The 56,239-nt window shown below is 69.8% G+C and carries 53 protein-coding genes (2 of these 53 cut by a window edge); 27 read left to right on the top strand and 26 right to left on the bottom strand.

Going from position 1 to position 56,239, the window contains the following annotated elements; translation table 11 throughout:
- Together J7520_RS13215 and J7520_RS13210 are read left to right on the top strand one after the other, a co-directional pair.
- On the top strand, nt 1-293 hold the end of the coding sequence (locus J7520_RS13215; protein WP_291188993.1) for a choice-of-anchor Q domain-containing protein. The gene continues 811 nt to the left of window position 1, outside the view; only the last 293 of its 1,104 coding nucleotides appear in the window; its start codon lies off the left edge, out of view; it ends in the stop codon at nt 291-293.
- A 108-nt stretch (nt 294-401) separates the two neighbouring features.
- Nucleotides 402-1,247, top strand: a complete 846-nt coding sequence (locus tag J7520_RS13210; protein WP_291188991.1) for a DUF4097 family beta strand repeat-containing protein — start codon at nt 402-404, stop codon at nt 1,245-1,247.
- A 49-nt stretch (nt 1,248-1,296) separates the two neighbouring features.
- Here the strand turns inward: J7520_RS13210 and J7520_RS13205 are convergent, their stop codons facing one another.
- From J7520_RS13205 to J7520_RS13190, 4 genes are all read right to left on the bottom strand, one after another.
- Nucleotides 1,297-2,025 (bottom strand): DUF3761 domain-containing protein, encoded by a 729-nt coding sequence (locus J7520_RS13205; protein ID WP_291188989.1) that lies wholly within the window; start codon nt 2,023-2,025, stop codon nt 1,297-1,299.
- A 172-nt stretch (nt 2,026-2,197) separates the two neighbouring features.
- Nucleotides 2,198-5,110 carry a hypothetical protein gene (locus J7520_RS13200; protein WP_291188986.1) on the bottom strand — a complete coding sequence of 971 codons (2,913 nt, stop codon included), beginning with the start codon at nt 5,108-5,110 and terminating at the stop codon, nt 2,198-2,200.
- Nucleotides 5,111-5,181: 71 nt separating this feature from the next.
- Nucleotides 5,182-5,991, bottom strand: coding sequence for a hypothetical protein (locus J7520_RS13195; protein ID WP_291188984.1), 810 nt, complete (start codon nt 5,989-5,991; stop codon nt 5,182-5,184).
- Nucleotides 5,992-5,995: 4 nt separating this feature from the next.
- On the bottom strand, nt 5,996-6,334 hold the full coding sequence (locus tag J7520_RS13190; RefSeq protein ID WP_291188982.1) for a DMT family protein: 339 nt from the start codon (nt 6,332-6,334) through the stop codon (nt 5,996-5,998).
- Between the two features lie 130 nt (nt 6,335-6,464).
- Between J7520_RS13190 and J7520_RS13185 the strand changes: the two genes are divergently transcribed.
- Entirely contained in the window at nt 6,465-6,806 is a 342-nt protein-coding gene (locus tag J7520_RS13185; protein ID WP_291188980.1) for a hypothetical protein, read from the top strand.
- A gap of 40 nt (nt 6,807-6,846) precedes the next feature.
- Here the strand turns inward: J7520_RS13185 and J7520_RS13180 are convergent, their stop codons facing one another.
- Together J7520_RS13180 and J7520_RS13175 are read right to left on the bottom strand one after the other, a co-directional pair.
- On the bottom strand, nt 6,847-9,327 hold the full coding sequence (locus J7520_RS13180) for an FtsX-like permease family protein (protein WP_291188977.1): 2,481 nt from the start codon (nt 9,325-9,327) through the stop codon (nt 6,847-6,849).
- On the bottom strand, nt 9,324-10,052 hold the full coding sequence (locus J7520_RS13175; protein WP_291188975.1) for an ATP-binding cassette domain-containing protein: 729 nt from the start codon (nt 10,050-10,052) through the stop codon (nt 9,324-9,326). Before J7520_RS13175 ends, J7520_RS13180 begins: the two co-directional genes overlap by 4 nt.
- On the opposite strand from J7520_RS13175, the gene J7520_RS13170 reads away from it, so the two are divergent.
- From J7520_RS13170 to J7520_RS13125, 10 genes are all read left to right on the top strand, one after another.
- Nucleotides 10,051-10,668, top strand: a complete 618-nt coding sequence (locus tag J7520_RS13170; protein ID WP_291188973.1) for an arylesterase — start codon at nt 10,051-10,053, stop codon at nt 10,666-10,668. The genes J7520_RS13175 and J7520_RS13170 overlap by 2 nt on opposite strands.
- A gap of 122 nt (nt 10,669-10,790) precedes the next feature.
- A complete protein-coding gene (dcp, locus tag J7520_RS13165; RefSeq protein ID WP_291188972.1) occupies nt 10,791-12,947 on the top strand; it encodes a peptidyl-dipeptidase Dcp in 2,157 nt (718 codons plus the stop codon).
- A gap of 531 nt (nt 12,948-13,478) precedes the next feature.
- Nucleotides 13,479-14,225, top strand: coding sequence for a response regulator transcription factor (locus J7520_RS13160; RefSeq protein WP_291188970.1), 747 nt, complete (start codon nt 13,479-13,481; stop codon nt 14,223-14,225).
- A gap of 78 nt (nt 14,226-14,303) precedes the next feature.
- Entirely contained in the window at nt 14,304-15,611 is a 1,308-nt protein-coding gene (locus J7520_RS13155) for a HAMP domain-containing sensor histidine kinase (protein WP_291188967.1), read from the top strand.
- Nucleotides 15,612-15,705: 94 nt separating this feature from the next.
- Complete coding sequence (locus J7520_RS13150; RefSeq protein ID WP_291189098.1) at nt 15,706-16,653, top strand: isoaspartyl peptidase/L-asparaginase; 948 nt, start codon at nt 15,706-15,708, stop codon at nt 16,651-16,653.
- An 80-nt stretch (nt 16,654-16,733) separates the two neighbouring features.
- Nucleotides 16,734-16,994, top strand: coding sequence for a type II toxin-antitoxin system ParD family antitoxin (locus J7520_RS13145; RefSeq protein ID WP_291188965.1), 261 nt, complete (start codon nt 16,734-16,736; stop codon nt 16,992-16,994).
- Nucleotides 16,994-17,287 (top strand): type II toxin-antitoxin system RelE/ParE family toxin, encoded by a 294-nt coding sequence (locus tag J7520_RS13140; protein ID WP_291188963.1) that lies wholly within the window; start codon nt 16,994-16,996, stop codon nt 17,285-17,287. The genes J7520_RS13145 and J7520_RS13140 overlap by 1 nt, the downstream gene beginning before the upstream one ends.
- Before the next feature lie 2 nt (nt 17,288-17,289).
- On the top strand, nt 17,290-18,060 hold the full coding sequence (locus J7520_RS13135) for a HipA family kinase (RefSeq protein WP_345776917.1): 771 nt from the start codon (nt 17,290-17,292) through the stop codon (nt 18,058-18,060).
- Complete coding sequence (locus J7520_RS13130) at nt 18,044-18,448, top strand: DUF3037 domain-containing protein (RefSeq protein WP_291188949.1); 405 nt, start codon at nt 18,044-18,046, stop codon at nt 18,446-18,448. The genes J7520_RS13135 and J7520_RS13130 overlap by 17 nt, the downstream gene beginning before the upstream one ends.
- Entirely contained in the window at nt 18,445-19,515 is a 1,071-nt protein-coding gene (locus tag J7520_RS13125; RefSeq protein ID WP_291188947.1) for a winged helix DNA-binding domain-containing protein, read from the top strand. Before J7520_RS13130 ends, J7520_RS13125 begins: the two co-directional genes overlap by 4 nt.
- Before the next feature lie 35 nt (nt 19,516-19,550).
- Here J7520_RS13125 and J7520_RS13120 read toward each other — a convergent pair whose 3' ends face one another.
- Genes J7520_RS13120 through J7520_RS13105 form a run of 4 tightly spaced genes read right to left on the bottom strand, consistent with a single transcriptional unit; the run spans nt 19,551 to nt 23,575 of the window.
- The gene (locus J7520_RS13120; protein WP_291188945.1) at nt 19,551-20,114 is read right to left on the bottom strand and encodes a response regulator transcription factor; all 564 of its coding nucleotides are present in this window, start codon (nt 20,112-20,114) and stop codon (nt 19,551-19,553) included.
- Entirely contained in the window at nt 20,111-21,400 is a 1,290-nt protein-coding gene (locus tag J7520_RS13115; protein ID WP_291188943.1) for an ATP-binding protein, read from the bottom strand. The genes J7520_RS13120 and J7520_RS13115 overlap by 4 nt, the downstream gene beginning before the upstream one ends.
- A 47-nt stretch (nt 21,401-21,447) precedes the next feature.
- The gene (locus J7520_RS13110) at nt 21,448-22,869 is read right to left on the bottom strand and encodes an ATP-binding protein (protein WP_291189096.1); all 1,422 of its coding nucleotides are present in this window, start codon (nt 22,867-22,869) and stop codon (nt 21,448-21,450) included.
- A 13-nt stretch (nt 22,870-22,882) separates the two neighbouring features.
- Complete coding sequence (locus J7520_RS13105; RefSeq protein WP_291188941.1) at nt 22,883-23,575, bottom strand: response regulator transcription factor; 693 nt, start codon at nt 23,573-23,575, stop codon at nt 22,883-22,885.
- Nucleotides 23,576-23,763: 188 nt separating this feature from the next.
- Between J7520_RS13105 and J7520_RS13100 the strand changes: the two genes are divergently transcribed.
- Nucleotides 23,764-24,408: a hypothetical protein gene (locus J7520_RS13100; RefSeq protein WP_291188939.1), complete on the top strand. Its 645-nt coding sequence runs from the start codon at nt 23,764-23,766 to the stop codon at nt 24,406-24,408.
- A gap of 633 nt (nt 24,409-25,041) precedes the next feature.
- Nucleotides 25,042-27,771 carry a winged helix-turn-helix domain-containing protein gene (locus J7520_RS13095; RefSeq protein ID WP_291188937.1) on the top strand — a complete coding sequence of 910 codons (2,730 nt, stop codon included), beginning with the start codon at nt 25,042-25,044 and terminating at the stop codon, nt 27,769-27,771.
- On the opposite strand, the gene J7520_RS13090 is transcribed toward J7520_RS13095, so the two are convergent.
- Nucleotides 27,752-28,426: a phosphatase PAP2 family protein gene (locus tag J7520_RS13090; protein ID WP_291188935.1), complete on the bottom strand. Its 675-nt coding sequence runs from the start codon at nt 28,424-28,426 to the stop codon at nt 27,752-27,754. The genes J7520_RS13095 and J7520_RS13090 overlap by 20 nt on opposite strands.
- A 157-nt stretch (nt 28,427-28,583) precedes the next feature.
- Between J7520_RS13090 and J7520_RS13085 the strand changes: the two genes are divergently transcribed.
- The 6 genes from J7520_RS13085 (at nt 28,584) to J7520_RS13060 (ending at nt 34,075) form a co-directional block, all read left to right on the top strand.
- Entirely contained in the window at nt 28,584-28,946 is a 363-nt protein-coding gene (locus J7520_RS13085) for a diacylglycerol kinase (protein ID WP_291188933.1), read from the top strand.
- 122 nt (nt 28,947-29,068) lie between these two features.
- The gene (locus J7520_RS13080) at nt 29,069-29,821 is read left to right on the top strand and encodes a TerC family protein (RefSeq protein WP_291188931.1); all 753 of its coding nucleotides are present in this window, start codon (nt 29,069-29,071) and stop codon (nt 29,819-29,821) included.
- A gap of 150 nt (nt 29,822-29,971) precedes the next feature.
- Nucleotides 29,972-30,601, top strand: a complete 630-nt coding sequence (locus tag J7520_RS13075) for a LemA family protein (protein ID WP_291188929.1) — start codon at nt 29,972-29,974, stop codon at nt 30,599-30,601.
- A 191-nt stretch (nt 30,602-30,792) separates the two neighbouring features.
- Nucleotides 30,793-31,725 carry a TPM domain-containing protein gene (locus J7520_RS13070; protein ID WP_291188927.1) on the top strand — a complete coding sequence of 311 codons (933 nt, stop codon included), beginning with the start codon at nt 30,793-30,795 and terminating at the stop codon, nt 31,723-31,725.
- Entirely contained in the window at nt 31,725-32,213 is a 489-nt protein-coding gene (locus J7520_RS13065; RefSeq protein ID WP_291188925.1) for a TPM domain-containing protein, read from the top strand. The genes J7520_RS13070 and J7520_RS13065 overlap by 1 nt, the downstream gene beginning before the upstream one ends.
- A 392-nt stretch (nt 32,214-32,605) precedes the next feature.
- The gene (locus tag J7520_RS13060) at nt 32,606-34,075 is read left to right on the top strand and encodes an SdrD B-like domain-containing protein (protein ID WP_291188923.1); all 1,470 of its coding nucleotides are present in this window, start codon (nt 32,606-32,608) and stop codon (nt 34,073-34,075) included.
- Between the two features lie 48 nt (nt 34,076-34,123).
- On the opposite strand, the gene J7520_RS13055 is transcribed toward J7520_RS13060, so the two are convergent.
- Nucleotides 34,124-36,154, bottom strand: a complete 2,031-nt coding sequence (locus J7520_RS13055) for a thioredoxin domain-containing protein (protein ID WP_291188921.1) — start codon at nt 36,152-36,154, stop codon at nt 34,124-34,126.
- A gap of 88 nt (nt 36,155-36,242) precedes the next feature.
- Between J7520_RS13055 and J7520_RS13050 the strand changes: the two genes are divergently transcribed.
- Entirely contained in the window at nt 36,243-37,436 is a 1,194-nt protein-coding gene (locus J7520_RS13050) for a class I SAM-dependent rRNA methyltransferase (protein WP_345776916.1), read from the top strand.
- A gap of 10 nt (nt 37,437-37,446) precedes the next feature.
- On the opposite strand, the gene J7520_RS13045 is transcribed toward J7520_RS13050, so the two are convergent.
- On the bottom strand, nt 37,447-39,123 hold the full coding sequence (locus J7520_RS13045) for a hypothetical protein (protein ID WP_291188917.1): 1,677 nt from the start codon (nt 39,121-39,123) through the stop codon (nt 37,447-37,449).
- Nucleotides 39,124-39,253: 130 nt separating this feature from the next.
- Between J7520_RS13045 and lgt the strand changes: the two genes are divergently transcribed.
- Together lgt and J7520_RS13035 are read left to right on the top strand one after the other, a co-directional pair.
- Nucleotides 39,254-40,156, top strand: coding sequence for a prolipoprotein diacylglyceryl transferase (lgt, locus tag J7520_RS13040; protein WP_291188915.1), 903 nt, complete (start codon nt 39,254-39,256; stop codon nt 40,154-40,156).
- Nucleotides 40,156-40,950 carry a thymidylate synthase gene (locus tag J7520_RS13035; protein WP_291188913.1) on the top strand — a complete coding sequence of 265 codons (795 nt, stop codon included), beginning with the start codon at nt 40,156-40,158 and terminating at the stop codon, nt 40,948-40,950. The genes lgt and J7520_RS13035 overlap by 1 nt, the downstream gene beginning before the upstream one ends.
- Here J7520_RS13035 and J7520_RS13030 read toward each other — a convergent pair.
- A complete protein-coding gene (locus J7520_RS13030) occupies nt 40,928-41,938 on the bottom strand; it encodes a hypothetical protein (protein ID WP_291188912.1) in 1,011 nt (336 codons plus the stop codon). The two genes, J7520_RS13035 and J7520_RS13030, sit on opposite strands and share 23 nt — an antisense overlap.
- Nucleotides 41,939-42,066: 128 nt before the next feature.
- Here J7520_RS13030 and J7520_RS13025 point away from each other — a divergent pair, with 128 nt between their 5' ends.
- On the top strand, nt 42,067-42,561 hold the full coding sequence (locus J7520_RS13025; RefSeq protein WP_291189094.1) for a dihydrofolate reductase: 495 nt from the start codon (nt 42,067-42,069) through the stop codon (nt 42,559-42,561).
- 194 nt (nt 42,562-42,755) lie between these two features.
- Here J7520_RS13025 and J7520_RS13020 read toward each other — a convergent pair whose 3' ends face one another.
- The 4 genes from J7520_RS13020 to J7520_RS13005 all read right to left on the bottom strand — a co-directional run bounded on the left by J7520_RS13020 (nt 42,756) and on the right by J7520_RS13005 (nt 45,968).
- A complete protein-coding gene (locus tag J7520_RS13020) occupies nt 42,756-43,604 on the bottom strand; it encodes a symmetrical bis(5'-nucleosyl)-tetraphosphatase (RefSeq protein WP_291188910.1) in 849 nt (282 codons plus the stop codon).
- Nucleotides 43,604-43,987: a Co2+/Mg2+ efflux protein ApaG gene (gene apaG / locus J7520_RS13015; protein ID WP_291188908.1), complete on the bottom strand. Its 384-nt coding sequence runs from the start codon at nt 43,985-43,987 to the stop codon at nt 43,604-43,606. The genes J7520_RS13020 and apaG overlap by 1 nt, the downstream gene beginning before the upstream one ends.
- The gene (gene rsmA, locus J7520_RS13010; protein WP_291188906.1) at nt 43,984-44,832 is read right to left on the bottom strand and encodes a 16S rRNA (adenine(1518)-N(6)/adenine(1519)-N(6))-dimethyltransferase RsmA; all 849 of its coding nucleotides are present in this window, start codon (nt 44,830-44,832) and stop codon (nt 43,984-43,986) included. Before rsmA ends, apaG begins: the two co-directional genes overlap by 4 nt.
- Nucleotides 44,833-44,972: 140 nt before the next feature.
- Complete coding sequence (locus tag J7520_RS13005) at nt 44,973-45,968, bottom strand: YeiH family protein (RefSeq protein ID WP_291188904.1); 996 nt, start codon at nt 45,966-45,968, stop codon at nt 44,973-44,975.
- 91 nt (nt 45,969-46,059) lie between these two features.
- Between J7520_RS13005 and J7520_RS13000 the strand changes: the two genes are divergently transcribed.
- Nucleotides 46,060-47,025, top strand: coding sequence for a LysR substrate-binding domain-containing protein (locus tag J7520_RS13000; protein ID WP_291188903.1), 966 nt, complete (start codon nt 46,060-46,062; stop codon nt 47,023-47,025).
- 63 nt (nt 47,026-47,088) lie between these two features.
- On the opposite strand, the gene J7520_RS12995 is transcribed toward J7520_RS13000, so the two are convergent.
- From J7520_RS12995 to J7520_RS12960, 8 genes are all read right to left on the bottom strand, one after another.
- The gene (locus tag J7520_RS12995) at nt 47,089-48,234 is read right to left on the bottom strand and encodes a methyltransferase domain-containing protein (protein WP_291188901.1); all 1,146 of its coding nucleotides are present in this window, start codon (nt 48,232-48,234) and stop codon (nt 47,089-47,091) included.
- Entirely contained in the window at nt 48,231-49,247 is a 1,017-nt protein-coding gene (gene pdxA, locus J7520_RS12990) for a 4-hydroxythreonine-4-phosphate dehydrogenase PdxA (RefSeq protein ID WP_291188900.1), read from the bottom strand. The genes J7520_RS12995 and pdxA overlap by 4 nt, the downstream gene beginning before the upstream one ends.
- 14 nt (nt 49,248-49,261) lie before the next feature.
- Entirely contained in the window at nt 49,262-50,590 is a 1,329-nt protein-coding gene (locus J7520_RS12985; protein WP_291188898.1) for a peptidylprolyl isomerase, read from the bottom strand.
- A 120-nt stretch (nt 50,591-50,710) separates the two neighbouring features.
- Nucleotides 50,711-53,125: an LPS assembly protein LptD gene (lptD, locus tag J7520_RS12980; RefSeq protein ID WP_291188897.1), complete on the bottom strand. Its 2,415-nt coding sequence runs from the start codon at nt 53,123-53,125 to the stop codon at nt 50,711-50,713.
- Between the two features lie 105 nt (nt 53,126-53,230).
- A complete protein-coding gene (locus tag J7520_RS12975) occupies nt 53,231-54,148 on the bottom strand; it encodes a histone deacetylase family protein (RefSeq protein ID WP_291188896.1) in 918 nt (305 codons plus the stop codon).
- Complete coding sequence (locus tag J7520_RS12970) at nt 54,145-54,600, bottom strand: hypothetical protein (RefSeq protein WP_291188895.1); 456 nt, start codon at nt 54,598-54,600, stop codon at nt 54,145-54,147. The genes J7520_RS12975 and J7520_RS12970 overlap by 4 nt, the downstream gene beginning before the upstream one ends.
- A gap of 13 nt (nt 54,601-54,613) precedes the next feature.
- Nucleotides 54,614-55,171 (bottom strand): cob(I)yrinic acid a,c-diamide adenosyltransferase, encoded by a 558-nt coding sequence (locus tag J7520_RS12965; RefSeq protein WP_291188893.1) that lies wholly within the window; start codon nt 55,169-55,171, stop codon nt 54,614-54,616.
- A gap of 10 nt (nt 55,172-55,181) precedes the next feature.
- Nucleotides 55,182-55,823: a hypothetical protein gene (locus tag J7520_RS12960; protein WP_291188891.1), complete on the bottom strand. Its 642-nt coding sequence runs from the start codon at nt 55,821-55,823 to the stop codon at nt 55,182-55,184.
- A gap of 96 nt (nt 55,824-55,919) precedes the next feature.
- Between J7520_RS12960 and ubiH the strand changes: the two genes are divergently transcribed.
- Nucleotides 55,920-56,239, top strand: partial view of a 2-octaprenyl-6-methoxyphenyl hydroxylase gene (ubiH, locus tag J7520_RS12955; protein ID WP_291188889.1) — the beginning only. 898 nt of this gene lie beyond the right edge of the window; the window shows 320 of its 1,218 coding nt (coding positions 1-320); its start codon is at nt 55,920-55,922; its stop codon lies off the right edge, out of view.

Here is a 56,239-nt window from a genome sequence, read left to right as displayed (position 1 = left end):
TGATCTCGGCCGGCTACAACCTCTGGTCCGGCGCGACGCAGTGTCCGTTCTCGCAGCCCGGCGACGGCGCCGGCAACCCGTCGCTCGGGGCGCTGGCGAACAACGGCGGCCCGACGCAGACGCTGCTTCCGGGCGGCGGCAGCGCGGCGATCGACCGCATCCCTGCCGCGCAATGCCCGATCCGCGTCGACCAGCGCGGCGGCGGGCGTCCGGCCGGAGCGGGGTGCGACAGCGGCGCGGTCGAGGTCGGCGCCGCGTTCGACGTCATCTTCCAGGACGGGTTCGACCTCTGAGCGGAGCGCCCGCGCCCGGCGCGGCCGATGCGGGCGCGTTCGCTCCATGTAAACCTTTCGGCGCCAGCGCGTATCCAAGCCGATTCCACAGCGCACGCCGGAGGTCCCATGCTGTCACGTACTGCCGTCTTCCTTCTGTTGGCCCTGTCGCCGCTGGCGGCCTTCGCCGACAACGACTGCGCGTTCCGCGCCGAGCGCACGCTCGACATCGACGTCAAGGGCGTCGACACGTTCAAGCTCGATACCGGCGCCGGCGATCTCGACGTCAAGGGCGTGCCCGGACTGGCCCGCATCGAGATCCGCGGCAAGGCCTGCGCCAGCGACCAGGACAGGCTGGCCGCGTTGCAGCTGACGCAGCGGCGCGACGGCAACACCGCGTTCGCGGCGACCCAGATTCCCGATTCCGACGGCGGCGTGAACCCGTTCGGCAGCCGCTACGCCTACATCGACGTCGAGGTGCGCATGCCCGCCGAACTGGCGTTGCAGCTGCGCGATTCCTCCGGCGACATCGAGATCGCCGGCCTGCGCAAGGGCATCGACCTGACCGACAGTTCGGGCGACATCGAACTGCGCGACGTCGCCGGCGCCGTGCGCATCTCCGACACCTCCGGCGACATCGAGGTGGACGGTGCCGAAGGCGACGTCACCATCGACGCCGACAGCTCCGGCGACATCGACCTGCGCAACGTGCGCGGCGACGCCTACGTGCGCAACGACAGCTCGGGCGACGTGAAATTCCGCCGCGTCAGCGGCCGCGCGCGCATCGACAACGACAGCTCCGGCGACATCGTCTTCGACGACATCGGCGGCGACGCCAGCGTCGGCCACGACAGTTCCGGCGACATCCGCGCCGATCACGTGCGCGGCGGGTTCACGGTCGAGTCGAAGGCGAACGTCGACGACATCCACTACGCGAACGTCGGCGGCAAGGTCAGCCTGCCGCCGCGTCGCTGAGCGCACGTCCGCACGGCAGCGGCGCACGCGCCGCTGCCGGGATTCCCGCTTACTGCGAGCAGGCCTTGCCGTGCGCCGCGTGCGCACCCTTGGCCTGCGCGTCGGCCTCGCTCATGTACTCGCCCTGCTTGGTCTTGCCGTAGTAGCGATCGGTCGAGCAGTGGTAGACCTTGGTCTCGGTGTTGACCCAGACCTTGCCGGCCCCGCCGCCCGGCGCCGCGGCGCGATTGGCGAGATCGGTTTCGGGCTGCGCGCGCGTCGCGGGCGCGGTGGCGGTCGGGCGCGCCGGTGCGGCCGGCATCGACGGTGCGGCGGCCGGCGGCGGTGTCGCGGGCGCGGCCGGTGCGGCGGCCTTGGTGGCGGCGGGCGCCGCGGCGGCGCTCGCGCCGTACCATTCCTGGACGCCCTTGTGGCCGCGGCAGGCGCCCTTCTTGGCGTCGGCGCTGGTGTAGCTGCCGTCGCGGCAGAGTCCGGTCGAGCCTGCCGGTGCCGCACCGGCCGGTGCGGCCGCTGCCGTCGTCGTCGAGGCCGACGAGGCGCGGCGCGAGGCCTTGGTTTCCGCGGCGTCGCTCTTCGCCGCCGCGCCGTCCGTCGCGTACCACTCCTTGACACCCTTGTGGCCGCGGCAGGCGCCGCGTTTGGCTTCCGCCGAGGTGTAGCTGCCGTCCTTGCACACGCCGGTCGTGCCGGCCGGCGCGCCCGAAGGAACCTGGGCATGGGCGGCGACGGCGAAGGCGAGCGCCAGCGGCAACGCGAGTGCGGCGGGGAAGACTTTCATGGCATTCCTCCTGCGGGATTGAGGGATCGAACGCGCAGGGACGCTACGCGCGCAGGCTTACGGAATGCTTTCGCAGCACGCGGGCGCGAGTGACGAAACGTGTCGGCGCCGGGAGCACCGCGTTCCGCCGGGAAGCCGCGCCCGTCGTGACGGGCGCGGCCGCCGGCGCCGGCTACGGCACGGAGCCGTCGAAGCCGTCGGCGAAGATGCGATCGGTCGGCTCGAGCTCGCCGCAGCCGATGACCTTGACGTCGTCGACGTACCAGCCTTCGCGCGTGCCGCTGCTGTCGGTCGTCAGGCGGTAGCGGAACCGCGCGCTGTGGCCGGCGTAGGAGGACAGGTCGACGATCACGTTGGTGTAGGACTTCGAGCCGCACCAGGCCGGATTGCCGGCGAGCGGATTGCCGCTGCCGGAGGCGATCGGCGCGGTGTACGGATCGGTCAGCAGCTGCGCCGCCGGCACTTGGCTGAAGGCGCCGCCGTCGAGCGAGACCTCGAGGATGCCGCCGTCCTTGCATTCGCTGGCCGTGCCCTCGATCAGCCGCCAGTGCTGGAATTGCAGGTTGAGCCCGCTGAGATCCGCCGGCAGGTCGATCGCGGGCGAGAGCAGGCGGCTGTCGGAAACCGTGCCGGGCGTGAGGCCCTTCCAGGAGTGGCTCGGGCTGGCCGGACGCGAGGTCGCGATCGACCAGCCGTCGCTGCCGACCGCCGCTTCGTGCGTCCAGCCGCCTTCGCCGCTTTCGACGTCGTCGCTGAACAGCGTTTGCGTCGGCGTGTTCAAGCTGCACTGGCCGGGGCCGGCCTGGGTCGTGAACGAGAACGCCGCGCTGGTGGTCGAGCCGCATTCGTTGTTCGCCGTGACGCGCCACCACAGCGGCGTGTTCAGCGGCAGTGCCGCGCTCGGCCGGAACGTGGTCGCGCTGACCGTCTGCGCCAGGATCACGTTGGTGAAGCCGGCGTCGTCGGCGATTTCGACGGTGTAGGAGCTGGCCTGGTCGACCGCCTGCCAGCTGAACTGCGGCTGCGACGGCACGCTGTCGGCGCCGTCGGCCGGCGCGCTCAGCGTGGCCGCGCCGGCGCTTTGCGTAGCGAGATTGACGGTCAGCTGGAGATCGCGGTCGGTGCCGCCGGAACTCGCGCGCAGCGTGATCGTGGACGATCCCGGCGTCGCCGTATCGTTCACCGCCAGCGTGGCGACGGTGCTGCCGGGCGGGGTGACCGGCGTCACGCTGTAGCTGCCGCTGAAGCCGGTCGGCAGGCCGGACGCGAAGCTCATCGCGACCGGGTCGCTGAAGCCGTTGCGTGCGTTCACCTGGATGGTGATCGGCGTCAGCGCGGTCGGCGTGGCGCTTGCCGCGCAGACGTCCTGGCTGAGGTTGTCGGCGGTGGTGGTGAAGGTCGGCGTGCCGCAGGTGTCGAAGCGGAACGCGGCGTAGCGCGTGCGCCAGTTGCCGCCCGGCGGCATGTACATGCCGGTGAACCAGAACGTGCAGCCGTCGGCCGGGTCGACGCCGAGGCCGAAGTAGTCGCCCCAGCGATCGGCGCCGGTCTGCACGCTGGCGCCGTCGACCAGGGTCGTCTCGGTGCTGGTCATCACGCCGAGCGGGTCGCTGGCTTCGCGGCCGACGTAGCGCAGCCCCGGGAACACGCCCGGATCGCGCGCCACGCTGTAGCCCATCGCGATGTTGCCGGACTCGTCCATGCCGATCGCCGCCATCCAGCGGCTGATCTGGCCGTCGGCGTCGTCCGGCGCGTAGGTGCCTTCCTGGTGCACGACCCACGGATTGGCGGGGCCGCCGGTGCGGCGCAGCTCGAACCAGCGGATGCCGGCGACGTTGTTGGTGGTGTCGTCCGGCAGGCGCACGACGTGGTTGCCGACCAGCACCTCGTAGCTGCCGAAGTTGCGGTAGTGCACCGGCACCATCGGCACCTCGAGCAGCGGATCGAGCTTGCGCGTGGTGCCGGGCTGGTGGATCGCGCCGAAGCCGCTGACCTGGAAACGCGAATCGAACTCGCTCTCGGCGACGCGGATCGGTCCGGTCAGCACGGTGTTCGCCGGCGTGGCGAAATCGACGCTGAGCGTGAACATCTCGATGAAGTCGTTGGCCGGATCGTTCGAGCCCGCGTTGTTGCGCTCGTCGTCGTTCATGCGGATGAAGAACCCGGGCGCACCGGCCGGCGGCGGCGTGGTGCCGAACACCGACGCGGGCGGCGTCATCTGGAAGCCGAGGCCGCCGAGATCCGCCACCGACTTGCGCTGCATCGTCGCGGTCTGGCCGGCCAGCATGCGCGTGCGGTCCATCGCGTAGACCGCCGGACCTTCGTTCGCGCCGACGTAGTAGGCGTCGGACCAGACGCCGTACTTCGGATAGTCCGGAAAGCTCGGCGGCGTGAACACGTAGCGCGTCCAGGTGGTCGCGACCGGACTGCTGCCGGCGCTGACGTAGACGCACAGGTCGTTGCTGCCGCTGGTGAACTCGGTGAACAGCCAGCGCTCGGCCAGGTGATCGTAGAGGACCACGCCGTCGCCGAAGCCGCTGGCGCAGGCGCCGCCGCTGCCGAGGTCGTCCATGTTGAACGGTCCGGCGGCGAGGGCGCCGGTGGTGGTGTCGTAGATCGTGTACGAGGCGCCGCCGCCGCTGTTGATCACCTCGACGTAGTAGCCGCCGCCGACGTCGCCGGTCGGGTCCGGCGGGACCACGCCGTTGTAGCCCTGGCCGTCGGCGTTGAACAGCGGTGTGGTGAAGCCGCCGCCGCGCGGCGCGCGGTTGCCGGCGTCGAACGTGCGCTGCAGCTGCACCAGCACGTCGATGTTCTGCACGACCGGATTGGCCGGCTCCGGCGGATGCCTCTGCTGTTCTTCCTTGCCGTGGAACTGGCGCGGGATCTCGCGCACCGGATCGCCGGGCTTCCACGCCGGCAGCACCGGCCGCGTGCGCGCGTCGAGGAAGAAGCGTTCCGGCGTCACCGGTTTGCTGACGTAGTCGGCGCCGCGCGACACGGCCGGCGCGTCCTGCGTCGCCGCGAAAGCAGGGCCGGCGACCAGCAGCGCGGTCGCGGCGAGAACACGATAGGCGGGATTCATGACGGGGACTTCCACACGGCGGCTGCCAGAGCCGGAAGCGAGGGCGTACGACGCTCGGTTTGCGGGCGGAATCAGTCGTCGTCCTCGAGGGGCGGGGTATCCTCACCCAGCGGCACGAGTTGTTCAAGCACGATTTCCCCGCTCGCGCTGCGGATCTGCAATGGCGAAGTTCCCGCACCGTAGCGGGCGCGGGCCGTGCGGCTTCCATCCGGTTGCGTATGCACGCTGAGGCCGAAATCCGTGCCGAGCGCGCCGCCCGTGCGTGCATCGAGCGCGATGTCGCCGAAGGTCGGCACGCGCAGCACGATGCGGCCGCTGTCGGTCTCGATCGTGCTCGCGCCGTGCCAGTTCCTGCCCATCGCGGCGGCGCGGATCGCGCCGCTTCGCGTGCGCAGCGCCAGGCGCTCGCGCGAGGAGGCGACGATGCGGCCGGATCCGCTGTCGGCCTCGATCGCGCCGCCGCGCTTCTTCGCCGTGATCGCGCCGTCCTGCGTGCGCAGTGCCAGTGCGAGATCGCCCGGCACGTACAGGGCGACGTCGATGCGGTCCGACGGCGCCAGGCCGCGCTCGAACGCGACCTCGACGCGCAACGTGTCGCCGTCGCGGCGCGCGCGGAACGTCGCCTTCGCACGCCGGGCGGCGTCGCTCTGCGCGACCGCGTGGATGCCGACCTCGCGTTCGTCGTGGTCGCGCACGCTGATCATGCCCCAGGGATTGTCGAGCGCGATGCGCGTGACGCCGTCCGCGACGTCGAAGGTCTCGTCGACGCGCTCGGCGCGTACACCTTCGGCGCTCGGCGACGGCGCGCGCGGCGAGGCGGCGCAGCCGGCGAGGAGGATCGCGGCCAGCATCGCGAGCATGCTCGTCACGGTCGGGCGCATCGGCTCACTCCTGGAAGATGAAGAACGCGGCGGCGACGATCAGGGCGAAGCCGACCCAGTGGTTCCAGCGGATCGGCGCGCCGAGATACGCCACCGAGAACGCGGCGAACACGCACAGCGTGATGATTTCCTGCATCGCCTTCAACTGCGCCGGGTTGTAGGTGCCATAGCCGTAGCGGTTGGCGGGCACCTGCAGGCAGTACTCGAAGAACGCGATGCCCCAGCTCGCCAGTATGACCAGCCAGAGCGGACGATCGGTGTACTTGAGATGGCCGTACCAGGCGAACGTCATGAACACGTTCGAGCCGATCAGGAGCAGCACGGGCAACAGCGCATTCCACATGGGGGCACACTCGTCGTCGGAAGGTCGGCGCATTCTAGTTTCGCGCGGGCCGCGCTGGACTTGCCCGGCGGATTTGCGCACAGTGCCGGGCACTCTCGTCGATGCGGCCGAGCCGCGCAGGAGGCGTCCGATGCAGTGGAGATTGCTAGCCGTTTCTCTGTCTCTGGGCCTGGCGGCCTGCGCCGCGATGGCCGACGACACGCGGCCTTCGGGGCTGTGCGAGATCAACGATGCGAAGGCGGACGACTGCCGCATGAGCGACACCGTCGCCGCCGACGGCACGCACACGATGGTGTTCATCACCGGCCAGCAGCGCATCGAGTTCGTCGGCAAGTCGCAGACCGGCTGGTGGTCCGGCAAGCTCGAGGGCGAACCGGCGATGGGGCGCGAGATCAATCGCAGCCACATCATGTTCAGCACGATCGACCTGAAGACGACGTTCGAGTGGAAATCGAGCGCGGGCGTCCCGTAGCGATGCGACGCCTGCGGCCGCGAGGCGCCGCAGGCAGCGCTCAGGCACGCCGCAGCACGTTCATCGGCGAGGTGCGCGCGATGCGCAGCGTGCCGATCCAGCCGGCCAGCGCGACCGCCAGCGCGGCGCCGATCACCACCAGCGACAGCTCGCCGATCGGCGGCAGGTAGTCGTTCAGGCGGAACACCTGGCGCGCGAGCAGCGTGCCGATCGCGCCGGCGCCGACGATCGCGATGCTGCCGGCGAGCAGGCCGAGCACGGCGAACTCAGCCAGTACCGCGACGTCGAGCTGGCGCGCGTGCGCGCCGAGCGTACGCAGCAGGGCGGTCTCGTGGCGGCGTTCGTCGGCGGTCGAGGCCAGCGCCGCGAGCAGCACGAGCAGGCCGGCGGCGAGGCTGAAGCCGAGCACCCAGGCGACCGCGCGGCTGACGCGCGCGATGATGTCGCGCACGCGGTCGAGGATCGCGTTGAGGTCGATCAGCGACAGGTTCGGATGGTCGCGGGAGAGGCCGGCCAGCGCCCGCGTCGCGTCACCGGCGAGATGAAAGCTGGCGACGTGGCTGTGCGGCAGCCCGGCGCCGCTGGCCGGGTCGAGCATGAGGAAGAAATTCACCCGGAACGAATCCCAGTCGACGCCGCGGATGCTCGCGATCGTCGCGGTGATCTCGCGCTCGCCGACGCGCAGCGTCATCGTGTCGCCGAGTTTCAGGTGGAACATGCGCACCCACATCTCGTCGACCGAAATCTGCGGCGCGGTCGGCGTCGCGTCGAACCAGCGGCCCTGCAGCAGCGCGTTCGCCTCCGGCAGCGCGTCGCTCCAGCTGACGCGCGTTTCGCCGTTGATCCAGCCGGCCGCGCGGCGGTCCTCGTAGTCGTTCGGATCCGGCGCGCGGCCGTTGATCGCGACCAGCTTGCCGACGGCGAGCGGCAGCGTGTTGAGGTTGGTCGCGCCGAGTTCGCGCAGGCGCTGCTCGACGGTTGCGCGCTGATCGGTCTGCAGGTTCAGCACGAACCAGTTCGGCGTGTCGGCGGGCAGGTCCGCGCGCCAGCGCGCGAGCAGCGACGGGCCGACGACGGCGAGCACGGCCAGCGCGGTCAGGCTCAGGGACAGCGCGCCGGCTTGCAGCAGTGTCAGGCGCCGCCGGCGCGACAGATTGGCGAGCCCGAAACGCAGCGCGCCGCGCAGGCGCGACGCCGCGGTGCGGACGAGTCCGAGCAGCAGCGAGCCGAGCGCGAGCGTCGCCAAGGCGACGCCGGCGAAGCCGGCGGCCAGCGTCGCGGCGAGGCGGGGATTGCCGGCGCCGAAGAAGATCAGCACCGCGCCGACGGCGAGCGGCAGCAGGTACAGCGCGTCGAAGCGGCGCAGGCGTCGCGCGCTCTCGCGGCGGAACACGCGCATCGGCTCGATCTCGCGCAGGCGCAGCAGCGGCGGCAGGGCGAAACCGAACAGCACCGCCAGGCCGACCGCGAACGCCGCCAGCGGCGGTCCCCACGGCAAGCCGGGCGCCGTGCCCGGCAGCAGGCCGCGCGCGAGGCTCAGGACGAGTTCCTGCAGGCCGAGGCCGACGGCGAGGCCGAGCAGGCAGGCCGGCAGCGCGAGCAGGCCGAGTTCGAGCAGCAGCGCGACGAGGATCTCGCCGCGGCTGGCGCCGAGGCAGCGCAGCAGGGCGACCTCTTCAGTCTTGCGCCGCGCGAAGCGCTGCGCCGCCAGCGCCACCGCGACGCCGGACAGCAGCGCCGCGAGCAGGGCGGCCAGACGCAGGAAGCTCTCGCCGCGCTCGAACGCGGTACGCAGGTTCTGCTGCGCGTCCTCGACCGTGGTCAGCTCGGCGCCGTCGGGCAGGCGCGGCTTGGCCCAGGCGGCGAAATCGGCGATCGCCGCGGCGTCGCCGGCGAGCAGCAGCCGATGCCGCGCGCGGCTGCCGACGCCGATCAGCCCGCTGGCCTGCGCGTCGGCGAGGTTCATCAGCACGCGCGGCGCGAGGCGGAACACGTTGCCGCCGTCGGGCGACTGCGCGATCTCGCCGGCGACGAGCAGGTCGCGGCCGCCGAGCTGCACCTGCGCGCCGACGTCGACGTCGAGCGCGGCGAGCGCCGAGCGGTCGGCGTAGATCGCGCCCGGCGGCGGTGCATGGGCGGTCTTCTCGGTCCCTTTCGCGTCGAGCACGCGCAGCTCGCTGCGCAGTGGAAACGCATCGTCGCTGGCGCGCACGTCGGCCAGCTTGCTCGTCTCGCCGGCGAACACCACGCTCGGAAAATCCGCCAGCCGGTTCGTCGCCAGGCCGCGCCGCTGCGCCTCGGCGGCGAATTCCGGCGGCAGCGGCTTGCCGGCGTTGAGGCCGAGATCGCCGCCGATCAATTCGGCCGCGGAGGCGAGAATCGCGCGCTCGACGCGGCTGGCGAGAGTCGCCACGGCGGCCAGCGCGGCAACGGCGAGCACCAGCGCCGCGGCCAGCGTAGCCAGCTCGGCCTGGCGGAACTCGCGCCGCAGGCTGCGCGCGGCGAACGCGAGCGGCCTCACGCGGCGGGCTCCTGCGACCGGCTCTCGCCGGCCGCTGGATTGGCGACGGTGTCGACGATGCGCCCCTCGCGCAACTGCAGGCTGCGCGCGCAGCGCGCGGCGAGGCGGGCGTCGTGCGTGACCAGCACCAGCGTGGTCGCGTGCTCGCGGTTCAGCGCGAACAACAGATCGCCGACGCTGGCGCCGGTGCGCTGGTCGAGATTGCCGGTCGGCTCGTCGGCGAACAGGATCTGCGGCGCATGCACGAACGCTCGTGCGAGCGCCACGCGCTGCTGCTCGCCGCCGGACAGCTGATGCGGATAGTGGTGCCGGCGCCGCTCCAGGCCGACCCGCGCCAGCGCCTCGGCCGCGCGCTCGCGCGCGTCGGCGCGGCCTTCGAGGTCGAGCGGCAGCATCACGTTTTCCTCGGCGTTCAGCGCCGGCAGCAGATGGAAACTCTGGAACACGAAGCCGACCAGGCGCCGGCGCAGGCGTGCGCGCGCTTCCTCGTCGAGCGCGTCGAGGCATTGCCCGGCCAGCGTGATGCTGCCGCGGCTGGGGCGGTCGAGGCCGGCGAGCAGGCCGAGCAGGGTGGTCTTGCCGGAACCGGAGGCGCCGACGATGGCGAGGCTGTCGCCGCGGGCGACCTCGAGGCCGACGCCGTCGAGGATGGTCAGGCGACCGTCGGGTCCGTCGACGACTTTGCTAATCTCGGACGCACTCAAGGCGATGGTGTCTGCGCTCATGTTCCTGCTTCGTGTCTTGTTGGTGTTCGCCTGCTTCGTGTCGACCGCGTCGGCCAAGCCGGCGCCGCTGCTGGTGCTCGGCGACTCGCTCTCGGCCGCTTACGGCATCGCGCTGCAGGACGGCTGGGTCGCCCTGCTCGACCGCCGCCTGCAAGCCTCGCCGGCGCCGCGCGCGGTCGTCAACGCGAGCATCAGCGGCGAGACCACCGCCGGCGGCCTGGCGCGTCTGCCGGCCTTGCTCGCCGAGCACAAGCCCGCGCTGGTGGTGGTCGAGCTCGGCGCCAACGACGGCCTGCGCGGTCTGCCGCTGAGCGAAGCGCGCGCGAATCTGGCCAGGATGCTGACCGCGATCCGCGCCGCGAACGCGAAAGCCGTACTGATCGGCATCGAGCTGCCGGTCAACTACGGCCCGCAGTACCGCGACGGCCTGCGTTCGATGTATCGGGGCCTGGCCGAGGAATTCAACGCGCCGTTGTTGCCGTTCCTGCTCGACGGCATCGCGCTCGATCCGGAGCTGATGCAGGACGATGGCCTGCACCCGACCGCGAAAGGGCAGCCGAAGGTGCTGGAAAACGTCTGGGCGGTGCTGGAGCCGGTGGTGCGCCGGTTGCCCTGAAACGAGCCCGCTGCCGGGCCGGCGACCGGGCCTAACGGCCTATGTCCGCCTCGCGCCAGTCCGTTAAGCTGCGCGACCCTGCCGTGTTCCGCGGACGCGGCGCATCCACAGCGAGGACACTCATGCTGCGCAAACGGCTCTTGGTTTCGACGATGAATCTGCTTCTGGTCGGCGGTTTCGGGATTCTGGCGCAGGCGCCGGAAGCGCTGGCGAAGGACGCCGCGAAGGCGGCCGCGCCGCTGGCGAACAATCCGTTCGCGACGGCGAGCACGCTGCCGTTCCAGGCGCCGCCGTTCGACAAGATCAAGGACGCCGACTACCAGCCGGCGTTCGAGGCCGGCATGCGCGAGCACCTGGCCGAGATCGCCAAGATCGCCGCGCAGAAGGATGCGCCGACCTTCGCCAACACGATCGTGCCGTTGGAGCGCAGCGGCCAGATGCTGACGCGCGTCTACGTCGCGTTCAACGCGGTGACCGGCGCGGACACCAACGACACGCTGCAGAAGGTGCAGGAAGTCGTCGCGCCGAAGCTGGCCGAGCACCAGGACGCGATCTACCTCGACGACAAGCTGTTCGCGCGCGTCGGCAAGCTCTACGAGGGCCGCGAGAAGCTCGGCCTCGACGCCGAGCAGAAGCGCCTGGTCGAGCGCTACTACGACAACTTCGTGCGCGCCGGCGCCAAGCTCGGCGAAGCCGACAAGGCCAAGCTGCGCGAATTGAACAAGGAGGAGTCCACCCTGACGACGGACTTCGCCAACAAGCTGCTCGCCGCCAACAATGCCGGCGCGCTGGTGGTCGACGACAAGAAGGATCTCGCCGGCTTCTCCGATGCCGACATCGCGGCGGCCGCCGCCGACGCCAAGGCGGCGAAGAAGGACGGCAAGTACCTCATCGCGCTGCAGAACACCACGCAGCAGCCGGCGCAGGTTTCGCTCGAGAACCGCAGCGTGCGCGAGCGCCTGTTCAAGGCCTCGACCAGCCGCGCCGAGCACGGCGACGCCAACGACACGCGCGCGATCGTGCAGCGCCTGGCCGTGCTGCGCGCCGACCGCGCCAAGCTGCTCGGCTACCCGGATTTCGCCGCCTACACGCTCGACGACCAGATGGCCAAGACGCCGGCGAACGCGATCAAGCTGATGACCGACATGGTGCCGGCGGCGACTGCGAAGGCGCGCGGCGAAGCGACCAAGATGCAGGCGCTGATCGACAAGGGCACCGACAAGTTCAAGCTGTCGCCGTGGGACTGGCAACGCTACGCCGAACAGGTGCGCAAGGCCGAGTACGACCTGGACGAGGCGCAGATCAAGCCGTACTTCGAGATCGACCGCGTGCTGCACGACGGCGTGTTCTACGCCGCCAACCAGCTCTACGGCCTGACCTTCAAGGAGCGCAAGGACATCCCGGTCTACAACCCGGAAGTGCGCGTGTTCGAGGTGTTCGACGCCGACGGCAAGTCGCTGGCGCTGTTCTACGCCGACTACTGGAAGCGCGAGAGCAAGCGCGGCGGCGCCTGGATGGACAACCTGGTCGGGCAGTCGCGCCTGCTCGGCACCAAGCCGGTCGTCTACAACGTCTGCAACTTCACCAAGCCGGCGGCGGGCCAGCCGGCGCTGATCACGCACGACGACGTGAACACGATGTTCCACGAGTTCGGCCACGCGCTGCACGGCATGTTCGCCGACTCGGAGTATCCGACCCTGTCGGGCACCAACGTGCCGCGCGACTTCGTCGAGTTCCCGTCGCAGTTCAACGAGCATTGGGGCCGCGACCCGAAGGTGTTCGCCAACTACGCCAAGCATTACCAGACCGGCGCGCCGATGCCGGCCGAGCTGGTCGCCAAGCTCGACAAGACGCGCACCTACGGCCAGGGCTTCGCCACCACCGAGTACCTCGCCGCCGCGCTGCTCGACATGGCCTGGCACACGCAGCCGGCCGGCACGCCCAAGCAGGACGTCGACGCGTTCGAGACCAAGGCGCTGAAGCAGTACAAGGTGGACATGCCCGAAGTGCCGCCGCGCTACCGCACCTCGTACTTCGCGCACATCTGGGGCGGCGGCTACGCCGCGGGCTACTACGCGTACCTGTGGAGCGAAGTGCTCGATCACGACGCGTTCTACTGGTTCCGCGAGCACGGCGGCATGACGCGCGAGAACGGCCAGCGCTTCCGCGACATGATCCTGTCGCGCGGCAGCACGCAGGACATGGCCGCGCTGTATCGCGCGTTCCGCGGTCGCGATCCGAGCGTCGAGCCGTTGCTCGAGGAACGCGGCCTGAAGTGATTCGCCGGGAACAGCGGCCATGGATGGCCGCTGCCGGGATCGAAGATGCCGCCTGCGCCGCCGCGTTGCGGCGGCCGGGCCGCGGTGGTCGCGAACGATCGCACGTACCCTGGGATGCGGCTCGGATGACCGCAGCTCCAGGGTCGATGGAGGGGTGTCGTCGCTTCTTCACAGCGGAAATCCACTTCGACTTTGCCTCCAGGCGCATCGAAAGCAGAAATCGACTCCCGCCTTTGCGGGAGGTGACGCCAACCGGGCCATCCGCCAATCCGTCAGGCGACCGTGCGCTCACGCGCGGCACCGGACCGCGACGATCGCCGACGATCGCCGAAGCAGTCTTCGCAGGATCGCGGCTGAGGCGGCCGAAGATATGCCTCCGAAGAGGCATCGGACCGGCCGGATCGCGTCGATCAGCGACGATCGCCGAAATGCATCCGTGGCGGTTTGCAAAACGAAACGGATTGAGGCCTACTTTTTCACGTCTCGATCACGCGGCTCAGTCCGTACTTCACAAACGTGAAGATCACGTGCATGGGGGGAGGTCTCGTGGACAAGCGCGACAGTCATACCGGTGCGATCCTGCTCGTCGAAGACAGCCGGGGGATCTCGGAAACGGTCGGCGAATTCCTCGAACGACGCGGCTACTCGGTCGACTATGCGGCCGACGGCATCAGCGGCCTGCGTCTGGCCTCCACCAACAGCTACGACGTGATCGTGCTGGACCTGATGCTGCCGGGCCTGGACGGCATCTCGCTGTGCCGCCGTCTGCGCCACGAGGAGAAGCGCGCCACGCCGGTGCTGATGCTGACCGCGCGCGACACCGTCGAGGACAAGCTGGTCGGCCTCGACGCCGGCGCCGACGACTACCTGGTCAAGCCGTTCGAGATCCGCGAGCTGGAAGCGCGCCTGCGCTCGCTGATCCGGCGCAACCGCCGCCAGGTCAGCGACGAGGTGCTGAGTGTCGGCGACCTGGTGCTCGACACTGCCACCCTGCGCGTGACCCGCGCCGGCAAGGAGCTGCAGATCGCGCCGATCGGCGTGAAGCTGCTGATGATCCTAATGCGCGAATCGCCGCGCGTGGTCAGCCGCCGCGACATCGAGCGCGAGGTCTGGGGCGATCTGCTGCCGGACTCGGACACGCTGCGCAGCCACTTGTACAATTTGCGAAAAATCATCGATCGCCCGTTCGCGACCCAGTTGCTGCACACGATCCACAGCTCGGGCTATCGCTTGGCCGACCTCGGCGTCGAGACCGCACCGGATCGTCGTACCGCCTGAGGCGAGGGCGCGTCGCCGGCGCGGACGTGCGCGGACGCCCGGTGACGGCATTGAGGCGGTACTGCGCAGGGACATCGCATGCAACGCCCGAACGGTATCCGCCGCAAGATCTGGGCGGTCTTCATCCAGCAGATGGCGGCGATCAGCCTCGCCGGCCTGCTCGGCGTCTACGTCGCCGCCAGCCTGATCGAGAACCTGATCCTGCGCGAGATCGTGCAGCGCGAAACGGCGCAGTTCCTCGAGCGACTGGCGGTCGACCCGAGCGCGCCGCCGCCGCAGAACGCCTTCGTGCGCAGCTACCTGCGCAAGGTCGGCGACGAGACGCCCGCCCCGCCGCCGGACCTCGCCGCGTTGCCGCCCGGTTTCTACGGGCTGGCGGCGAACCGTCCGGCGTTGTCGATCGCCGACACGCCGGTCGGCCGCGTCTACATCGTCGCCGAGCAGCAGCGCCTGCACGGCTACGTGTTCTGGATCGGCTTCGGCCTGTTCGCGCTGATCCTCGCCATGGTCTACATCACGGCCTGGCTCGCCTACCGCGCCTCGCGCCAGGCGCTGGCGCCGATCGTCGTGCTCGCCGACACCGTGCGCGGCTGGGATCCGAAGGCGCCGGACATCGACGCGCTGCTGCCGGAGAACCTGCCGGTCGCGGTCGAGGTCGACGAGGACGTCAGCAGCCTGGCGCAGGCGCTGCACGGCTTCGCGGTGCGGCTGGAGGAGTTCGTCCATCGCGAGCGCAACTTCACGCGCGACGCCAGCCACGAGCTGCGCACGCCGCTGACCGTGATCAAGGTCGGCGCCGACGTGCTGCTCGACGAGGAGGAGCTGCCGGCGTTCGCGCGCCGCACCGCCGGCCGCATCCGCCGCGCCGCGCGTGACATGGAGGCGCTGATCGACTCGTTCCTGATCCTCGCGCGCGAGGACGGCGTCGGCCTGCCCGAGGAGGACTTCACCATCAACGAGGCCGTGCGCGAGGAAGTCGAGCGCGCCAAGCCGCTGATCGACGACAAGCCCGTCCACCTCAGCATCGAGGAGCGCGCGGTGTACACCCTGCACACCTCGCCGCGCGCGTTCGGCGTGCTGGTCGGCAACCTGATCCGCAACGCCTGCATGTACACCGAGCGCGGCTCGGTCACGGTCACCATCGACCACGCCTCGCTGATCGTGCAGGACACCGGCATCGGCATGAGCGAGGAAGACCTCGCGCACCTGTTCGAGTCGTTCTACCGCGGCAGCGTGCGCAGCAAGGGCGAGGGACACGGCATCGGGCTGTCGATCGTCAAGCGCCTGGCCGACCGCTTCGGCTGGGAGATCGGCATCTCCAGCCAGCTCGGCGTCGGCACCACGATCCGCGTCGACTTCCCGGCGCTGGTGCTGCCGCAGGAGTGAGCGGCACGCAGCGCTTATACTGCGCGCGTATCGCCCATCATCGTCCCCGAGGAGAGCGCGCGTGCTTTTTCGCAGTCTCGTTGTCGCCTGTTTCCTGACCTTCACCCTGTCCACGGAGGCCGCCGTGCCCGTACTCGTCATCCACGGCGGCGCCGGCGTCGTCAAGTCCGAACTGACTCCGGAGAAGGAGAAGCTCGTGCGCGCCGACCTCGAACGCGCGCTCGAGGCCGGCTACGCGGTGCTGAAGTCCGGCGGCAGCAGCCTCGACGCGGTCGGCAAGGCGATCGTCGTGCTGGAGGACTCGCCGCGCTTCAACGCCGGCAAGGGCGCCGTGTTCACGCACGACGGCAAGAACGAACTCGACGCCTCGATCATGGACGGCGCCACCCTGCGCGCCGGCGCGATCGCCGCCGTGCATCGCGTGAAGAACCCGATCCTGCTCGCGCGCGCGGTGATGGAGAAGTCCGAGCACGTGTTCCTGGTCGGCGACGGCGCCGAGGTGTTCGCCAAGAGCGTGGGCATCGAGCTGGTCGATCCGAAGTACTTCTACACCGAGGAACGCTGGCAGGCACTGCAGAAGGCCCTGCAGGAAGAACGCGAGAAGAAGGCCGAGCCCGGCAAGACGCCGCACCACGGCACCGTCGGCGCGGTCGCGCTCGACTCGCAGGGCCGCCTCGCCGCCGGCACCTCGACCGGCGGCATGACCAACAAGCGCTGGGGTCGCGTCGGCGACTCGCCGATCATCGGCGCCGGCACCTACGCCGACGCGCGCTGCGCGGTGTCGGCGACCGGCTGGGGCGAGTACTTCATCCGCGCCACCGTCGCGCGCGACATCTGCGCGCGCGTCGAGTACGCCAAGACGCCAGTGGCGGAAGCTGCCAGGCAGGTCGTGATGGACGTGATCCCGAAACTCGGTGGCGACGGCGGCGTGATCGCGCTCGATTCGGACGGCAACTTCACCACACCCTTCAACACCGACGGCATGTACCGCGGCTGGGTCGACAAGGACGGCAAGGTGCACGTGGCGCTGCTGGCCGAGTGAGGCGCTCCGGCCGACCGGAGTGTTGACAGGCGCGCGGCACGGCGCACAATGGCTCCACTAACAGATAGTGGAGTTCGGCGATGCCCACCAGTGTCGCGCTCGGCGAACATTTCGAGGATTTCGTGAAGCGCCAGCTCGCCGAGGGGCGCTACAACAACGCCAGTGAAGTCGTGCGCGCCGGTCTGCGCCTGCTCGAAGACGCCGAGCGCGAAAGTGCGCTCAAGCTGAAGGCGCTGCGTGCGGCGCTCAAGGCCGGCGCCGACAGCGGCGTCGGCCGCGAAGCCGACGAGGCGTTCGATCGCCTGCGGGCCAAGTACGAAGCGAAGCCCGCGCGCGGCTGATGCGCACCTTCCTCTCGCGCCTGGCGGAACGCGATCTCGAGGAGATCGTCGATTACATCGCCTCGGACGATCCGCGTCGCGCGCTGAGCTTCCTCGACGAGTTGCGTGGTCAATGCGCGCGGATCGGCGACACACCGCTGGCGTTCCCGCTGCGCGCCGAACTCGGCGCCGGCATACGTTCCAGCCTGCACGGCCGCTACGTGATCTTCTTCCGCATGAACAAGGATCGCGTGCTGATCCTGCGCATCCTGCACGGAGCGCGCGATCTGCCGAACCAGTTTCGACACGAATGAACCTGCGAACCGTTTCCGCCACCCGTTACGTCACCCCGCTGCGCGAAGGCGGCTCGCTGCCGGCGATCGTCGAGGCCGACGACGCCGGTCTGTACGTGCTGAAGTTCCGCGGCGCGGGGCAGGGCGCGAAGGCGCTGATCGCCGAGCTGATCGGCGGCGAGATCGCGCGCGCGCTCGGGCTGCGCGTGCCGGAGATCGTCTTCGTCGAGCTCGACGCCGACCTCGCGCGCACCGAGCCGGACCCGGAAATCCAGCACCTGATCCGCGCCAGCGCCGGGCTGAACCTCGCCCTCGACTACCTGCCGGGATCGGTCGCGTTCGATCCGGTGGCCGAGCGCGTCGAAGCCGAGCTGGCCTCGGCGGTGGTCTGGTTCGATGCGTTCGTCAGCAACGTCGATCGCACCGCGCGCAACACCAACATGCTGGTCTGGCATCGCCGGTTGTGGCTGATCGACCACGGCGCGGCGCTCTACTTCCACCACGATTGGGACGGCTACCTCGACCGCGCGAGCGCGCCGTTCGCGCGCATCAAGGATCACGTATTGCTGCCGTACGCCAGCGCACTGCGCGAGGCGGACGAGCGGCTCGGCGCGTTGCTGACGGAGGAAATGATCGAGCGCATCGTGGCGCAGGTTCCCGACGCCTGGCTGCTCGGCGACGCGCCGTTCGCCGACGCGGCCGCGCACCGCGCGGCATACGCTCAATACTTGTGCCGGCGCCTGCGAGCGCCGCGCGAATTCGTTGCGGAGGCGATCCGTGCACGCGGCGTATGACTACGCGCTGATCCGCGTCGTGCCGCGCGTCGAGCGCGGCGAATTCGTCAACGCGGGCGTCGTGCTGTCGTCGAAGTCCGGCGACTTCCTCGAAGCGCGCATCGAACTCGACGAGACGCGTCTGCTCGCCCTGGCGCCGGACCTCGATCTCGACGCGGTACGCCGGCATCTGACCGCGTTCGCCGCGATCTGCGCCGGCGGCGAGGACGCCGGACCGATCGGCCGGCTGCCGCGGCGCGAGCGTTTCCATTGGCTGACCGCAACGCGCAGCACGATGATCCAGACTTCGCCGGTGCACAGCGGCCGCTGCGGCGACGCCGCGACGATGCTCGAACGCCTGCTCGACACGATGGTGCGCGTGCCCGCGGCACGCGGTCCGTCCGCGTGAGCGCGCGGCACGCGGACATTCCGGTCCGACGCCTGCGTACGCATCGCCTCGCCGGCGAGGCGTTCGCGAGCGTGGAGGACGCGGTCGCGACGCAGCTCGCCGTGCAGGCGCAGGACTACCTCGGCGCGCTGTGGGGCGTCGGCCAGCGTGTACACGGGGCGGACGAGGCGATGATCGAGCGCGCGCTGGCCGACCGGCGCATCGTGCGCAGCTGGCCGCTGCGCGGCACGCTGCATTTCGTCGCCGCGGACGACCTGCGCTGGCTGCTGGCGCTCGCCGCGCCGCGCACGCTGCAACGGCAGAAGCGTCGCCTGCAGCAGGATTTCGAGCTCGACGAGCGTGTCGTCGAACGCGCGCGCGAGGTCTGCCGCCGCGCTCTCGGCGGCGGTCGCGCACTCGCGCGTGACGCGCTGTACGCGCAGTTCGACGCTGCCGGCATCGCGACCGCCGCGTCGCGCGGCCTGCACCTGGTCTGGTGGCTGGCGCACGAAGGCACGCTGTGCTTCGGCGCGCGCGCCGGCAAGCAGCAGACGTTCGTGCTGCTCGACGACTGGCTCGCGCCCGCGCCCGCCGTGGCGCGCGAGGATGCGCTGGCCGAACTCGCGCGGCGCTACTTCGCCAGCCGCGGCCCGGCGAGCGTGCAGGATTTCGCCTGGTGGTCCGGGCTCGCTGCCGCCGACGCCGCGGCCGCGCACGAGAGTGTGCACGCGGAGCTCGCGTCGGAGCGGATCGACGGTGTCGAGTACTGGCACGCCGCCGCGACCTTCGTGGCAGGCGAGGGCGCGCGCGTGCATCTGCTGCCGGCTTGGGACGAGTACACGGTCGCCTATCGCGAGCGCGGTGCATTCCTCGACGCGGCGCAGGCCGGCCGTGCCGGCAACGGCATCTTCAAGCCGGTGCTGCTCGTCGACGGCCGCATCGCCGGAACCTGGAAGCGGACCTTGGCCAAATCCGGCGTCGAGGTCGAGGCCGACTGGTTCGTCGAGCCGAAGGCGGCCGTGCGCAATGCGTTCGACGCGGCGGTGGCGCGCTACGCGGGTTTCCTCGGCCTGCCACGGATCGCCTGAGCCGGGCGCGCACCGTCGTGCGCGCCCCGGAGCGCTCAGCTACCCGGATTCTCGCGCACCGGCCGCTTCGACAGCTTGCGTTGCAAGGTGCGCCGGTGCAGGCCGAGCCGGCGCGCGGTCTCGGAGATGTTGCCGCCGCATTCGGTCAGCACACGCTGGATGTGTTCCCATTCCAGCCGGCGCAGCGGCGGCGCATGCGCCGGCAGCGGCGTGTGCGTGTCGCTCTCCTCGCCCGCGTCGCCGAGCAGGGCCTGCACGACCTGGTCGGCGTCCACCGGCTTGGCCAGGTAGTCGTGCGCGCCGCGCTTGATCGCTTCGACCGCGGTGGCGATCGAGGCGTAGCCGGTCAGCAGCAGGATGCGCAGATTCGGCTGTACCGCGAGCAGCTCCGGAATCAACGCGAGGCCGTTTTCGGCACCCAGCTTGAGGTCGAGCACGGCGCTGTCCGGCGCGTTCTGGCGCACCAGCGCCAGCGCGGTGGCGCGATCCGGAGCGGTGGCGGTGACGAAGCCGCGCGCGTTCAACGCACGCGCGAGCACGGCGCTGAACACGAGGTCGTCGTCGATGACGAGGACGCTGTGGGGATTTTCCGTAGTCATGGGCGCCGATTGTCGGCTGCCAGCAGCGGCACGCGCAATCGTTGCAGCCAGCCGCCGTCGGCCAGCGCCTCGGCGCTGAGGTCGCCGCCGAGCCGTTCGGCGGTGGCGTGCGCGAGCGCGAGGCCGAGGCCGAGGCCGTGCTGCTTGCTGGTCTGGAACGCGGTGCCGGTGCCCGGCGCGATGCCGCTGCTCCTGCCGTGGTCGCGCACGAACAGCTCCGCGACGCGGCGTCCGGCGACCACGCCGAGCTCGATCTCGCTGGAGCCGGCGGCGAGCGAGGCGTCGGCCGCGTTGCTGAGCAGGTTGATGACGGCGTGGCGCAGGTTCGGCGCCGCCTCGATGATGCGCACCTCGGCGCCGTCGCCGATCGAGGTGTGCAGTTCGACTTCCGGCCGCAGCAGGTGGAAATGCGATTCGCAGTCGCGCACGAACTCGGCCAGCGGCAGTTTCTGCGGCGTGCCGGCGAGCTGGCGGCGGCCGACCGCGACCAGTTCGCGCAGGATGTCGCGGCAGCGCTCGGCCTGGCCGATCAGCAGATCCAGGTCGCCGGCGAGCGGCCCCTGCGCGTGTTCGCGGCGTAGTTCGGCGAGCAGCGTGCGGATCGTCGACAGCGGCGTGTTGAGCTCGTGCGCGGTGCCGGCGGCCTGGGTCGCGATCGCCAGGATGCCTTCGTCGCGCAGCGCGCGCTCGTGCTCGCGCTGCACCTCGGCCTCGCGCTCGCGCAGCGCACGTGCCAGACGCGAGATGAAGAACGCGAGCACGCCGGCGGTGACGCCGAAGTTGATCGCCGTGCCGGCCACGTGCAGGTTGAAGTTGCCGCTCGTCGCGGTGTGCAGCGGCGGCAGCGACAGGTGCCACGGAATCAGCGCCAGATAGGCCGCGGCGGCGAGCAGGGCGACCGCCACGACGTGCTTGCGCGGCAGCGCCGCGGCGGCCAGCGCGATCGGCATCACCAGCAGGGAGACGAACGGATTGGTCGCGCCGCCGGAGCAGTACAGCAGGAAGGCGAGCACGCCGATGTCGACCGCGATGTGGCCGAACGCCTCTGCGGCACTGACCGGCCAGGGCTGGCGCAGGCGCCAGAACGCGAACACGCCGAATGCGGCCAGCGCGGCGATGCCGCCGGCCAGCGGCAGCAGCGGAATCGGCATGTCCAGCGCGAAGGCGACCACCGCGACCGTCAGCGCCTGCCCCGACACCGCGCACAGGCGCAGCCAGGCCAGCGTTTCGGTCAGCTCGCGCGCGTGATGGGAAGCAATGTGGCGATTGGCGGCCGGGGCGTTCATCGGCGGCTATTGTGCCATCCGATGCGCGTCGTCCGATGCCGGCGCGACTACGTGCCCGTGCGTGCGCGCGGCGCGGTTGCGCGGTCGCGTTCCAGCGGCAGACGGATCAGGATCTCCAGCCCGCCGCCGTCGGCGTTGCGCGCGAGGATGTGGCCGCCGTGGCGCTCGATCGCGCTGCGCGCGATGGCGAGGCCGAGCCCGGTGCCGCCGCTGCTGCGCGTGCGCGCGCTGTCGACGCGGTAGAACGGCTCGAAGATGCGCGCGAGTTCCGCTTCCGGCACGCCGGGGCCGTGGTCGCGCACGCGCAGCACGGCGTCGCCGTCGTTGTCGCGATGCAGGCGCACGCTGACCGTGCTGCCGTCGGCGGTGTAGGCCAGTGCGTTGCGGATCACGTTCTCGAACGCGCTGTGCAGCGCGGCGTAGGACGCGGTCAGCGACAGCCGCTCGCATTCGGCCAGCACCACCTTGCGGCCGCGCGGCGCGCCCTCGTAGTCGGCGTTGGTGATGACGTCTTCGAGCAGCGCGTCGAGCGCGACCTCGTCGCGCGCGGCGCTGGTCGCGGTCTGCAGGCGCGACAGCTCCAGCGCCTGCGACAGCATCGTCTCCAGGCGATCGGATTCGTGCTCGATGCGGTCCAGTGCGGCGTCGACCTGGGCGGCGTCGCCGTCGCGCGCGAGTTCCAGCGCGACGCGCATGCGCGCCAGCGGCGAGCGCAGCTCGTGCGAGACGTCGCGTACCAGCAGGCGATGGCTGTCGACCAGCGCCTTGATGCGTTCGGCCATGCCGTCGAACTCGGCCGCCAGCGCGGCGACTTCGGCGCTGCGGCCGAAGCGCAGGCGGCCGACGCGCGCGTCGAGGTCGCCTTCGGCGAAGCGCCGCGTGCTGACGCGGATGCGCGTCAGCGGCGCGCTCACGTACCAGGCGAGCAGGGCGGCGAACAGCGCGCTGACGATCATCGCGATGCCGAGATGGGTCCAGAACGTGCCGGGCCGGCGCAGCAGCAGGCGGGTCAGGAAGTTGCCTTCGAGCGCGGCGACGATGGCGTAGGACTTGCCGTCGCGCGTGCGCACCGCGCGCGCGCGCAGGCGCTCGCCGTCGGCCTGCACGCCGCGGCGCGGCGGATCGCTGGCGGCGGCTTGGGCGAGGATCGCCGCGGCGGCCTCGCGCACCGGCGTGGAGGCGGCGCGATCGAGCAGTTCGACGCCATCGGCGGAGAACACGTAGACGCTGATCGCGCTGACGTCCGGCGTGTTGCGCAGCCAGACGCGGGCATCGGCCTCGCCGTCGTGGCGCAGCTCGCGCGCGGTGCGGCCGAGCAGGTCGTCCATCTTCGCCTGCAGGCGCGTGATCTCCAGGCCCGGGATGCGCTCATTCTCGAAGCGGCTGGTGGAGATCCAGGCGAACGCCAGCAGCACGACCACCGTCGCGGTCCAGAACGCCGCGAACAGACGCCAGAACAGGCGCTGCATCACGGCAATGGCCTCATTCTTCTTCCCCGAGCCGGCGCAGCAGGTAGCCGTTGCGCGGAATCGTGGTGATCGGCGAGCCGCCGTCGGGCGCGTCGCCGAGCTTGCGGCGCAGGTTCGACACGTGCACGTCGATCGAGCGGTCGAACGGGCCGAGCGCGCGGCCGAGCACGCTCTGCGAGATGCGTTCCTTGCTGACCGCGCGGCCGGCTTCGCGCATCAGCAGGGCGAGCAGGTCGAACTCGGTCGCGGTCAGCGTGATCGGCTGGCCGTCGACGCTGACGCTGCGCGAGGCGGCGCGCAGCCAGATCGGGCCGTTGCGCAGGTCGGTCAGCGCCTCGCCGCCTTCGCCGCGCGCGCGGCGCAGCACCGCGCGCAGGCGCGCGGCGAGTTCGCGCGGATTGCAGGGCTTGGGAATGTAGTCGTCGGCGCCGAGCTCCAGGCCGAGGATGCGGTCGATGTCCTCGCCGAGCGCGGTCAGCATCAGCACCGGCACGGCCGATTCGCGGCGCAGTTCGCGCAGCGCGTCGAGGCCTGTGCGGCCCGGCATCATGATGTCGAGCACGAGCGCATCGAACGGTTCCGCGCGTGCGGCGGCAACCGCGGCGTCGGCGCTGTGCGCGAGCGCGACGTCGAAGCCTTCGCGCACGAGGAAGTCGCGCAGGAGCTGTGCGAGTTCGCGGTCGTCGTCGGCGAGCAGGATGCGCATGCCGCAAGCATAGCCGTGCCGATCGCGCCCGGCGCCGCGGACGCGACGGCCGCCGCCGATCTTTGCAAGCCTTTACGAACGGAGCCGCGGCAGCAGGCGTGCGTTTACATCGCGCTTGGAATTTCCATACGTCGCCGGGCCGGCGCCGCGACTAAGCTGCGGCGATCGACCTTGCCGGTACTGCCGCCATGCTGCGATGGATTGCGTTGCTTTCGCTGCCGCTCGCCTGCGCCGCGCTCGCGCAGTCCTCCTTCTCGGTCGATCCGTTCGCTGGCCGCTGGACCGGCGATGCGGCGCCGGCCGCGGTCGACGGCGCTGGCGCGCCGGGCGCACCTGCCGCGCCGGACGGCGGCAGCGGGTCGCATCGTCACGGCGCGGGCATGGGCGGCGGCAAAGGGCATGCGGGCGGAACGAGAGGCGGTGCTCATCGGCCGGAAACCGGTGCCTCGCGCGGCGCCGCGGCAGACCCCGAGCGCAGCGAACGCGGCCTCGCGCGCTTGTTCGCCGAGCACGTGACGATCACGCCGTTGTCGACGCGCGTCCGCTTCGACGACGGCGAGCACGCGGTCGAACTGGACCGCGACGGCATGAATGTCAGCGGGCCCGGCGTCGGCGGCACGGTGGCGCTCAGCCAGACCTCTCCCGATCTGGTCGTCGAGACGCTGACCGACTCCGGCTATTCCCTGCGCGAACGCTACCACCTCGGCGAGAACGGCGAGCTGGAACTGCACGCGACGCTGAAGCGCCCGTTCGCGGACGAACCGCGCGAGTTCGTCCGCGTCTTCCGTCGCGCCGCCGCACCTGCGCCGGCCGCCGCGGCGCTGAAGCCGTGACCGGTCGATCGAAGTCGTCGGCGGACAGGTAATCCGCCGCGCGCGGCCTGAGCGCGCAGCACCGGCGTCGTGCTGCCGGAATCCCGCAATTTCACGTCGCTGGTCGAAACGGCGCCGCCGGCGTCGAAGAACGTGTCGCGTCTGGCCGGCGGCGGCAGGGCGATCGAATACGTCGGGTCGATCGCGGTGACGTCTCGGCGACCCCGCCGCTCGGCGGCGGCCGCTGCGGCAGCGCCACGCGCGACTCCTCGGTCATCACCAGGGGCAGGTCACGTCGGCGGCGGCACGTGCCGAGGTGGCGCCGAACATCGCCAGGCACAGGACAAAATGCAAAATTTCGTGTCTTGTGACGTCCTCCGGCCTGGCGCAATGGGCGTCGCGCGGAGCACGGCCATCGAAGCGGCGGTCGCCGTGAGGAGAATCACCGCGACGCGATCCGCCCCCGCAATCGGCGGCACCGCAGTCTAGAAGTCTCGCCGCGCCTTGTCGGCACGGCTCGATAACGACTCAGTAACGACTTGGTAACGGCTGGGGGCGTCAGGCGACGGCATCAACAGTCGTATCATGCGCCGGGCTGGAGGGAAGGGATTCACCGGCCCCGCCTCGTGCGGGCCGCGACATGACGCCGGAGACATGAACAACGATTCGAGCGCGCCAGCGCAAACCTATTATCGCTACCGCTTCGGCAGCGCCGAGTTCGACGAGGCCTGGTTCGAGCTGCGCGTGGCCGGCTTGCGCGTGGAGGTCGAGCGGCGGGCGCTGGAGGTGCTCGCCTATCTGCTGCGCCACGCGGGCGAGGTGGTGACCAAGGAGGAATTGTTCCGCGAGGTCTGGGCCGGTCGCGTCACCGTCGACAAGGTGCTGCCGAACGCGATCACCAAGCTGCGCCGCGCGCTCGGCGAGGCGAACGCGGAGCTGCTGCTGACGCAGCCGCGCATCGGCTACCGCATGAGCGGGGTGATCGAGCGCGTCGCGGTCGGGCGCAAGCTGGCCAGCCGGCTCGAGCTGCTGCCGGGCCAGGCCGTGCCGGGCCGCGAGAATTTCGTGCTGCAGCGCCAGCTCGGCGGCGGCCACGGCAGCGAGGTGTGGCTGGCCGAGCACGCCAAGACGCGCGAGCGGCGCGTGTACAAGTTCGGCGTCGACGGCGAACGCCTGCGCGCGCTGAAGCGCGAGGCGACGTTGTCGCGCGTGCTGCAGGAAGGCCTCGACGAGCGCGAGCATTTCGTCGAGCTGATCGATTGGAATTTCGAGAACCCGCCGTTCTTCCTCGAATGCGAGTACGGCGGCGACAGCCTGTACGAGTGGGCGCAGAGCGGACTGGCCGCGACCACGATCGAACAGCGCCTCGGCCTGTTCCTGCAGATCGTCGACGCGGTCGCCGCGGCGCACGGCGTCGGCGTGCTGCACAAGGACTTGAAGCCGGCCAACGTGCTGATCGCGGGCGAGGAACAGGGCTGGCGCATCCGCCTGACCGATTTCGGCAGCGGCCGGCTGCTCGATCCGGAGCGCCTGGAAGAACTCGGCATCACCCAGTTCGGCCTGACCGCCACGCAGAGCATCAGCACCGATTCGTCCACCGGCACGCCGCTGTACGTCGCGCCGGAGGTGTTCGCCGGGCATGCGCCGACGGTGCAGAGCGACGTCTACGCGCTCGGCATCATCCTCTACCAGATGCTCGCCGGCGACCTGACCCGGCCGATGGCGTCCGGCTGGGAGCAGGACATCGCCGACGAACTGCTGCGCGAGGACATCCGCCTCGCCACCGACGGCAACCCGGAGCGCCGCCTGGCCAGCGCGAGCGAACTGGCCGCGCGTCTGCGCAATCGCGACGCGCGGCGCGCCCAGGCGCAGCGCGCGTCCGAGGACGAGGCGCAGGCACGCCTCGCGCGCGAGCAGCTGGCGAAGAGCCGCGCGCGGCGGCCGTACCTGATCGCGCTGGCCGCCGCGCTGCTCGCCGGCGTCGCCGTGGTGCTGGTGCTGTATCAGGATGCGCTGCGCGCGCGCAACGAGGCGCAGCGCGAGCTCGAACGCGCCAGCGCGCTGAACCGCTTCCTCAACGAGGAACTGATCAGCAACACCAATCCGTTCGTGGCGTCGAAAGGGCAGAGCACGTCGCTGAAGGACGCCCTGCTCGGCGCGCGCGGGCGCATCGCCAAACGCTTCGCCGCGCAGCCGCTGACCGAGGCGTCGATCCGCGCCAGCCTGGTCACCTCGCTCAACATGCTCGAACTCTTCCCGGAGGCCGAATCGGAGGCGCGCCAGGCGCTGGCGCTGTACGAGCGCGAGGAGGGCGCGGGCAGTCGCGACGCCCTGCGCGCCCGCTCGATGCTCGCGCGCATGCTGACGCGGACGGCGAAGTTCGACGAGGCGCACAAGGAAATCGAGAAACTCGAATCGTCGACCCGGGATTCGTCCGAGCCGTGGTCGAAGTACCTGGTCTCGTCGGCGAAGGCGATCTATTTCGGCAATCTCGGCGAGTACGCCAAGGCCGTACCGGAGTATCGGGTCGCGATCGCGGCGATCCGGCAGGCCGATCCCGACAACGTCTCCACGCGCGATTCGATGCGCATGGACATGATCAGCATGCTGTCGCAGCTCGGCCAGCCGCAGGAGGCGCTGGACGAGGGACGCAGCCTGGTCGAGGAGATCGCCGCGCGCGGCAACGACAGCGAGCTGGTGCTCGCCTTCGCCAGGGCCAGCGTGGCGAAGGCGTACATGCTCACCGGAGACGAGAAGAAGGCGGAGGCGGAGCTGCTCGACGCGCAGAAGACGATCGTCGCCCTGCTCGGGGCGGAGCACACGCGCAATCTCGTGCTGATGTCCGACCTCTACGAGATCGAGGTCCACCGCAGGAACTGGCCGAAGGCGCTGGAGTACGGACGGAGCGTCTACGACGGGTTCCGCGCCAAGCTCGGGTCGGAGCACAACATCACCAACGTGACGCTGGTCAACCTCGGCCAGGCGCTGTACGAGACGGGCAACATGCAGGAAGCGCAGTCGCAGTTGCAGCTCGCGCATCAGAAGCTGTCGGCGCAGTTGTCGAAGGAAAACCCGCAGAGTCAGGTCGCCGCGTTCTGGCTGGCGGCTGCGGACGTCGAGCTCGGCAAGCTCGAAGAAGCCGCCAACCTGCTGCAATCGCTCGACGCCAAGGCACTGGAATCGGCCGGCACCGCGGACGGGCTGTGGGCGTTCCGGCTCGACGCCTTGCGCGGCCTGCTGCTGAGCAAGCGCGGCGACGCGCAAGCGGCCGCGCCGCTGCTGAAATCGGCCGTCGAGGGCCTGCGGCAGAAATCGGCGACGGAAGATTCGTTCTACGCCAAGGCGAACCAGGCGCTGGCGGCGCTCAATCGCGAGTTGACGTGAGGTCCGGCGCGGCCAGCCAGCGCCGCGCCGGAATCGCGAGCAGCAGCGAATACGCCGCCGCGATCAGCGCCGAGGCGGACACGTCGGACAGGAAATGCTTGGCGAGGTCGACGCGCGCGGCGACGACGAACAGCGGGATCGCCAGCAGCACGGCGCGCAGCCAGGGCAGACGGCAGGTTGCCGCCAGCGGCAGCAGCAGGCCGAAGTAGAACGCGGAATGGCCGGAGGGGAACGAGCCGCCGCCGGCGAACCAGACGTGGCTCCAGTCGCCGCCGTCGAGCACCTGGTGCGGGCGCAGGCGGCCGAAATGGTTCTTGCCGGCGATCATCGTCGCCAGCGTCGCGAACTGCACCAGCGCCGCCCCGACCAGCGCGCGCGGCCATTGACGTCCACGCCGGAGCATCAGCCCCGCCGCGCCGATCGCGAGGGTGACGCAGCCGGCGAGCCAGAACCACACGTGCATGCCGCTGACGAAATCGAGCGCGCCGAGGCCGTCGGCGAACACGGTCGCGTTCTCGATTCCGCTGGCACGGATCCATTCGGCGAGCGGCCGGTCGAGGCCGAGCAGGCCCGCGGCGAACGACGTCGCGGCGATCGCCGCGACGACGACGAGCAGGCGGCGATTCACGCCGTACGCCGCGGTCGCGTCGATCATGGCCTTCCCCCTGTGCGTGCGCCGAGCCCGGGTGGCATCATAGCGCGCCCGCCTCCGCGCCCATTCGACCGACCATGCCGCTTCCCGAACGGTTGCCGCCCCCTCGTCATCGGCCGTATGCGCCGCTCCGCTCGAACCGACGCACGGAAACCTGACGATGCCGAGTACGGAACCGCGCGGTCCGCGCCAGATCTGGCGCGCCTTCCAGTGGTCGATGGCCGGCTTGCGCGCGGCCTGGCGGCACGAGGCGTCGTTCCGCCTCGAAGGCTATCTGTTCGTGATCTTCTTTCCGCTCGGGCTCTGGCTCGGCCACGGGCCGATCGAGAAGGCGATCCTCTGCGGCAGCCTGCTGCTGGTGTTGTCGGCGGAGCTGCTCAACTCGGCGATCGAGGCGATCGTCGACAAGGCCAGTCCGGAGTTCCACGAACTCGCCGGCCGCGCCAAGGACATGGGCTCGGCCGCCGTGTTGTTGCTGATGTTCAATGTCCTGCTGTGCTGGGGCCTGATACTCTGGCGGTGACTTCGGCATGCTCCCGCGATCGTCGATGATCGCGGGAATCGGGAAGCGGCCGCGCCTCGCCGCGGTTCTCGATGGAAAGCATTTTCTTCAACCCAGGCCTGGACGCTCGTGGAGAGTCGCGGTTGGATCTGCTCGCTGACCCGCAAACCTGGATTGCGCTGCTGACCCTGTCCACGCTCGAGATCGTGCTCGGCGTGGACAACCTCGTCTTCATCTCGATCGCGGTGAGCCGCCTGGCGGCGGAACGGCGTTCGAGCGCGCGCCGCATCGGCCTCGCCTTCGCCTGCATCACGCGCATCCTGCTGTTGTTGTCGCTGGCGCACCTGGCCGGCATGGACGACCGCACCTCGTCGCTGTTCCACATGTTCGGCCAGATCATCTCGATCCGCGATCTGGTGCTGATCGGCGGCGGCATCTTCCTCGTCGTCAAGGGCGTGATGGAGATCCTCGACGCGCTCGGCGACGAAGAGGAGGAGGCCGGCGGCCGCGCTTCCGCCAGCTTCGCCCTGGTCATCGCGCAGATCGCGCTGATCGACATCGTGTTCTCGCTCGACTCGGTCATCACCGCGGTCGGCATGATCAACATCCTGCCGGTGATGGTGGCGGCGATCATCCTGGCCGTGCTGGTGATGATCTTCGTCGCCGACCCGATCGGCGCCTTCATCGACAGCCATCCGACGATCAAGATGCTCGCGCTCGCGTTCATCATCCTGGTCGGCGTCGCCCTGGTCTGCGATGGCCTGGGCGTGCACATCCAGCGCGGCTATCTGTATTTCGCGATGGCGTTCTCGGCCGCGGTCGAGTCGCTGAACCTGTTCGCCGAGCGCCGCAGGCGCCGGCGGCGCGAACGCGGCATCGGCATCGGCGACGGCTAGTGCGGGACGCCCGCCCTCGGCATTCACGCAGACGCCAGCCGCGGGAGCGAATGTCAGAAATCCATGCGGACGCTTGCGCGGCTCCGGTCTCCGCGCCAGAGTAGCGTCGATCCGGCCGTGTCCGGGGATGGCCGTCAACGGAGAGGGAATATGCGCGCGATCCGATTCGTTTCCTTGTTGCTGCTCGTCACGCTGCTCAGCGGCTGCGGCTACAACCAGATCCAGTCGAAGGACGAGGGCGTCAAGGCCGCCTGGTCCGAGGTGCTGAACCAGTACCAGCGCCGCGCCGACCTGGTGCCGAACCTGGTCAACACGGTGAAGGGCTACGCCACGCACGAAGAGGAAGTCTTCACCAAGGTCACCGAGGCGCGCGCCAAGGTCGGCCAGATCAACCTCAGCGCCGACGACCTCTCCGACGAGAACAAGATGAAGGCGTTCCAGCAGGCGCAGGGCGAACTGTCCAGCGCGCTGTCGCGGCTGATGGCGGTGTCGGAGAACTATCCGCAGCTGAAGGCCGACGGCCTGTTCCAGAACCTGCAGGCGCAGCTGGAAGGCACCGAGAACCGCGTCACCGTCGCGCGCAACCGCTACATCCAGGTGATCCAGGACTACAACACCTACATCCGCTCGTTCCCGACCAACCTGACCGCGATGCTGTTCGGCTACAAGACGAAGGCGAACTTCTCGGTCGAGAACGAGAAGCAGATCTCGACCGCGCCCACGGTCGACTTCAGCAAGCCGGCGCAGCCGCCGCAGCAGCAACCGCAGCCCGCGCACTAGAACCGTTCCAGAACGACGGGCGTGAGGATTCACGACTCAGCTTTCCCCTTTCCCGCGCGAGGGATCGACGGCCGCCGTGCGGCGGCCGGAGGGGAGTGGGAGCGGATGAAGGCGCTTCGACGCGAGCTCGGAGCGGGCTTTCTCCCGCGAGCGGAAGTGGAGAATTCGTCGGCCGTTCGAGGTGCGATCGCTTGAACCGGAGCCGCTCCAAGCGTCTTGCCACGCGCGTGCTGCACGGCCTGCTGGCGGCGCTGTTGTGTCTCGTCGCCGTCGCCGCGTGGGCCGCGGACGGCGGTCTGCAGCCGATCCCGCCGTTCGGGCCGCGCGTCACCGACCTGACCGGTACGCTCGACGCGCAGCAGAAACAGACGCTCGAATCGCAGCTGCAAGCGCTCGAGCAGAGCAAGGGATCGCGCGTCGCCGTGCTGATGCTGCCGACGACCGCGCCCGAGGACATCGCGCAGTACGGCATCCGCGTCACCGACACCTGGAAGCTGTCGCGCAGCGACGGCAAGACGCACGACGGCGTGCTGCTGATCGTCGCCAAGAACGACCGGCGCGTGCGCATCGAGGTCGGTTCCGATCTCGAAGGCGCGATTCCCGACGCCGCCGCCGCGCGCATCATCCGCGAATACGTCACGCCGAAATTCCGCGCCAACGACTACTACGGCGGCGTCGCGGACGCGCTCGGCGCGCTGACCAAGCTGATCAACGACGAGCCGCTGCCGCCGCCGCTGACCGACGAGGACGCCGGGCACGGGCAGGGCATGGATCCCGGCGCGGCGTTCATGGTTGCGCTGTTCATCGGCTTCTGGGCGCGCGGGATGTTCGGACGGCTGCCGACGCCGCCGCGCGCGGGCCTGGTCGCGGCGATCACCGGCGGTGCCGGCTGGCTGCTCAGCGGCTTGATTCCGCTCGGTATCGGCGCAGGCCTGGCCGGTCTTTTCCTCGGCTTGCTCGGCGGCGGCGGTGGCGGCGGTTTCGCCAATCGCGGCGGCTGGGGCGGCTTCGGCGGCGGTGGCGGCTGGGGTGGAGGCGGCGGTGGCTGGAGCGGCGGTGGCGGTGGTTTCAGCGGCGGCTCCGGCGGCGGATTTTCCGGCGGCGGCGCTTCGGGGAGCTGGTGATGCGTGTGCTGCGCCATCTGTTCGATTTCGGTCTGGCCCGGCGCCGCTTTCCGCCAGCGACGCTGGATGCGATCCAGCGCGCGATCAAGGCCAGCGAGAGCCGTCACCTCGGTGAGATCGTGTTCGCGGTCGAAGGCTCGCTGCCGCCGTTGGTGGTGCTGCGCAGGCACGACGTGCGCGAGCGCGCGCGCGAAGCGTTCGCGCAACTGCGCGTGTGGAACACCGAGCACAACACCGGCGTGCTGGTCTACGTGCTGCTCGCCGAGCACGCGATCGAGATCGTCGCCGATCGCGGCATCGCGGCGAAGGTCGCCGAAGAGGAGTGGCGCGAGGTCTGCGCGCTGATCCGGCAGCATTTCATCGCCGGCGACTACCAGCGCGGCGCGATCGCCGGCGTCGAGGCGATCACCGCGATCCTCGCGCGCCATTTCCCGGCCGACGGGCAACGCAATCCCGACGAATTGCCGGATCGGCCGGTGTTGCTGTAGTGCTCGCACGCCGTTTCGCGTGTGTCGTGCCGTGCGACGGTGAGGGACGAGCGGTAGCGAAATCCCGATATGCGCGCTCCGCTGCGGCCCAATCTTGAAGATCGGTCAAGAATCGGAAACTGTGACGTAGTTCTCTGTTAGATTGCCGCCCGTCCTGTGCTGCGGGATTCGCGACGAGCGCTTCGCGCGTTCGCTCCCGAGGTTCCGCCGCAGCGACGCAGGGGTTGTCTTCGCCAGTCGCGGGCGCGTCATGGGCGCGCCGGGCCAGCCACGCGGATCGCGTGGGTCGGAAGCACTCTTGCGCGTGGCCTTGCCGCGCACATCCCCCTGATCGGCACTCGGGCCCGCCGTGCGAACGCTGGCGCGCCCCATCACAGTTCGAGGTGATTGCGATGAAACATTCGATTTTGCTGGCGGCACTCCTGCTCGCCATGGCCAACGCGCATGCGAACGGACCGCCGGGTCCGCCGGTACCGTCGCCGGAGACCTGCGCCGCGCAAGGTGGCGTGCCCGGCGCGAACCTGATCGCCGACGGCAGTTTCGGTACCGGCAGCGGCGCATTCGGCGAAAGCGCGCCGGCGCCGGGCCTCGGCGCGCAGACGACCTACACCTACGCGTCCTGGGTCAGCTATCACCCCGACGACGGCGAGTACGTGATCGTCAACGCGACCGGCCCCGGCAGCCCGTGGAGCACCTGGCACGACCAGTTGCTCGGCCACACCACCGGCGCCGCCGACGACCGCTTCGCCGTGTTCAACGCGAGCATCGAGCCCGGCACGTTCTACGCGCAGACGTTCGCCGTCGCGCCGAACACGAATTTCGAAGTCAGCTTCTGGGTCATGAACGTCAACAGCAATTCGAACGACCTGCTGTTGCCCAATCTCGCCACCGTGATCCGCCGCGTCGGCGTCGATCCGGTCGGCGGCGGCATCGTCGTCGCCACCACCGGCGACATCCCGCAGGCCAATCCCCCGTTCTGGCACCAGTACGCGGCGCTGTTCAACAGCGCCGGCGCGACGCAGATCGAGGTGCGCCTCGACAACAACAGCAGCGGCGGACTCGGCAACGACTTCGCGCTCGACGACATCGTCCTCGCGCCCTGCGCGCTGCCGGCCGGCGCGGTCGGCGGCACGCTCTACTACGACGCCAATCTCGACGGCGCGCTGCAGGCGGGCGAGCCCGGCCTGCCGGCGAACATCCCGGTGCAGATCGTCGACACGCAAGGCACGCCGGATACCGGCGACGACGTGATCGTCGCGACGACGCAGACCGACGCGACCGGCCATTACGCGTTCGCCAACATTCCGGTCGGCGCGAACTACATCGTGCACGCGCTCGTCACCGATCCGAACGTGCCGGCGAACGTCGCCCTGCACACGCCGAACGACGTGCCGGTGTCGGTCACCAGCGGCAGCCAGGTCGCCACCGACTTCGGCTTCGTCAGCGCCGACGTGCAGATCCTCAAGCAGGGCCCGTCGCACGTCGGCGGCGGCCAGCCGATCGTCTACACGCTGACGATCTCCAACCCCGGCCCGACCGCAGCCGACGGCGCCAGCTGGAGCGACCCGGTGCCGGCGGAAATCACCGCCGTCAGCGCGCTGTGCGACAACGAAACCGGCGGCGCCGTCTGCGGCCCGGTGCAGGTCGTCGGCAACGACGCCAGCGGCACCCTGCCGACCCTGCCGGTCGGCGGCAGCGTGCGCATCACGATCCAGGGCACCACGCCCGCCGCGGAGACCATGCTGTCGAACACCGCGACGGTGACGCCGGCCCCGGCGATCCCCGATCCGGATGCGGACAACAACACCAGCACGGCGAGCACCAGCACGCCGGTGTCGTTGCAGAGTTTCGAGGTGGATTGAGGAAGGGAGCGTTCCCGGTGCGCGTCTCGCGGCGCGCACCGGGAGCGATCACGGCACGCATGCCGTGTCGTTCACGGCGATCGAGAGTTCGTCCGGAATTGCGATCGGCGCGCGGCAATGCGCGCCTTCGCAAACGTAGGCGATGCCGCCCGCGCGATGAATCTGCGCGGCGAGCACGCCGGGCAAGGGCGCATCCTGTGGCGGAATGCGGTACACGTCCGCGCGTACCGTCGTCGCGGCGGCTTCCTTCCAGCGCGATGCTTCCTCGCCGTCCGCCGCGCGCAATACGACGTGCATGCGCGGACGGAGGAATTCCCCGAGCGCGAGCAACAAGGTGCAGCTCGCGTGCGGGAGTTCCTGCAAGCTCGGCCACGCCGCACGCAGGCAACGCTCGGCCGCATCGAGGTAGCGTGTTTCACCGAGCAGATGGCCGAGGCGGAGCAGGGCGCGCGCGGCGACGCCGTTGCCGGACGGCAGCGATTCGTCCATCCACGGCTTCGGCCGCTGCGGCAGCGCCTCGGCGTCGTGCGCGGTGAACCAGAAGCCGCCGCGGTCGCGGTCCTCGAAGCGATCGAGCAGGGTATCGGCGAGCAAGATCGCCCAGTCCAGGTCGCGCCGCTTCCAGCGCAGCTGCAGCATCGCGAGCAGGGCGTCGAGCAGGAAGGCGTGATCGTCGAGATAGGCGGCGAACTTCGTCTCGCCGCGCGCATGGCTGGCGTAGAGGCGGCCGTCCTTCCAGAGCTGCGCATGCAGGAAGTCGAGCGCACGTTCCGCCTCGACGGTCAGCGCAGCGAGATTCTCGTCGACGCGCGCGCCGCGCGCCGCGCCGGCGATCGCCAGCGCGTTCCAGGCGGTCAGGATCTTGTCGTCGAGCGCGGGCCGCGCACGCGCGCCGCGCGCAGCGAGCAGGCGGCGGCGCGCGCGCAGCCAGCGCGCTTGTGCTTCTTCGGGTTCGATGCTTAGCGCGGCAGCAGCATCCTGCAGCGACAGCACCGCGCGCAGGTGCCAGGCATGGTCCTCGAAGTTGGGCGCGCGATCGAGTCCGAAGCGTCGCTCGACCAGCGCGTATTCCCCGGCGTCGAGCAGGCCGCGCACTTCGTCGCGATCCCAGACGTAGAAGCGGCCTTCCTCGCCTTCCGAGTCGGCGTCCAGCGAGCTGTAGAAACCGCCGCCCGATGCGCTCATCTCGCCGACCAGCCAGGTCGCCGCGTCGAACGCCGCGGCGGCGAAGGCCGGATCGTCGGTGCGCGCATACAGCGGCAGCAGCTGCGCGTTGTCGTACAGCATCTTTTCGAAATGCGGAATGTCCCATTCGGCGTCGATGCAGTAGCGGAAGAAGCCGCCGCCGAGGTGGTCGCGCAGGCCGCGTTCGGCCATGCGTTCCAATGTGAGGCGCGCCATCGCCGCGCCGCGTTCGCCGCCGGCGTTCGACTGCAGTTCGATCTCGCTCGCATGCGGGAACTTCGGCGCGCCGCGACGGCCGCCGTTGTCGGCGTCGAATTCGGCGGCGATGCGTTCGAGCGCGCGTGCGATCGGGCTGTCGTCGAGCGCATCCGCATGCGAGTCGCCTTCGCCGTAGTCGGCGAGGAAGCGCGCCAGCGCCTCGTTCTGCGCGCGCAGCTCGGCCGGCTTCTCGTCGTACCAGCGGCGCACGCCTTGCAGCACCTGCACGAAGCTCGGCATGCCGTAGCGCGGCGTCTTCGGAAAGTAGGTGCCGGCGAAGAACGGCAGGCGATCGTCCGGCGTCAGGAACACCGTCAGCGGCCAGCCGCCGCCGCGCCGCGCCAGCGCCTGGTGCGCGAGCTGGTAGACCTTGTCGACGTCGGGCCGCTCCTCGCGATCGACTTTGACGTTGACGTAGAGCGCGTTCATGACGCGTGCGACCGCCTCGTCCTCGAAGCTCTCGTGCGCCATCACGTGGCACCAGTGGCAGGCGGCGTAGCCGATCGAGAGCAGCACCGGCTTGTTCTCGCGTCGCGCGACGGCGAACGCTTCCTCGCACCACGGCCACCAGTCGACCGGGTTGTCGGCATGCTGGCGCAGGTACGGACTGGTTTCGGCGGCGAGACGGTTGGTCATGCCGGAAGTGTACGCCGCGGGTTGTTACGTGCGCGGCCAGGCGCTACCGTGCGCCACCCGACGGCGAGTGCACGACGTGAGCGACGAAATCGAATACCCGGCCCTGTACCTGAAGCGCGGCGAGGATGCGCGCCTGCGCGCCGGGCATCTGTGGGTGTACTCGAACGAGGTCGACGTCGCGCGTTCGCCGCTGTCGGCGTTCGAGCCGGGCGAGATCGCCGCGATCCTCGACCATCGCGACAAGCCGATCGGCATCGGCTACGTCAATCCCAATTCCCTGATCGCGGCGCGCCTGGTCTCGCGCGGCGTCGAGCACGCGCTGGACCGCTCGCTGATCGTGCATCGGCTCAACGTCGCGCTGGCCCTGCGCGAACGCCTGTACTCGGAGCCGTACTACCGGCTCGTGTTCGGCGAGTCCGACGGCTTGCCGGGCCTGGTGCTCGACCGCTTCGGCGACGTCGTCGTCGGCCAGATCGCGACGGCCGGCATGGAGCGCCTGAAGGACGAGATCGCCGCCGCCGTCGTCAAGGTGCTGAAGCCGCGCCAGCTCTGGTGGAAGAACGACGCCTCGATCCGCACGATGGAGCACCTGCCCGAGTACGCCGACCTCGGCCACGGCGAGTACGGCGGCGAGACGATCGTGCGCGAGGGCGGGCTCGAATTCGCGATCGATCCGATCGGCGGCCAGAAGACCGGCTGGTTCTACGACCAGCGCGAGAACCGCGACCTGCTCGCGCGCTTCGTCGCCGGCAAGCGCGTGCTCGACATGTTCAGCTATCTCGGCGCCTGGGGTCTGCGCGCCGCAGCGGCCGGCGCAAGCGAAGTCGTCTGCGTCGACGCGTCCGCGGCGGCGGTCGAGGCGATCGCGCGCAACGCAGAGCGCAACGGTCTCGCCGATCGCGTGACGGCGGTACGTGCGGATGCGTTCGACCATCTCAAGGCGCTGCGCGACGCGCGCGAGCATTACGACGTGGTGATCCTCGACCCACCCGCGTTCATCAAGCGCAAGAAGGATTTCGCCGAAGGCCGCCTGGCCTATCGCCGCATCAACGAACTCGGCATGCAGGTGCTGGCGCGCGACGGACTGCTGGTCACCTGCTCGTGCTCGCATCACATGCCGCGCGCGACGCTGCTCGAAGCGGTGCAGCAGGGTGTGCGCCATCTCGACCGGCAGGCGCAGATGCTGATCGCGCTGCAGCAGGCGCCGGACCATCCGGTGCATCCGGCGATTGCGGAGACGGATTACCTCAAGGGCTTCGTTTGTCGCGTGTTGCCGGCGTGACGCGCCGGCCTCATCTCACTGCGGCGTCGGCCTCGAAGCCGTTCATGAAGATGGGCAGGTCCGTCAGCACGAAGTCGATGCTCTCCCGGTGCTCCTCGGCGGCGAGCACCAGCGGAGTCGGGGCGATCGACGAGATCGGTTCCGGATAGACGGGACAAGGCCGATCGAAATAGAAGGCGCACTGCGCGAAAGCGTCTCTGCCGTAGTAAGCACGGACATAGTACGTGCCCGCAAACCATTTCCCGCCGACGTAGCGGCCGTCCTGATCCGTATAAGCGGACCACTTCTCGGCGTAGTCGGCGTCATAGCCGACGATGTACGTATTGGGGAGCGGCGCTCCCGTCCTCGAGTCGACGACCCGACCGGCCAATGTCGAACTGCGGCGCAAGGCGAAATCGATGGCGTCTACGGTGTCGCCGGATTCGACGATCACCGACTCGCCGTTTTCGTTGCACGATCGACCCATGCAGGACACGCCGGGATACACCTGGTCGACGTAGGCGACGGGGGCAATCACCTTGACGAAGTAGTAGGGGCGTACGTTCACGGCGATTTCGTAACGGCCGTCCGCATCCGACCGCACCGTGAAATGGCAGTAGGTCAAGAACAAGAGAGTGTCGTTGTAGCAAGCCATGATCCAGGCGTTCGGCACCGGCGCACCGTCGACGACGTCGGTGACTCTGCCGCGTATGACGGCCTCGGGGCCGAAGGCGAAGTCGATGCCGTCGATCGAATCGCCTGCCACGACGCTGATGGCATCGCCCGCGACGATCGGCGAGCAGTCGTTGCCCGCGCAGTCGATGCCCGAGTAGAGCTGCTTGCCGCCGAGGCCACGGGAGCTGACGCGCGCGGCGATGCGGAAGGTTCCATTCGGTACGCCGTCGACGCGATAGGCGCCGGAGGCGTCCGTACGCTCCTTGCCGACGTCGATCAGGTTTCCGTCCGCGTCATAGAGTTCGAACGTGACGTCGGCGTATGGGATGGCATCGCCGGAGCGCTCGTCGGCCACGGAACCGGCGAACGACGAGCCGGCCGTCAGGTCGAAATCGACGTCGTGCCGCGTTCGGCCGTCGCCGATCGTGATCGGGGTCGCGGCGTCGATGTCGGAGAGATGGCTGACGGGAACGCCGTCATAGCATTCCTGCACGAGGCCGGCGAGCATTCCGCCGGCGCAGATCCGATAGGTGCCGGGCGACAGCCATATCTTGTACGAGCCGTCGGCTGCCGTGGCGACGCGATCATCGATGGTCCAACTGGACGAGTCCTCGTCGCGAATCCAGGCTTGCACGATGACGCCTGCAAGCGGCGCTCCGGCGGCGTCGCGCACTACGCCGGCGACGCTTGCGGGAAACAGCGCGAAGTTCCGCTCGACGCTGCTCGACGAGGCATCGAAATAGGACTCGTCCCATCCATAGCCGAAGGCGGACGCCACTATATGAGCGTACTGGCCAAAGTTCAGATCGCCGGTCCAGGCGTAAGCACCGTCGGAGGTGGTTTCCAGCAACGCCACCGGCTCATCGTCCTTCAGGTAGATCTTGACGAGAGCGCCCGCAATCGGTTCGCCATTGGCGGCGTCGCTGATCCGGCCATGTACGGTGACGACCGCGGCGCAGAGCGGGGCCGCCCAGAAGGCCATCGAGAGCATCAAGCCGAAGCCGATGCCGATTGCATCGCGAAAGAACCGCATTCCCTTCCCCTGACGGCGTCCTGATTCCAGTGTATCAGCGCGCTCGGCGCGGCGTCTCCCGAGCGGCTTGGCTCGCCGTCGTCACCGTTTGCCGGCACAATGAGAGACTGATCGCCGCCGCACCTCTTTCATGCCTTACTTCGTCGACATCGACCCGATCGCCTTCTCGCTCGGCCCCATCGCCGTGCACTGGTACGGCCTGATGTACCTCGCCGGCTTCGCCGGCGCCTGGTGGCTCGGCCAGCGCCGTCGCGCGGCGGGGCGCCTGCCGGTCACCAGCGACGAGTTTTCCGATCTCGCCTTCTACGTGATGCTCGGCGTCGTGCTCGGCGGCCGCATCGGCTACATGGTGTTCTACAACACGGCCGAGCTGGTCGCCCATCCGCTCAGCCTGTTCCGCGTCTGGGAAGGCGGCATGTCCTTCCACGGCGGCCTGCTCGGCGTGCTCGTCGCGGGCCTCTTGTGGTCGCGCAAGCACGGGTTGCATTTCTTCGACGTGGTCGACTTCGTCGCGCCGCTGGTGCCGATCGGGCTCGGGCTCGGCCGGCTCGGCAACTTCATCAACGGGGAACTGTGGGGTGCCCTGACTCACAAGCCCTGGGGCATGATCTTCCCGAGCGCGCTGGAATCGCTCGGCAAGACCCGCGACGAACTGCATGCCATGTACCTGGCCGGGCAGTTGAACGATCAGGCGCGTCATCCGTCGATGTTGTACGAGTTCGCGCTCGAAGGCGTGGTGCTGTTCGTGGTGCTGTGGATCTACTCGCGCAAGCCGCGGCCGCGCTACGCGGTGTCCGGCCTGTTCGCGCTGCTCTACGGCCTCTTCCGTTTCGCGGTCGAGTTCGTACGCGTTCCCGACGTGCAGCTCGGCTATCTCGCCTTCGGCTGGCTGACCATGGGGCAGATCCTTTCCGTGCCGCTGATCCTGGTCGGTCTGTTGCTGCTGTGGCTGTCGCGCAAGGCGCCGACGTTGCGCCTGTACTCGGTTACGATGCCCGACCAGGACGACACCAAGAACGGCAACGCGAGCTGATGCGCCAATATCTCGACCTGCTGCGCCACGTGCTCGAGCACGGCGCCGAGAAATCCGACCGCACCGGCACCGGTACGCGCAGCGTGTTCGGCTGGCAGATGCGCTTCGATCTCGCGCAGGGCTTCCCGCTGGTCACGACGAAGAAGCTGCACCTGCGCTCGATCGTGCACGAGCTGATCTGGTTCCTGCGCGGCGAGACCAATGTCCGCTACCTCAAGGACAACGGTGTCTCGATCTGGGACGAGTGGGCCGACGCGGACGGCGAACTCGGGCCGGTGTACGGCAAGCAATGGCGCAGCTGGGCCGGCGCGGACGGGCGCAGCGTCGACCAGATCGCCTGGGTGGTGGACGAGATCCGACGCAATCCGGACTCGCGCCGCCTCGTCGTCAGTGCCTGGAACGTCGCCGACCTGCCGAAGATGGCGCTGCAGCCGTGCCACGCGCTGTTCCAGTTCTACGTCGTGAATGGAAAGCTGTCCTGCCAGCTCTACCAGCGTTCGGGCGACATCTTCCTCGGCGTGCCGTTCAACATCGCCAGCTACGCGCTGCTGACGCAGATGGTCGCGCAGGTGACCGGCCTCGCGCCGGGCGACTTCGTGCACACGCTCGGCGACGCGCACCTGTATTCGAACCACTTCGAGCAGGCGCGCGAGCAGCTCGCGCGCGAGCCGCGCGCGCTGCCGAAGCTGGTGCTCAATCCCGACGTGCGCTCGCTGTCCGACTTCCGCTACGAAGACGTCGCCTTCGTCGACTACGCGCCGCACGCGGCGATCAAGGCGCCGGTGGCGGTGTAGCCGTGCAGCCCTGCGCGCAGCTGAAATAGGCGGCATTGCGCGGATAGTCGAGCGTCATGCGCAAGCGCATCAGCGCGTTGCCGCCGAGCGCGCCTTCGACGGGTTTGTCGGTCATGCTCGACATCATCTCGCGGAACGCACGGTCCGGCCGCTCGGTGAACCAGACCGGGCCGACCTTCCATCCGGCGACCTCGACCTCCGGCACGCGGATCGCGCGCGCGCGGAAGCGCGGCGCGAACAGGTCGTCCGCGTTCTCGACCACGACCCATTCCGGATGTGCCGCGCGCCAGGCGTCGAAGGTGCTGGTGGTGATGAAGCTGGCCGCGCGCGCGCCGTTCACCGGCGCCGGCTTGGGTTGCGCGGCGAGCGCCACGCGCGTCGGATAGCCGGTCGCGCCGGTATCGAGTAGCAGGTCGAGATCGCGTCCGTCGACGCGCGCGGTGATGCGCGGCATGTGGAACGCCGGCGCGTCGGCCGACGCGGATTTGAAGCCGATCTCCGTGCGATGCGCGCCGGCCGGCGCCTTCCAGTCGTCGCCTTCGAGAGTGAACTTGCGAGCCGGATAGTCCCAGGTCCAGACGCGTCCGGCGAACCAGCGGTTGCTGAGCAGGCCGTCGCCGGTGCTCGACGCGGAGGCGCCGCTGTGGTCCTTGCACTCGTGCACGAGCAGCGAGTCGTCGCCGTCGGCGTTGCCCGGAACGCCGGCATTCGGCTTGAACGCGGGCATCCGGGTTCGCCGCACGTCCTTGCCGAGTTCGGCCTCGAGCTCCGGATCCGGCGGCAGCGCCTCGAGCGCGAGGTGCAGGCGCTCGGCCGCCTTGCGGCAGAGCAGGTTGGTGCCGCCACCGGTGTCGGTGTAGAGACGCAGCGATTCGCCGCTGGCCGTGGTCGGTGTCGCGAACACGCGATCGGCCTCGAAACGGCTCGGGATCGTGGTCGCCTGCGTACCCGCGAGCGGTATCGTCAACAGCAGCGCGATAGGGGGCATCTTCGCTCTTGGTCGTCGGAGGAGAGCGCGAAAATCGCCGACCCCGCACGTCGTCCACAGTGCTCAAAGTCATGGCGCTCGCCGCGCATGCAGACAACGGTCAGAATACGCGCATGAGCTCCGAGCCGATACGCATTTCTCTCGTCGCGGCCCTCGACCGCAATCACGCGATCGGTCGCGACGGCGCGATGCCTTGGCATCTGCCCGACGACCTGAAGCGCTTCAAGGCGTTGACGCTCGGCAAGCCGGTCCTGATGGGACGCAAGACCGCGCTCGCCATCGGCCGGGCATTGCCGGGACGCGCGAATCTCGTGCTGACGCGTGGCGATCGCGCGCCGTTCGAGGGGCAATTCGTCGTGCATTCGTTGGAGGAGGCGCTCGAGCGCGCCGACGGCGAGGAACTCGCCGTGATCGGCGGCGGCGAGGTCTACGCGCTGGCGCTGCCGCGCGCGACACACCTGCATCTGACCTGGATCGACACCGAAGCCGCCGGCGCCGATGCGTACTTTCCGCATTTCGACGCCGAAGAATGGATCGAGACGTCACGCGAGCCGCATGCGGCGGATGCGCGGCACAGGTATGCGATGAGCTTCGTCGACTACGAGCGCCGGCAAGCGCCGTAGTCGTCGTCTGGTTCGTCCGTTCGCAAGATTTCTCTCGCGGAGGCGCGGAGACGCAGAGAGAGAAGAAGAGCAGGAGAGCCCCGCATCAGACGCCTTTACCTCTGCGTCTCCGCGTCTCTGCGAGAAATCCGCCTGCTCGTCCGGCCATCGAATGCCGTCAGCCCAGCTCTGCAAGCGAGAGGGCGAGTGGCCCGTCAGTCCTGCTCTTTCCCCGGCGCCGGCTTGCGCTCCGACTTGATGCTGACGAACTCCGGATCCTCCGAATCGAGGCGCATGGCGGTCAGCGAACCGCCCCAGACGCAGCCGGTGTCGATCGCGTGGATGCCGAGGCCGACGAAGCGGCCGAGCGTGGACCAGTGGCCGCAGACCACGCGCAGGTCGCGCTTGATCTGGCCCGGCACCTCGTACCACGGATACAGGCCGGGGCGCTGCGTGCCGGGCGCGCCCTTGTCGCCGAAGGCGATGCGGCCGCGCACGTCGACGTAGCGCATGCGCGTGAACACGTTGATGCCGGCGCGCCAGCGATCGGTGCCGCGCAGTTTCGGCGTCCACAGGTCCGGCTTGTTGCCGAACATCTGCTTGAGCAGGCGGCGGTAGCCGTCGCTGCGCAGCTTGTCCTCGATTTCGCGCGCCATCTCCTCGGCCTGCTGCGTGGTCCAGCGCGGGAACAGGCCGGCGTGCACGAGCAGGAAGCCGAGAGTGCGGTCGACGTGCAGCAGGTTGCGCCGGCGCAGCCAGCCGAGCAGCTCGTCGCGGTCCGGCGCGAACAGCACTTCGCGCAATTCGGGATTGACGCGCGCCTGCTCCTCGCGCTTGCGCTCGGCGATCGCGAGCAGCGAGAGATCGTGGTTGCCGAGCACGACGGTCACGTTGTCGCCGAGCGCCTTGACCGTGCGCAAAACGGCCAGCGACTGGCCGCCGCGGTTGACCAGGTCGCCGCAGAACCAGAGCCGGTCGACGCTGGGGTCGAAGCGCAGCTTGTCGATCAGGCGGGCGAGTTCGTCGTGGCAACCCTGGACGTCACCGATGGCCCAGACTGCCATCAGTGCAAGGTCCGCGGAATCGACAGCACGAAGGCGGGAATGTGCGCGTCGAACTGGGTGCCGTCGTCGGCGATCATCTGATAACTGCCGCGCATCGTGCCGAGCGCGGTCTCGAGCACGGCGCCCGAGGTGTACTCGTAGTCGGAGCCCGGGCGCACCCAGGGCTGTTCGCCGACGACGCCTTCGCCGCGCACTTCGCGCACCTTGCCGTTGCCGTCGGTGATGACCCAGTGGCGCGACAGCAGCCGCGCGCCGACCGTGCCGTGATTGGCGATCGTGATGGTGTACGCGAACGCGTAACGATTGTCGGCCGGCGCCGACTGGTCGTCCAGAAAGCGCGCGTCGACCGAGATCGAGATGTCGTAAGGCTTCTTGCCGCTCATGGGTGGCGATTTTCCGGGACGCGGGGCGCGGCGGCAAGCGTGCCCTGGCTTTCGTCGGCGGAGGCGGCCAGCGCCTGCGCCAAAGCCACGAACGCCGCCGGCGCCAGCTGTTCGGCACGCGCCTTCGGATCGACGCCGGCGGTCTGCATGCATTCGCCGGTGACCAGCCCGTGCAGCGCGTTCGCCAGTGTCTTGCGGCGCTGGCCGAAGGCGGCCTTGACGATGCGCGCGATCGTCGCCGCGTCGGCCGCCGGGCGCTCCCCGGCCGCGCGCGGGATCAGGCGCACGACCGCCGAATCGACCTTCGGCGGCGGCCGGAACGCGCCGGGCGGTACGGCGAGCAGGGGTTCGACGCGGCAGGCGAGCTGCAGCATCACCGACAGACGGCCGTAGACCTTGCTGCCCGGCGCCGCGGCCATGCGGTCGACGACTTCCTTCTGCAGCATGAAATGCATGTCGCGGATCGAATCGACGTGGTCGAGGCAGTGGAACAGGATCGGCGAGGAAATGTTGTAGGGCAGATTGCCGACCACGCGCAGCGTGCCGCCCTGGGCGAGGTTGGTGAAATCCACGCCGAGCACGTCGGCGTGCAGGATTTCCAATTCGCCGACGCCTTCGGCCGCAGCGCGCAGGCGCGGGATCAGGTCGCGGTCGAGCTCGATCACGGTCAGGCGGCCGAGCGCGCGCAGCAGCGGCAGCGTCAGCGCGCCGTCGCCGGGGCCGATCTCGACGATGCGCTCACCGGGTTTCGGATCGATCGCCTGCACGATCTTGCGCAGCAGGCCGGGGTCGTGCAGGAAGTGCTGGCCGAAGCGCTTCTTGTGGATGTGCCGATCGTCGCTCATGCGCGCATCGTAGCGGATGGGCAGGCGTCGGGAGCGAAGGCTTGGACGTGGATCGACGCGGATGAACGCGTATCAGAAATTCTGTTTGCCTCAATTCGCTTCCATCGGCATTGATCCGCGTCCGGCTTTCCGCTCTCGCGTCAAGCAACCAGCCAGCGCGTGAGCCAGTAGCCGCCGACGGTCAGCCAGACGAACAGCGCGAAGGCGAGCAGCAGCGGCTTGGGACCGAGCGCACGCAGGCGCGAGACGCGCGTCTCGAGGCCGAGCGCGCCCATCGCGGTGGCCAGCAGCAGCGTGTCCAGGTCGAGCAGTGCCGTGCGCAGGCCCGGCGGCAATTCGATCGTCGAGTTCAGCGCGCAGACGCCGACGAAGGCGAGCGCGAACCAAGGCACCGTGATGCGCCCGCCCGCGCCGCCGGCACGCGCCTGCCAGCCACCGAGCAGGAACAGGAACGGCACCAGCAGCAATACGCGCGTCAGCTTGACGATCACCGCGGTATCCGCTGCGGCCGGGCTGACCGCGTTGCCGGCGGCGACCACCTGCGCCACCTCGTGCACGGTCGCGCCGGTGTAGATGCCGTAGGTCTCCGGCGGCAGCGCCAGCCACGACGCCAGCTGCGGATAGAGAAAGATGTTCACGGTGCCGAACAGCACCACGCCGGCGATCGCGATCGCGACCTTGCTCGCTTCCGGTTTCAGCAGGCGCTCGGTCGCCAGCACGGCGGCCGCGCCGCAGATGGCGCTGCCGCAGGCGGTCAGCAAGGCGGTGTCGCGATCGAGGCCGAGCCAGCGCCGGCCGATCCACAGGCCGAGGCCGAGCGTGCTGGCGACGACGATCAGGTCGAGCAGCAGCGCGCCCGGACCGACGTCGGCGATCTGCTGGAAGCTGATGCGCAGGCCGTACAGCACGATGCCGGCGCGCAGCAGCTCGCGCTGCGCGAACGCGATGCCGGGCGACAGCCGTGCGGGCAGGCGCGCGCCGGCGAGGTTGCCGAGCAGCATGCCGAGCGCGATCGCCAGCGTCAGCGCCGACAGCTGCAATCCGGCCAGCGCGGGCAATGCGGCCAGGGCGAGCCCGGCGAGACCGAGCAGGAGCGCGAAGAGGAGACCGGGAAGGCGGGCGGCGACGGAGGACATGGGCGGACCGGGAGAGGCGGCACGCGCATTTTCGAATCATCCGTCATATAAAGATAATCGTTAGTCATGATGACGGTTATAAGGATTCCTGATGATCGCGATCAGCCCGCGGCAACTCGAAGTGTTCAGCACGATCGCCGCCGCCGGCAGCGTGCGCGCGGCGGCCGCGCAGCTCGGCCTGACGCAGCCGGCGGCGAGCATGGCCCTGGCCGAACTGGAGCGTCTGCTCGGCACGACGTTGTTCGACCGTCACCAGCGCCGGCTGCATCTGAACGAACAGGGGCGCGCGCTGCTGCCGCGCGCGCGAGAGATCGTCGAGCGCCTGCGCGAACTCGGCGAAGGCGCCGCGACGGCGAAGCCGCGGGGCGCGCTCGCGATCGGCGCGAGCAACACGATCGGCAACTATCTGGTCGGCGAGCTGCTCGGCGGTTTCGTCGCCGCGCATCCGGCGGTGCGCTTGAGCCTGCGCGTCGCCAACACGGCGGAGATCATCGCCGGCCTGCTCGATTTCAGCCTCGACGTCGGCTGCGTCGAGGGACCGGCGGCGCAGGCCGAGATCGAAAGCATTCCCTGGCGCGAGGACGAACTGAAGATCTGCGCGCGCGCCGACCATCCGCTGGCGCGGCGAAAGCGCCTGCATGCGCGCGATTTCGCCGGCGAGCGCTGGATCCTGCGCGAAAGCGGTTCGGCCACGCGCCAACTGTTCGAGGATGCGAGCCGCGACGCGCTCGGGCCGCTCGAAGTCGTGCTCGAACTCGGCCAGAGCGAGGCGATCAAGCAGGCGGTGATCGCGGGCCTAGGCATCGGCTGCCTGCCCGCCGTCGCGATCGCGGACGCGGTCGCCGCCGGCAAGCTGGTCGCCCTGAAAGTTCCGTTCCTCGACCTGCGCCGCAAACTGGCCCTGGTCGTGCACCGCGAGCGCTACCGCGGCGCGACGCTGGCGGCGTTCCTGCACTGCGCGCTGGCGCATCGGCGGGGCAGGAGCAAGCCGGACGCGGATCGACACGGAGATCGCGGCGGAAGCGAGGGCAAGCTGGACGCGGATCGACGCAGATAGACGCGGATCAAGAAAAAGCTCTATCCGCGTTCTTTCCAGTTGATCCGCGTCGAAGTGCCCTTCTCACACCCCACCACGCAGAGCGGCGCTCGCAGCGTCGGCGAGCCCGGGTTCGGTGGCGAGCACGCCGGCCAGTTCGCCGGCCACGCGATCGGCGACCTCGCGCGAGGACTTCGCGTTGTCCTCGCGCTTGAGCACGAAGAACGTGCGCCGTGCGGGCGCGTACGTGGCGAAGAATCCGGCCAGGCTCGCGTGGATGCGGTGCTCGACGTCCTTGTCGCGCACGAGTCCGTGCGCGGCGAAGCGGCTCTCCCACCAGGACGGACTGGCCCAGACCAGGTGCCCATGCTCCGGCCAGCCGCGCGCGTCGCAGTGCAGGTGGCGCCAGAACGAGGCGGGACCGGCGGCGCGCCATTCCGGCAGCGGGATGTCGACGTCGCCGAACACCTCGTCGCGGCCGAACATCGGCGAATTGATCAGGCAGTAGCCGTCGCGGTCGAGCAACTGGCGCATGCGCTCCAGATAGCGGTCGAGCTTGAGCGGATTGAAATGCTCGAGGATGTCCATCGCCAGCACGGCGTCGTACGGCGGCTGCAGGTCCAGCGAGAGCAGATCGCCGTAGCGGATGCGGTTCTTGATCGACGGATAGGCCAGCACGAAGGCGAGGTGGCTGATCTCCACGCCGGTCGTCTCGATGCCGCGTTCGTGCAGCAGGCTCAGCACGGGACCGGTGAAGCAGCCGATTTCCAGGCAGCGCTTCGCGCCGAATCCGGCGACCAGCGCCGCCGTCACGCGCTTGTCGACGTCGACGACCGGCGACCAGACGCCGAAGCTGTCGTAGTAGCGGTGTTCGTGGATGGCGGCTTCGAGTTCGTCGAACTCGCGATCGTCGGAGATCGTCAGGGTGCTGGTGCCGTCCGGGTTGCGCCGATAGCGCTGCGGAAAGCGCTCGGTCAGGTCCGGCAGTTCGGTCGGCGGCACGCGCAGGTACTTCTGGCGCTGGCTGAATTCGTCCGACTCGACCATCGTGCGCGCGATGTCGGCCAGCGCGGTGCCGGATCTGAGCGCGTCGGCGTGCGAACGCAGGCCGCCCTGGTCGGGCTCGCGGCCGAGCAGGCCGCGATAGAGTTCGGAGATCAGGGATTCGGGAGCGTCGCCGGGGCTGCGTTGGGGATGATGCCAAAGCGAGCGGAGGCGACTGAGGTTCATGAGCTGCGTTCGGCTAGGCGCATGGCGAGGTCGGTCGCGGCGATGATACTCCCCGCATCGGCGCGGCCGCTGCCGGCGAGGTCGAGCGCGGTGCCGTGGTCGACCGAGGTGCGGATGTAGGGCAGGCCGAGGGTGACGTTGACCGCATGACCGAAGCCGGCGTGCTTGAGCACCGGCAGGCCCTGGTCGTGGTACATCGCGAACACGGCGTCGTAGCGCGCGAGCTGCGTCGGCACGAAGGCGGTGTCGGCCGGGAGCGGCCCCTGCACGTCGAAGCCGGCCGAGCGCAGCCGCGCGATCGCCGGGGCGATCTCGTCGATCTCCTCGCGACCGAGATGGCCGCCTTCGCCGGCGTGCGGGTTGAGGCCGAGCACGGCCACGCGCGGCGCGGCGATGCCGAACCGTGCGATCAGCTCGTCGCAGAGGATGTGCAGGTGCCTGACCAGATCGTCGCGGCGGATCGCGGCGGGTACCGCCGCGAGCGGCAGGTGCGTGGTCGCCAGCGCCACGCGCAGGTCGCCGCCGCTGGCGGCGCGGCCGCCGGCGTTCGCCGCGGTCAGCATCATGACGACGTCGCGGCCGGCGCGCTGCGCGAAGAATTCGGTGTGGCCGGTGAACGCGATGCCGGCGTCGTTGACGACGCCCTTGTGCACCGGCGCGGTCACGATCGCGGCGAATTCGCCGTCGGCGGCGCCGTCGGCGGCACGCGCCAGCGTGGCCAGCACGTAAGCCGCATTGCGCGGATCGAGCGTTCCCGGCGCCGCCGCGGCGCGCAACGGGATCGGCGCGACGCGCAGGCGGCCGCGCGCGCGCGCGGTCGGCGCGCGGTTCGGATCGTAGGTTTCCAGGTCGAGATCGACGCCGGCGCGACGGGCGGCGTCGGCGAGCAGATCGGCGTCGGCGATCGCGACGAGATCGGCGGCGAGATCGCTCGCCGCCAGTTTCGCGATCAGCTCCGGTCCGATGCCGGCCGGCTCGCCGGCGGTGAGCGCGAGACGCGGCAGCGCGGTCACCGGAGCGGCGGCGCTTACGGAGTCGTCGCGGGCTTCGGCGGCGTGTTGCCGCCGGGCAGGCGGATGTCGACGTAGGCTTCGCTGCGGATCTGGCGCAGGAAGCTCTCGTACTCGTCCTCGGCCTTGCGCTGGTACAGGATGTTGCGCGCCTGGTCGCGCTGCAGCTCGCCGGACTTGTCGGTGTTGCGCGTGTCGACCAGCTGCAGGATGTGCCAGCCGGCGTCGGTCTCGAACGGCTGCGAGACGTCGCCCGGCTTCATGTTCTGCAGCTGCTCGGCGACGCGCGAGCCGTAGGCGGTGCCGCTGAACCAGCCGAGGTCGCCGCCGAGGCGCGCGGTGGCGTCGTCCTGCGAGGATTCCCTGGCGGCCTTCTCGAAATCTTCGCCGGCGGCGATCTTCTGGCGCACGGCGGCGAGCTGCTTGTGCGCCTCGTCGCTCGACAGCAGTTCGCTCGGCTTCATCAGGATGTGGCGCGCGTGGTACTCGGTGACCATCTGCGCACCGCCGTCGCGCTTGCCGAGCAGCTTGATGATGTGGAAGCCGTTCGGGCCGCGCATCGGCGGCGAGACCTGGCCTTCCTGCAGCTTGTCGGCCGCGTCGGCCAGCGCCGGCGGCAGTTCGTCGCGATTGCGCCAGCCGAGGTCGCCGCCCTGCAGCGCGTTCTGCGCGCTGGAGTAGCGGATCGCGGCGGCCGAGAAATCCATGCCGTCGTCGATCTGCTTCTTCGCTTCCTCGGCCTTGCGCTGGGCTTCGTCGATCTGGTCCGGCGTCGCGCCGTCGGGCACGTTGACGACGATGTAGCCGAGGTGCAGCTGGCCGCCGCGCAGGTTGCCGTTGCGGATCAGGCTGTCGATCTCGGCGTCGCTGACCTGGGCGCGGCCCTGCGCGATGCGCTGGCGCAGCGTACGCACGATCAGCTGGTCGCGCACGTTGCGGCGGAACTGGTCGTAGTCGATGCCCTGCTGCGTGAGCGCGCCGCGCAGCTGGCTGAGTTCGAGGCCGTTCTGCTGCGCGATCTCGCCCATCGAGCGGTCGATCTCGGCGTCGGACACCTTGACGCCGGTGTCGTCGGCACGCGCCAGCTGCAGCTTCTGCAGGATCAGGCGGTCGAGCACCTGGCGCTCGAGCACGTCGTGCGGCGGCAGCTGCTGCGGACTCTGCGCGTACTGCGAGGTGATGCGCGACACGTCGCGGTCCAGTTCGCTCTGCAGCACGACGTCCTCGCCGACGACCGCGACGATGCGGTCGAGCGGCTGGCTCTCGGCGGCGGCCTGCGCGTGCGCGGCGCCCGCGGCGACGAAGGAAAAGGTGGCGAGGGTCAGGGCGGCGAGCAGGGACTTCATGCGGGATTCCGGTGATTCGGCGCGCGACGCGCGTCGACGGGGAGAGACAGTGGAAGCGGTTCTTCGTTCGCTGCCGGCCCGACGTCGACGGGCCGGCGTTCAGCCGCGAACGCGGCTAGCTCATTGAAATCCAAGGATACCACGGCGCAGGAAGTCGTCCGTCTTCTGGCCGATCGAGCCGACGCCCTTGAACTCCAGCTCGAAGTAGAGCGCCTTGTCGCGCTCGCCTTCGATGTTGCGGATCCAGTCGCGCATCAGCAGGCGCCAGGACACGCAGCAGGTGTCGTGCTCGACGCCGATGAAGCGCTCCAGCGTGCGCCCGTCGCGGCCCTTGGGATCGAGCGGGCTCGGGTTCGGATTGTTCAGCGCGTAGTTCCAGCGCCCGATCAGGCGCCAGCCGGGCGACAGCGGCACCAGGCCGGAGAGATCGACCTGCTCGAGGAAGTCGCGCCGGTAGCGGTAGGAGAAATTGACCACGCCTTCGCTGCCGAAGCGGTTCTGCAGGGTGAAGGTCGACAGATCCGTCTCCTTGCGGTTCGGATCCCACTGCTGGTCGAGCACGACGCGCCAGCGATCGGACGGGCGCACTTCGATTTCGGCGGCGTAGATCGAACCGGACCAGTCAGTCGGCTTGCGCGGCGTGTTGTCCGGGTTCGGCAGCTGCACACGCTGGTCGTCGAAGTAACGGATCTGGCCGATGCTGGCCGACAGGCGCTCGGTGCCGGTCGCGTCCTCGAGGAAACGCGTGGTCAGCGCCAGCGACAGGTTGTTGGCGTCCATCTGGCGATCGGCGCCGACGAAGCGGTTGCTGCGGAACAACTGGCCGAAGCTGAACGGCACTTCCTGCGTGTCGAACAGCGGCAGGTCGTTCTGATCGCGGTACGGCACGCGCAGGTAGTACGCGCGCGGCTCCAGGGTCTGCGTCCAGCCCGAGTCGCGGAAGGTGAAGTTGCGCTCGAAGATCAGACCGGTGTCGAGGCTGAAGATCGGCGTGCCGCGGCTCGGGTCGCGATTCTTCAGCAGCGGGTTGTAGCCCGGCTCGCCGGGCTTGGCGATGTGGTCGAGCGAGTAGGTCGTATAGCGGTAGCCGATCTGCGGACGGATGAAGTACGCCGAGGTCTCGATCGGGTAGGTGAGATACGGGAACAGGTCGAGGCGCTGGCCTTCGATCGGGCGCGTGCGCGTGCGGCTGCCGTCCGGACCGGACCAGAAGCTGCTCTTGCCGAACGCGACGAATTCCGATTCCACGCCGCCGGTGAGGTCGCCGAGGAAGGCCTTCTCGGCCGTGAACGTCGCGCGCGGCAGGCGGCGGTACGGTTCGGCCTGGTTGGGCAGGGTCGGATCGGTGATCTGGTAGTCGTCGCCGCCGATCGAGGCGTTCCACCAGCTGCCGTGGCCGTTGAGGTAGGCGCTCGACTGCAGGAAGCTGATCGCCGAGCTGTACAGGCCGCGACCGAAATCCTCGAAGTAGCGATCGTCGGACACGCGGTTGACGTCGACGCCGACGCCCCAGTTCGCGTTCAGCGCGGTGGAATTGCGCCAGCGATACCACCAGCGGCTGTCGGGGATGTCCTGGTCGTACTCGCGCCGCTCGTCCTCCGCCTTGTTGTCCTTGCCGATGTAGTCGAAGGCGAAGTCGCCCTTGCTGCCGTCGGTCAGGTAGCGGAACTCGGCGCCGAACATGAAGCCGCGCTGGCTCATGATGCGCGGCATCAGGGTCGCGTCGTAGTTCGGCGCGAGGTTGAGGTAGTAGGGCAGGGTCACGTCGAGGCCGCGACGGCTGCCGTAGCCGATCGTCGGCGCGAGGAAACCGGTGATGCGGCGATCGTCGAGCGGGAAGCGCATGTACGGCAGCCAGAAGATCGGCACGTTGAGCACGCGGAACGTCACGTTGCGCGCGCGGCCGACGCCTTCGACGCGATCGAGCGTCATCTCGCGCGCGGCGAACGCCCACTGCTGGTGGCTGAGATCGCAGGTCGAGTAGCGCGCGCCGGTCAGCTTGGTGCGATCGGCGTCTTCCATCACCGCGACCTGCGCGACGCCGTTGCCGCGCGAGCTGAGGAGCTGGTACTGCACGCCTTCGAGCGTGCAGCGGTCGAGGTCGGCGTTGCCCTGCGCGCGCTCGGCCGACATCAGCATCGAGCGGTCCTGGAAACGCACGTGCCCTTCGGTCGAGTAGTCGGTGGTGTCCGTGTCGTAGGTGATCCGGTCGGCGCGCAGCAGCAGGTCGAGCTGCTTGATCTGCGCCTGGCCCTCGAGCACGTAGCGGCTCTTGTCGGGGCTGGTCACCTTCAACGCGCTGGCGTCGCGCGGCGCGCTGTTGCGATCGCCGGTGGTCGGCAGGTCCGGCACGTAGAAATCGAGCAGGTCGCTCTTCGTGCACATCTCCCAGCTGATCGGCTTCTTCGGGCACTTGAACACGCCGGCCGGGCAGTTCGGCGCGTCGTCGCCCTGCGCGTGCGCGAGCGAACCGAGGGCGAGGAGAACGGCGGCCGCGAGCAGGCGTTGCTGGCGCAAAGCGGAGCGAGTAGGCACGGAATCGGATTTTTCGTTGGACGCAAGACCGCTAGCTTGCCGGAAGCGCTCGCGGGCGGCAAACGATCGCGCCCCCGCGCGTTCAGCCAGGGCCGAGGCGCCGGCTCAGCCGAGCAGGGCGGCGACGTGCGCCGCGGTCGATTCGCGCAGGGCGGTCAGGCTGTAGCCGCCTTCCAGGCTCGACACGAGGCGCCCTTCGGCGTGCCGGTTCGCCAGCTCGACCAGGCGCGCGGTCAGCCAGGCGTAGTCGTCGGCGTCGAGGTTGAGGTTGGCCAGCGGGTCGAGGCGGTGCGCGTCGAAGCCGGCCGAGATCAGCACCAGCTGCGGCGCGAACGCTTCCAGCGCCGGCAGCACGAGAATCTCGTACGCGGCGCGGAACGCGGCCGAGCCGCTTTCCGGCAGCAGCGGAGCGTTGACGATGTTGCCGGCGCCGACCTCGTCGCGCGCGCCGCTGCCCGGATACAGCGGCGACTGGTGCGAGGACGCGTAGAGCACGTTCGGCGTGTTCCAGAAGATGTCCTGCGTGCCGTTGCCGTGGTGCACGTCGAAGTCGACGACGGCGACGCGTTCGACGCCTTGCGCCAGCGCGTGCGCCGCGCCGACGGCGACGTTGTTGAACAGGCAGAAACCCATCGCCTGGTCGGGCGTGGCGTGATGGCCCGGCGGACGTACCGCGCAGAAGGCGCGCCGCCGCGGATCGGCGAGCGATGCGTCGACCGCCGCGACGACCGCGCCGGCGGCGCGCAACGCCGCTTCGGCCGACGCCGGCGACATCCAGGTGTCGGCGTCGAGCGGACGCCAGCCCGGCGCGTCGGGATCGAGCACCTGCTCGATCAGCGCCGGCGCGTGCACGCGTGCGAGCTGCGCGCGCGTCGCGCGCGGCGCCTCGATCCGCGGCAGCGCTGCGAAGCGCGGCTCGGCCAGCGCTTCGAGCACGGCGGCGAGCCGCGCCGGCGATTCCGGATGGCCGGGGCCGGTGTCGTGCTCGCGGCAGCTGGGGTGCGTGTAGATCGCGACGCTCAAGAGCGCTGCCCGTACAGAAACGAAGGGAGGGCCAACGTCGCGCGTGCTTCGTCCGGCGTCAAGTCCCGTGCGGACGCGACGGCTTGCGCGGGCAGCCAATCGGGGAACCGCCGTTCCTCGACGCGATGCCGTCCTTGCGCCGTGTGGATTTCGCCGATTCGCGCCAGGCCCGTGCCGGGCAAGCCCCCGCCGATGCGTGCGAGGGCCGGCCAGCAGCGCGCGTGGACGAAGGTGATCCTGCCCTCGACGAGGCGGCAGGTGGCGATGGCCGTCGATGCGCGCACCGCACGCGTCAGCGCGAAGATCTCGCGTCCGCGCGGATGCGCCCACCAGCGACCGCCGAGCGTCTCGCCCGCAATCGCTTCGACCAGGCAGGGCAATGCGTGCAGCGAGGCGGATTCGAGCACGATGCCGTGTTCTTCGACGAAGGCGATGGCCTCGTCCGGCGTCATCGCGCTGGGGGCGTCAGCTCTTCTTGCGCCGCTCGTGCTGCCACAGCACCTCGCCGTGGCCGGAGGCGCGCGCGAGCACGCGCGCCAGCACGAACAACAGGTCGGACAGGCGGTTCAGGTAGCGGATCGCCTCGGGCCGGATCGCGTCGTGGCGCGACAGCGTGACGACCTCGCGCTCGGCGCGCCGGCAGATCGTGCGCGCGAGATGGCAATGCGCGGCGGCGAGCCCGCCGCCGGGCAGGATGAAATCCTTCAGCGGCGGCAGGTCTTCGTTGAACGCGTCCAGCGTCTGCTCGAGCCGTTCCACGTCGGCGGCGTGCACCATCGCCATGCCCGGGATGCACAACTCGCCGCCGAGATCGAACAGGTCGTGCTGGACCTGCGTCAGGGTCTCGCGCACGCGCTCGGGCAGTTCGACCGCAAGCACGATGCCGAGCGCGCTGTTCAACTCGTCGACCGTGCCGTAGGCGGCGACGCGCGCCGAATCCTTCGCCACGCGCGTGCCGTCGCCGAGGCCGGTCGTGCCGTCGTCGCCGGTGCGCGTGTAGATTTTCGAGAGGCGGTTGCCCACGACGGCGACGTCAGCGCCGCTGCTTGCCTTCCGCGCCGGCCAGCAGCCAGCGCAGCGCCTGCACGGTCAGCACGTGCAGCACGGCGGCGACGACGACGTAGACCAGGGCCATGCCGACGAAGGAGAGGTACCAGTCGCCGAGGTTCTTGCTCCAGCCGGCGAAGCTGCGCGGCGAGGCGGAGCCGGCCAGCCAGTGGTCGCTGAGCCAGTAGTAGCTGCCGTTGGAGATCAGGTAGCAGACGCTGGCCGCGACCACCACGCTGCCGAGCAGCAGCGCGAGTTCGCGCGTGTGGATGCCGGCGTAGCGCTGGCGCAGCCATGCGCCGCCGAACCACAGCGCCGCGTAGCTCGGCACCAGGAACCAGTACGCCGGCGACACGCAGTAGTGGCTCCAGAAGCTGAGTCCGGCGCGCGTGATGACGAAGTAGTCGATCGCCACCGCCAGCGCCATCAGCGCCGGGAACGCCCAGCGCACCGAGCCTCGCAGGTAGAAACCGGCGATGAAGAACACGGCCCAGGACGCGTCCGGCAGCGAGCCGATGTGCGTGCCGAGCGTGATCAGGTTCGAGCGCGTGGCGATCATCACGATCGCCAGGATCGCGAAGAGGCCGAAGCGCCAGGAAGCGGAGAGGGGGGAATCGGTGGCGGTCATGGTCGTGTTCCGGTCGAACGAGCCGGTAGTTTAGCCGAACGCTGCGTCGCGGCGCCGCAGGCATCCGCACCCGCAGCGGGCGGGTATCATCGCGGCATGAGCGAAACCTGTGACGTCCTGATCATCGGCGGCGGCCTGGTCGGCGCGAGCCTGGCGATCGCGCTCGACGGGGCCGGCCTGTCGGTCGCGCTGGCCGAAGCCGCGGCGCCGCGCGTCGACCTGCAGCCGAGCTACGACGAGCGCAACCTCGCGCTCGCGCGCGCCAGCCTCAACGCGCTCGAGGCGCTCGGCGTGCTCGACGCGCGCGCGCCGGTCGCGCCGGTGCCGATCCGGCGCATCCACGTCAGCCGCCGCGGCGACTTCGGCGCGGTGCGGCTGGACGCGGCGGAACTGGGATTGCCGGCCTTCGGCGCCGT

This window comes from Dokdonella sp., assembly GCF_017744955.1.
GTDB lineage: Bacteria > Pseudomonadota > Gammaproteobacteria > Xanthomonadales > Rhodanobacteraceae > Dokdonella_A.
Note: the sequence above shows the minus strand (reverse complement) of the source record. Positions and strands in the feature narration are given on the sequence as shown.

Excerpts from the sequence above, each read along its gene's own strand:
- J7520_RS13210 (WP_291188991.1), top strand. The coding sequence starts at position 402 with ATGCTGTCACGTACTGCCGTCTTCCTTCTGTTGGCCCTGTCGCCGCTG.
- J7520_RS13205 (WP_291188989.1), bottom strand. The coding sequence starts at position 2,025 with ATGAAAGTCTTCCCCGCCGCACTCGCGTTGCCGCTGGCGCTCGCCTTC.
- J7520_RS13200 (WP_291188986.1), bottom strand. The coding sequence starts at position 5,110 with ATGAATCCCGCCTATCGTGTTCTCGCCGCGACCGCGCTGCTGGTCGCC.
- J7520_RS13195 (WP_291188984.1), bottom strand. The coding sequence starts at position 5,991 with ATGCGCCCGACCGTGACGAGCATGCTCGCGATGCTGGCCGCGATCCTC.
- J7520_RS13190 (WP_291188982.1), bottom strand. The coding sequence starts at position 6,334 with ATGTGGAATGCGCTGTTGCCCGTGCTGCTCCTGATCGGCTCGAACGTG.
- J7520_RS13185 (WP_291188980.1), top strand. The coding sequence starts at position 6,465 with ATGCAGTGGAGATTGCTAGCCGTTTCTCTGTCTCTGGGCCTGGCGGCC.
- J7520_RS13170 (WP_291188973.1), top strand. The coding sequence starts at position 10,051 with ATGTTCCTGCTTCGTGTCTTGTTGGTGTTCGCCTGCTTCGTGTCGACC.
- J7520_RS13175 (WP_291188975.1), bottom strand. The coding sequence starts at position 10,052 with ATGAGCGCAGACACCATCGCCTTGAGTGCGTCCGAGATTAGCAAAGTC.
- dcp (WP_291188972.1), top strand. The coding sequence starts at position 10,791 with ATGCTGCGCAAACGGCTCTTGGTTTCGACGATGAATCTGCTTCTGGTC.
- J7520_RS13160 (WP_291188970.1), top strand. The coding sequence starts at position 13,479 with ATGGGGGGAGGTCTCGTGGACAAGCGCGACAGTCATACCGGTGCGATC.
- J7520_RS13155 (WP_291188967.1), top strand. The coding sequence starts at position 14,304 with ATGCAACGCCCGAACGGTATCCGCCGCAAGATCTGGGCGGTCTTCATC.
- J7520_RS13145 (WP_291188965.1), top strand. The coding sequence starts at position 16,734 with ATGCCCACCAGTGTCGCGCTCGGCGAACATTTCGAGGATTTCGTGAAG.
- J7520_RS13140 (WP_291188963.1), top strand. The coding sequence starts at position 16,994 with ATGCGCACCTTCCTCTCGCGCCTGGCGGAACGCGATCTCGAGGAGATC.
- J7520_RS13120 (WP_291188945.1), bottom strand. The coding sequence starts at position 20,114 with ATGACTACGGAAAATCCCCACAGCGTCCTCGTCATCGACGACGACCTC.
- J7520_RS13115 (WP_291188943.1), bottom strand. The coding sequence starts at position 21,400 with ATGAACGCCCCGGCCGCCAATCGCCACATTGCTTCCCATCACGCGCGC.
- J7520_RS13110 (WP_291189096.1), bottom strand. The coding sequence starts at position 22,869 with ATGCAGCGCCTGTTCTGGCGTCTGTTCGCGGCGTTCTGGACCGCGACG.
- J7520_RS13105 (WP_291188941.1), bottom strand. The coding sequence starts at position 23,575 with ATGCGCATCCTGCTCGCCGACGACGACCGCGAACTCGCACAGCTCCTG.
- J7520_RS13100 (WP_291188939.1), top strand. The coding sequence starts at position 23,764 with ATGCTGCGATGGATTGCGTTGCTTTCGCTGCCGCTCGCCTGCGCCGCG.
- J7520_RS13095 (WP_291188937.1), top strand. The coding sequence starts at position 25,042 with ATGAACAACGATTCGAGCGCGCCAGCGCAAACCTATTATCGCTACCGC.
- J7520_RS13090 (WP_291188935.1), bottom strand. The coding sequence starts at position 28,426 with ATGATCGACGCGACCGCGGCGTACGGCGTGAATCGCCGCCTGCTCGTC.
- J7520_RS13085 (WP_291188933.1), top strand. The coding sequence starts at position 28,584 with ATGCCGAGTACGGAACCGCGCGGTCCGCGCCAGATCTGGCGCGCCTTC.
- J7520_RS13075 (WP_291188929.1), top strand. The coding sequence starts at position 29,972 with ATGCGCGCGATCCGATTCGTTTCCTTGTTGCTGCTCGTCACGCTGCTC.
- J7520_RS13065 (WP_291188925.1), top strand. The coding sequence starts at position 31,725 with ATGCGTGTGCTGCGCCATCTGTTCGATTTCGGTCTGGCCCGGCGCCGC.
- J7520_RS13060 (WP_291188923.1), top strand. The coding sequence starts at position 32,606 with ATGAAACATTCGATTTTGCTGGCGGCACTCCTGCTCGCCATGGCCAAC.
- J7520_RS13055 (WP_291188921.1), bottom strand. The coding sequence starts at position 36,154 with ATGACCAACCGTCTCGCCGCCGAAACCAGTCCGTACCTGCGCCAGCAT.
- J7520_RS13045 (WP_291188917.1), bottom strand. The coding sequence starts at position 39,123 with ATGCGGTTCTTTCGCGATGCAATCGGCATCGGCTTCGGCTTGATGCTC.
- lgt (WP_291188915.1), top strand. The coding sequence starts at position 39,254 with ATGCCTTACTTCGTCGACATCGACCCGATCGCCTTCTCGCTCGGCCCC.
- J7520_RS13035 (WP_291188913.1), top strand. The coding sequence starts at position 40,156 with ATGCGCCAATATCTCGACCTGCTGCGCCACGTGCTCGAGCACGGCGCC.
- J7520_RS13030 (WP_291188912.1), bottom strand. The coding sequence starts at position 41,938 with ATGCCCCCTATCGCGCTGCTGTTGACGATACCGCTCGCGGGTACGCAG.
- J7520_RS13020 (WP_291188910.1), bottom strand. The coding sequence starts at position 43,604 with ATGGCAGTCTGGGCCATCGGTGACGTCCAGGGTTGCCACGACGAACTC.
- apaG (WP_291188908.1), bottom strand. The coding sequence starts at position 43,987 with ATGAGCGGCAAGAAGCCTTACGACATCTCGATCTCGGTCGACGCGCGC.
- rsmA (WP_291188906.1), bottom strand. The coding sequence starts at position 44,832 with ATGAGCGACGATCGGCACATCCACAAGAAGCGCTTCGGCCAGCACTTC.
- J7520_RS13005 (WP_291188904.1), bottom strand. The coding sequence starts at position 45,968 with ATGTCCTCCGTCGCCGCCCGCCTTCCCGGTCTCCTCTTCGCGCTCCTG.
- J7520_RS13000 (WP_291188903.1), top strand. The coding sequence starts at position 46,060 with ATGATCGCGATCAGCCCGCGGCAACTCGAAGTGTTCAGCACGATCGCC.
- J7520_RS12995 (WP_291188901.1), bottom strand. The coding sequence starts at position 48,234 with ATGAACCTCAGTCGCCTCCGCTCGCTTTGGCATCATCCCCAACGCAGC.
- J7520_RS12985 (WP_291188898.1), bottom strand. The coding sequence starts at position 50,590 with ATGAAGTCCCTGCTCGCCGCCCTGACCCTCGCCACCTTTTCCTTCGTC.
- J7520_RS12970 (WP_291188895.1), bottom strand. The coding sequence starts at position 54,600 with ATGACGCCGGACGAGGCCATCGCCTTCGTCGAAGAACACGGCATCGTG.
- J7520_RS12960 (WP_291188891.1), bottom strand. The coding sequence starts at position 55,823 with ATGACCGCCACCGATTCCCCCCTCTCCGCTTCCTGGCGCTTCGGCCTC.